At 65.4% G+C, this 57671-nt stretch carries 53 protein-coding genes and 1 tRNA gene (1 of these 54 only partly in view); 25 read left to right on the top strand and 29 right to left on the bottom strand.

Going from position 1 to position 57671, the window contains the following annotated elements:
• From AB0366_RS02180 to AB0366_RS02160, 5 genes are all read right to left on the bottom strand, one after another.
• On the bottom strand, window positions 1-668 hold the 5' end (the start) of the coding sequence (locus tag AB0366_RS02180) for a propionyl-CoA synthetase (protein ID WP_366242534.1). Its footprint begins 1189 nt before the window's first position; 668 of the gene's 1857 nt are visible here — the first part of the coding sequence; the start codon lies at window positions 666-668; the stop codon falls past the left edge of the window.
• A 145-nt stretch (window positions 669-813) separates the two neighbouring features.
• A complete protein-coding gene (locus tag AB0366_RS02175; protein ID WP_366242533.1) occupies window positions 814-1266 on the bottom strand; it encodes a hypothetical protein in 453 nt (150 codons plus the stop codon).
• Complete coding sequence (locus AB0366_RS02170; protein ID WP_366242532.1) at window positions 1263-2510, bottom strand: molybdopterin-dependent oxidoreductase; 1248 nt, start codon at window positions 2508-2510, stop codon at window positions 1263-1265. The genes AB0366_RS02175 and AB0366_RS02170 overlap by 4 nt, the downstream gene beginning before the upstream one ends.
• A gap of 100 nt (window positions 2511-2610) precedes the next feature.
• Complete coding sequence (locus AB0366_RS02165; RefSeq protein ID WP_366242531.1) at window positions 2611-3213, bottom strand: TetR/AcrR family transcriptional regulator; 603 nt, start codon at window positions 3211-3213, stop codon at window positions 2611-2613.
• The gene (locus AB0366_RS02160) at window positions 3210-3881 is read right to left on the bottom strand and encodes a methyltransferase domain-containing protein (protein WP_366242530.1); all 672 of its coding nucleotides are present in this window, start codon (window positions 3879-3881) and stop codon (window positions 3210-3212) included. The genes AB0366_RS02165 and AB0366_RS02160 overlap by 4 nt, the downstream gene beginning before the upstream one ends.
• A gap of 118 nt (window positions 3882-3999) precedes the next feature.
• Between AB0366_RS02160 and AB0366_RS02155 the strand changes: the two genes are divergently transcribed.
• Complete coding sequence (locus AB0366_RS02155; protein ID WP_366242529.1) at window positions 4000-4431, top strand: hypothetical protein; 432 nt, start codon at window positions 4000-4002, stop codon at window positions 4429-4431.
• 37 nt (window positions 4432-4468) lie between these two features.
• On the opposite strand, the gene AB0366_RS02150 is transcribed toward AB0366_RS02155, so the two are convergent.
• From AB0366_RS02150 to AB0366_RS02120, 7 genes are all read right to left on the bottom strand, one after another.
• On the bottom strand, window positions 4469-5953 hold the full coding sequence (locus tag AB0366_RS02150; protein ID WP_366242528.1) for a carboxyl transferase domain-containing protein: 1485 nt from the start codon (window positions 5951-5953) through the stop codon (window positions 4469-4471).
• Between the two features lie 9 nt (window positions 5954-5962).
• Window positions 5963-7162 carry an ABC transporter permease gene (locus AB0366_RS02145; protein ID WP_366242527.1) on the bottom strand — a complete coding sequence of 400 codons (1200 nt, stop codon included), beginning with the start codon at window positions 7160-7162 and terminating at the stop codon, window positions 5963-5965.
• Window positions 7159-8052: an ATP-binding cassette domain-containing protein gene (locus tag AB0366_RS02140; RefSeq protein WP_366242526.1), complete on the bottom strand. Its 894-nt coding sequence runs from the start codon at window positions 8050-8052 to the stop codon at window positions 7159-7161. Before AB0366_RS02140 ends, AB0366_RS02145 begins: the two co-directional genes overlap by 4 nt.
• Complete coding sequence (locus tag AB0366_RS02135; RefSeq protein WP_366242525.1) at window positions 8049-8609, bottom strand: hypothetical protein; 561 nt, start codon at window positions 8607-8609, stop codon at window positions 8049-8051. The genes AB0366_RS02140 and AB0366_RS02135 overlap by 4 nt, the downstream gene beginning before the upstream one ends.
• Before the next feature lie 2 nt (window positions 8610-8611).
• Window positions 8612-9145 carry a hypothetical protein gene (locus AB0366_RS02130; RefSeq protein WP_366242524.1) on the bottom strand — a complete coding sequence of 178 codons (534 nt, stop codon included), beginning with the start codon at window positions 9143-9145 and terminating at the stop codon, window positions 8612-8614.
• On the bottom strand, window positions 9142-9414 hold the full coding sequence (locus AB0366_RS02125) for a helix-turn-helix transcriptional regulator (RefSeq protein ID WP_032385724.1): 273 nt from the start codon (window positions 9412-9414) through the stop codon (window positions 9142-9144). Before AB0366_RS02125 ends, AB0366_RS02130 begins: the two co-directional genes overlap by 4 nt.
• 64 nt (window positions 9415-9478) lie before the next feature.
• Window positions 9479-9934, bottom strand: coding sequence for a MarR family transcriptional regulator (locus AB0366_RS02120; protein WP_366242523.1), 456 nt, complete (start codon window positions 9932-9934; stop codon window positions 9479-9481).
• Between the two features lie 81 nt (window positions 9935-10015).
• On the opposite strand from AB0366_RS02120, the gene AB0366_RS02115 reads away from it, so the two are divergent.
• Window positions 10016-10846, top strand: coding sequence for an alpha/beta hydrolase (locus tag AB0366_RS02115; RefSeq protein ID WP_366242522.1), 831 nt, complete (start codon window positions 10016-10018; stop codon window positions 10844-10846).
• A gap of 61 nt (window positions 10847-10907) precedes the next feature.
• On the opposite strand, the gene AB0366_RS02110 is transcribed toward AB0366_RS02115, so the two are convergent.
• Complete coding sequence (locus tag AB0366_RS02110; protein WP_366242521.1) at window positions 10908-12539, bottom strand: ABC-F family ATP-binding cassette domain-containing protein; 1632 nt, start codon at window positions 12537-12539, stop codon at window positions 10908-10910.
• A 54-nt stretch (window positions 12540-12593) separates the two neighbouring features.
• Here AB0366_RS02110 and AB0366_RS02105 point away from each other — a divergent pair, with 54 nt between their 5' ends.
• Window positions 12594-13442, top strand: a complete 849-nt coding sequence (locus tag AB0366_RS02105; protein WP_366242520.1) for an aldo/keto reductase — start codon at window positions 12594-12596, stop codon at window positions 13440-13442.
• 96 nt (window positions 13443-13538) lie between these two features.
• Complete coding sequence (locus AB0366_RS02100) at window positions 13539-14360, top strand: uroporphyrinogen-III synthase (RefSeq protein WP_366242519.1); 822 nt, start codon at window positions 13539-13541, stop codon at window positions 14358-14360.
• Here the strand turns inward: AB0366_RS02100 and AB0366_RS02095 are convergent.
• On the bottom strand, window positions 14357-15424 hold the full coding sequence (locus AB0366_RS02095) for an NAD(P)-binding domain-containing protein (RefSeq protein ID WP_366242518.1): 1068 nt from the start codon (window positions 15422-15424) through the stop codon (window positions 14357-14359). The genes AB0366_RS02100 and AB0366_RS02095 overlap by 4 nt on opposite strands.
• A 62-nt stretch (window positions 15425-15486) precedes the next feature.
• Here AB0366_RS02095 and AB0366_RS02090 point away from each other — a divergent pair, with 62 nt between their 5' ends.
• A complete protein-coding gene (locus AB0366_RS02090) occupies window positions 15487-16218 on the top strand; it encodes an enoyl-CoA hydratase (protein ID WP_366242517.1) in 732 nt (243 codons plus the stop codon).
• A 220-nt stretch (window positions 16219-16438) separates the two neighbouring features.
• Window positions 16439-17113 carry a hypothetical protein gene (locus tag AB0366_RS02085; RefSeq protein WP_366242516.1) on the top strand — a complete coding sequence of 225 codons (675 nt, stop codon included), beginning with the start codon at window positions 16439-16441 and terminating at the stop codon, window positions 17111-17113.
• Between the two features lie 72 nt (window positions 17114-17185).
• Here the strand turns inward: AB0366_RS02085 and AB0366_RS02080 are convergent, their stop codons facing one another.
• Entirely contained in the window at window positions 17186-18133 is a 948-nt protein-coding gene (locus AB0366_RS02080) for an alpha/beta hydrolase (protein WP_366242515.1), read from the bottom strand.
• Between the two features lie 199 nt (window positions 18134-18332).
• Here AB0366_RS02080 and shbA point away from each other — a divergent pair, with 199 nt between their 5' ends.
• Both shbA and AB0366_RS02070 read left to right on the top strand, forming a co-directional pair.
• On the top strand, window positions 18333-18914 hold the full coding sequence (gene shbA, locus AB0366_RS02075) for an RNA polymerase sigma factor ShbA (protein ID WP_366242514.1): 582 nt from the start codon (window positions 18333-18335) through the stop codon (window positions 18912-18914).
• Window positions 18915-19026: 112 nt separating this feature from the next.
• Window positions 19027-20673: a hypothetical protein gene (locus AB0366_RS02070; protein ID WP_366242513.1), complete on the top strand. Its 1647-nt coding sequence runs from the start codon at window positions 19027-19029 to the stop codon at window positions 20671-20673.
• 64 nt (window positions 20674-20737) lie between these two features.
• Here AB0366_RS02070 and htpG read toward each other — a convergent pair whose 3' ends face one another.
• Entirely contained in the window at window positions 20738-22663 is a 1926-nt protein-coding gene (gene htpG, locus AB0366_RS02065; protein ID WP_366242512.1) for a molecular chaperone HtpG, read from the bottom strand.
• Between the two features lie 94 nt (window positions 22664-22757).
• On the opposite strand from htpG, the gene AB0366_RS02060 reads away from it, so the two are divergent.
• From AB0366_RS02060 to AB0366_RS02025, 8 genes are all read left to right on the top strand, one after another.
• Window positions 22758-23873 (top strand): MBL fold metallo-hydrolase, encoded by a 1116-nt coding sequence (locus tag AB0366_RS02060; protein ID WP_366242511.1) that lies wholly within the window; start codon window positions 22758-22760, stop codon window positions 23871-23873.
• Window positions 23874-23930: 57 nt separating this feature from the next.
• On the top strand, window positions 23931-26327 hold the full coding sequence (locus AB0366_RS02055; protein WP_366242510.1) for an HAD-IC family P-type ATPase: 2397 nt from the start codon (window positions 23931-23933) through the stop codon (window positions 26325-26327).
• Between the two features lie 40 nt (window positions 26328-26367).
• A complete protein-coding gene (locus AB0366_RS02050; protein WP_121870717.1) occupies window positions 26368-26556 on the top strand; it encodes an antitoxin in 189 nt (62 codons plus the stop codon).
• A 78-nt stretch (window positions 26557-26634) separates the two neighbouring features.
• The gene (locus AB0366_RS02045) at window positions 26635-28263 is read left to right on the top strand and encodes a Na+/H+ antiporter (RefSeq protein ID WP_366242509.1); all 1629 of its coding nucleotides are present in this window, start codon (window positions 26635-26637) and stop codon (window positions 28261-28263) included.
• A 13-nt stretch (window positions 28264-28276) separates the two neighbouring features.
• Window positions 28277-29458, top strand: a complete 1182-nt coding sequence (locus AB0366_RS02040) for a lipase family protein (RefSeq protein WP_366242508.1) — start codon at window positions 28277-28279, stop codon at window positions 29456-29458.
• Window positions 29455-30627, top strand: coding sequence for a histidine kinase (locus tag AB0366_RS02035; RefSeq protein WP_366242507.1), 1173 nt, complete (start codon window positions 29455-29457; stop codon window positions 30625-30627). Before AB0366_RS02040 ends, AB0366_RS02035 begins: the two co-directional genes overlap by 4 nt.
• Window positions 30624-31424 (top strand): LytTR family DNA-binding domain-containing protein, encoded by an 801-nt coding sequence (locus AB0366_RS02030; protein WP_366242506.1) that lies wholly within the window; start codon window positions 30624-30626, stop codon window positions 31422-31424. The genes AB0366_RS02035 and AB0366_RS02030 overlap by 4 nt, the downstream gene beginning before the upstream one ends.
• Window positions 31425-31428: 4 nt before the next feature.
• Window positions 31429-31788 (top strand): hypothetical protein, encoded by a 360-nt coding sequence (locus tag AB0366_RS02025; protein ID WP_366242505.1) that lies wholly within the window; start codon window positions 31429-31431, stop codon window positions 31786-31788.
• A gap of 13 nt (window positions 31789-31801) precedes the next feature.
• On the opposite strand, the gene AB0366_RS02020 is transcribed toward AB0366_RS02025, so the two are convergent.
• Entirely contained in the window at window positions 31802-32503 is a 702-nt protein-coding gene (locus AB0366_RS02020; RefSeq protein ID WP_366242504.1) for a GAP family protein, read from the bottom strand.
• Between the two features lie 86 nt (window positions 32504-32589).
• Here AB0366_RS02020 and AB0366_RS02015 point away from each other — a divergent pair, with 86 nt between their 5' ends.
• From AB0366_RS02015 to AB0366_RS01990, 6 genes are all read left to right on the top strand, one after another.
• Window positions 32590-34332, top strand: coding sequence for a cation acetate symporter (locus tag AB0366_RS02015; protein ID WP_094613447.1), 1743 nt, complete (start codon window positions 32590-32592; stop codon window positions 34330-34332).
• 228 nt (window positions 34333-34560) lie between these two features.
• Window positions 34561-34860 (top strand): DUF485 domain-containing protein, encoded by a 300-nt coding sequence (locus tag AB0366_RS02010; RefSeq protein WP_032378306.1) that lies wholly within the window; start codon window positions 34561-34563, stop codon window positions 34858-34860.
• Complete coding sequence (locus tag AB0366_RS02005) at window positions 34857-36491, top strand: cation acetate symporter (protein WP_366242503.1); 1635 nt, start codon at window positions 34857-34859, stop codon at window positions 36489-36491. Before AB0366_RS02010 ends, AB0366_RS02005 begins: the two co-directional genes overlap by 4 nt.
• 81 nt (window positions 36492-36572) lie before the next feature.
• Window positions 36573-37004, top strand: a complete 432-nt coding sequence (locus tag AB0366_RS02000; RefSeq protein ID WP_121870710.1) for an SRPBCC family protein — start codon at window positions 36573-36575, stop codon at window positions 37002-37004.
• A gap of 49 nt (window positions 37005-37053) precedes the next feature.
• Window positions 37054-38685 (top strand): substrate-binding and VWA domain-containing protein, encoded by a 1632-nt coding sequence (locus AB0366_RS01995; protein WP_366242502.1) that lies wholly within the window; start codon window positions 37054-37056, stop codon window positions 38683-38685.
• Between the two features lie 98 nt (window positions 38686-38783).
• Window positions 38784-40436 carry a VWA domain-containing protein gene (locus AB0366_RS01990; RefSeq protein ID WP_366242501.1) on the top strand — a complete coding sequence of 551 codons (1653 nt, stop codon included), beginning with the start codon at window positions 38784-38786 and terminating at the stop codon, window positions 40434-40436.
• A gap of 1 nt (window position 40437) precedes the next feature.
• Here the strand turns inward: AB0366_RS01990 and AB0366_RS01985 are convergent, their stop codons facing one another.
• From AB0366_RS01985 to AB0366_RS01950, 8 genes are all read right to left on the bottom strand, one after another.
• Window positions 40438-41175, bottom strand: coding sequence for an energy-coupling factor transporter transmembrane protein EcfT (locus tag AB0366_RS01985; protein WP_366242500.1), 738 nt, complete (start codon window positions 41173-41175; stop codon window positions 40438-40440).
• Window positions 41172-43187 (bottom strand): ATP-binding cassette domain-containing protein, encoded by a 2016-nt coding sequence (locus AB0366_RS01980; protein WP_366242499.1) that lies wholly within the window; start codon window positions 43185-43187, stop codon window positions 41172-41174. Before AB0366_RS01980 ends, AB0366_RS01985 begins: the two co-directional genes overlap by 4 nt.
• Window positions 43188-43195: 8 nt before the next feature.
• Entirely contained in the window at window positions 43196-44563 is a 1368-nt protein-coding gene (locus tag AB0366_RS01975; protein ID WP_366242498.1) for a DEAD/DEAH box helicase, read from the bottom strand.
• A 223-nt stretch (window positions 44564-44786) separates the two neighbouring features.
• Window positions 44787-46130: an HNH endonuclease signature motif containing protein gene (locus AB0366_RS01970; protein WP_366242497.1), complete on the bottom strand. Its 1344-nt coding sequence runs from the start codon at window positions 46128-46130 to the stop codon at window positions 44787-44789.
• A gap of 105 nt (window positions 46131-46235) precedes the next feature.
• Window positions 46236-46311 (bottom strand) — tRNA-Arg (locus AB0366_RS01965).
• Window positions 46312-46761: 450 nt separating this feature from the next.
• A complete protein-coding gene (locus tag AB0366_RS01960) occupies window positions 46762-49179 on the bottom strand; it encodes an FtsX-like permease family protein (RefSeq protein WP_366242496.1) in 2418 nt (805 codons plus the stop codon).
• Window positions 49180-49229: 50 nt separating this feature from the next.
• A complete protein-coding gene (locus AB0366_RS01955) occupies window positions 49230-49931 on the bottom strand; it encodes an ABC transporter ATP-binding protein (RefSeq protein WP_366242963.1) in 702 nt (233 codons plus the stop codon).
• An 84-nt stretch (window positions 49932-50015) separates the two neighbouring features.
• On the bottom strand, window positions 50016-51215 hold the full coding sequence (locus AB0366_RS01950; protein ID WP_366242495.1) for a helix-turn-helix domain-containing protein: 1200 nt from the start codon (window positions 51213-51215) through the stop codon (window positions 50016-50018).
• A 368-nt stretch (window positions 51216-51583) separates the two neighbouring features.
• Between AB0366_RS01950 and AB0366_RS01945 the strand changes: the two genes are divergently transcribed.
• Together AB0366_RS01945 and AB0366_RS01940 are read left to right on the top strand one after the other, a co-directional pair.
• Window positions 51584-52489 (top strand): acyl-ACP desaturase, encoded by a 906-nt coding sequence (locus AB0366_RS01945; RefSeq protein ID WP_366242494.1) that lies wholly within the window; start codon window positions 51584-51586, stop codon window positions 52487-52489.
• 152 nt (window positions 52490-52641) lie between these two features.
• Window positions 52642-53502: a universal stress protein gene (locus AB0366_RS01940; protein WP_366242493.1), complete on the top strand. Its 861-nt coding sequence runs from the start codon at window positions 52642-52644 to the stop codon at window positions 53500-53502.
• On the opposite strand, the gene AB0366_RS01935 is transcribed toward AB0366_RS01940, so the two are convergent.
• Genes AB0366_RS01935 through AB0366_RS01925 form a run of 3 tightly spaced genes read right to left on the bottom strand, consistent with a single transcriptional unit; the run spans window position 53495 to window position 55182 of the window.
• The gene (locus AB0366_RS01935; protein WP_032395790.1) at window positions 53495-53821 is read right to left on the bottom strand and encodes a cupin domain-containing protein; all 327 of its coding nucleotides are present in this window, start codon (window positions 53819-53821) and stop codon (window positions 53495-53497) included. The genes AB0366_RS01940 and AB0366_RS01935 overlap by 8 nt on opposite strands.
• A 54-nt stretch (window positions 53822-53875) precedes the next feature.
• Window positions 53876-54385 carry a dihydrofolate reductase gene (locus AB0366_RS01930; RefSeq protein WP_366242492.1) on the bottom strand — a complete coding sequence of 170 codons (510 nt, stop codon included), beginning with the start codon at window positions 54383-54385 and terminating at the stop codon, window positions 53876-53878.
• A complete protein-coding gene (locus AB0366_RS01925) occupies window positions 54382-55182 on the bottom strand; it encodes a thymidylate synthase (protein WP_366242962.1) in 801 nt (266 codons plus the stop codon). The genes AB0366_RS01930 and AB0366_RS01925 overlap by 4 nt, the downstream gene beginning before the upstream one ends.
• Before the next feature lie 29 nt (window positions 55183-55211).
• On the opposite strand from AB0366_RS01925, the gene AB0366_RS01920 reads away from it, so the two are divergent.
• Window positions 55212-56078, top strand: a complete 867-nt coding sequence (locus tag AB0366_RS01920) for a DNA-formamidopyrimidine glycosylase family protein (RefSeq protein WP_366242491.1) — start codon at window positions 55212-55214, stop codon at window positions 56076-56078.
• On the opposite strand, the gene AB0366_RS01915 is transcribed toward AB0366_RS01920, so the two are convergent.
• Window positions 56071-57615 carry a carboxylesterase/lipase family protein gene (locus AB0366_RS01915; RefSeq protein ID WP_366242490.1) on the bottom strand — a complete coding sequence of 515 codons (1545 nt, stop codon included), beginning with the start codon at window positions 57613-57615 and terminating at the stop codon, window positions 56071-56073. The two genes, AB0366_RS01920 and AB0366_RS01915, sit on opposite strands and share 8 nt — an antisense overlap.
• Between the last annotated feature and the right edge of the window lie 56 nt (window positions 57616-57671).

Here is a 57671-nt window from a genome sequence, read left to right as displayed (position 1 = left end):
TGCACCGAAACCGGTTGGGCTGCGGTGGCGTCGGCGATGAGGGTGTCCCAGTCCAGCCAGTCGTGGTCACCGGGAATTCCCTCGCGGGTTTTCACGATCACTGCGGGTTGTTTCGCGGTCGTCAGCGTCAGAGCCCGCTTCACCAAGGGGAGGTATTCGATGACGCGGCCCGGCTCGAACCCGCCGCTGGCGGTGATCAGCAGGACCGGCTCGGCGTCGTCGATTCGCGCTGCGAGCTCTTTGGCCGCGAAACCGCCGAACACCACCGAGTGCACTGCGCCGAGCCTGGCGCACGCGAGCATGGCGACGACTGCCTCGGGAATCATCGGTAGGTAGATCACCACGCGGTCGCCTGTGGAGACGCCGTTGCTGCTGAGCACCCCGGCGAAACGAGCGACCTGATCGAGCAGTTCGGCGTAGGTGTAGCTGCGGGTGAGTCCGAGCATCGCCGAGTCGTAGATCAGTGCGGTCCGGTCGCCGTGTCCGGCGTCGACGTGTCGGTCGAGTGCGTTGAAACAGGTGTTCAGTCGGGCCCCGGGAAACCAGTGCGAGCCGTCGAACGCGGTGGTCGGTGGGGTGTCCCAGTCGACTCCCGTCGCGGCATCGAGCCAGAACTGCTCACGGTTGTCGACACTGTCGTCGAAGGCCTGCCGATACTCGCCACTCATGTTGTGGAGCGTAGTTCGGGGCTGCGTGGTGCGGGCCGGGTTGCGCACTACCGGCGACGACCGGCGGGATCCCGTCGACCGACGGTCGTTGCGTGCAATGGTGCCCATCGGCGTCGATAGTGGTGGCTCGGCCGTCAAGATTGCGTCAACGCCTCTGCCTGAGCATTTCGCGGCCGCCGTAGAACGCCGCGCTGGCCGCGAACATGCCAGCCACCAACAGCAGCCACCGCATCGCGTACGGCTCCTGTGTCTGACCCGTGGCGGCCTCGTACGTCTCGCTCCCGTGGGCGAAGATCCCCGGTGCGAAGAGCAGCAGGCTCAGTCCTGCACCGAGCGCGGGAATGCGAACCGCGTTGACGAACCTGCCCAGTCGAGCAACCAAGGTTCTGTCGAGCACGGCGTACAGCGGAAACAGGATCGCATCGTGAACTACGGCCGCGCCGACGAACCAGAGCCCGATGGACTGCCACCACGTGTCGGTGTTCCACAGTGCCGGAAAGCCGATCGTCAGGACCACCGCGCCGGACAGGGCGAGACAGAAGGCCGTGACCGCGAGATGCATGGGGCCTGCGCCGTACCTCGCCCGAAACGTACTCATGCTCCCTCCCCGAAGAATTCGACGGATTCGATCCATTTGGTGGCATGCACTCCGGGTATCGCCGGCATCATGATCCGAGCGGGATAGCCGTGATCGAGGGACAGGTCGGCCCCGTTCACCTTCAGTGCGAGAAGCGAATCGGGATGCATCATCTGGTGTCCCCCGAAGGTGACTCGGTTGAACGACCCGACGGGTTCGAGCGACCGCACCTCACCGGTATCGGCGGCATCGATGCCCACGAGCACTGCCAGATCGCGCAGCGGAACACCGGTCCACGTCTGTACCGTCGACCAGCCTTCGACGCAGGAGATCGGGAGTTCGACGGTATGCAGGTTCATCTGCTCGAGTTGAGCTCGAGTGAGTACTACCTCGGTACCGCCGGCCATCACGGTCAGCCGCCACGCATCCGATGTCATCGCCTCGGTGACGCCCGCGGACTGCGCGGTGCGGTTGATCTGGAAGTCGTTGGGTCCGTCGCCGTACGAACGCCCCCGGGGGAGCAGGAGTGCCGCCCCGCGCAGTGGTCCGCCCGTCGTCTGCCCGACGCTGAGGACTGCGACGAACAATGCGCTGCCGCCCACGAGAGTGAGGGCTCCGCGTCTGCTGATCGTCGCTGGAGCGGGATCGGTTGCAGCAAGGCCTGATTCGTCATCGGCGTCGGGCACCGTATCCGCCACCTTGATGCGCATCAGTTCCAGGAACGGGCGGGTTCGGAGCGCCGTCACCATGGTCGGAAACTTCAGCACCACGTGGGCGACGAAGCCGGCGATGAACACCCAGGCTCCCCAGTAGTGCGCGGTGTAGAAGCTGAAACCGAAGATGTAGTCGTACTGAATGTTCAGCACACCGGTGATGATCTCGAAGAGAATGCCACCGACCAACGCCAGCAACGACACTCGTTCCAACAGATGAGCGACGCTGCGAATCGGGGGCATCTCGATCAGCTTCGGGATCACCGACCACAGCTTGGCCAGCACGATCGGCACCATGATAAGTCCGAGCCCCACGTGCAGGCCCTGGGTGAGTCGGAAGAGCCAGGCGGGTTCTGTCGGCCAGTCGAACGACGGTATCCGTAGCCACCCGACGTCGCCCGGCATGGCCTGGCCGAACTGAGGACCGTACGCGGCCCAGGAAATGAATCCGGTGACCGTCACGATCGGCAGAACGACGAGCAGGACGGATGCGAGGACCGACGTGAACCAGACGCCGCGGATCGGGCTTCGGAACGTGGGAATTCGTTGCATTCTGGTTCCCGTCTCCATTTTTGTACTCATTAGTACAAACTGTCAGAACGAGGTTAGCGCACTTCGGGTCCGTCCGCCAGGGTTCGTCCGGCGTCGGTTCTCAGGTTGCGCGCCTACGCAATGTGGCGACTGCTGCGTCCAGCGTGTCGCGCAGCGGTTGGACATCGCCCGCGATGCGGGCGATCAACATTCCGCCTTGCAGTGAGGCGATCAAGGTGGCGGCCGCGGCGGCCGGATCGGTCGCGACGTCGAGTTCGCCTCGGTCGATCATGCGGCGAAGTCCCTGCTCCAGCGGTTTCTCCCAGCGCCGGAACGCGGCATGAAGGCTGGGAACGAACGCTGCATCGTTCTTCAGTTCTGCAGCAAGTGAGCCGAGGGGGCACGAGAACGGCCCACCTGGTTGTTCGTGATTTCGGACGATCTCAGCGGCCCAAGCGTCGATGTCGTCGAGGCTGTCGATGTGGGCCAGGCGTGGCTGGGCGGCGAGGACGCGCTCGAGCTGACGTGCGATAACGGCCTCGACCAGGTCCGACTTGTCGGAAAAGTAGTGGTACAGCTGCGACTTCCCGGTCTCGGAGGCAGCGAGAACGTCGTCGAGGGTCGTTCCGGCTACACCGTGGGTGTACATCATCGATGCTGCGGCGTCGACGATCGCAGCTCTGGTTCGCCTGCCCTTGGCCGTTCTCGGCAGCTCCTTGCTCACGGGTCCTCGGCTCCTTGGTCGATGCTCTGAACAGCGAGTTCGGTGAACACTCGGCCGTTCGATTCGATGGTTCGGCGGACTCGAAGGCCCGCAGTCACCGCCAGCGCGTACAGCGCACTCGCGCCGACGCTGGCCCAAGTGAACCATTCGCCCACCGAATCGCCGGTCTCCCATCGAACCATTCGGTTCCGATCGTCCACCTCGGACGTGGGCTCGACTTCCACGATGGCGGTCCCGCTCTCGTGCAGCAGTCTTCGTACGGTCGTCAACAGTGCGGCAGGATCGCCGCCGATGCCGATGTTCCCGTCCGCGAGTAGTACGTGGGACCACTGGCCTGCACCCGGTATCGCAGAGAAGATGTCTCGCTGCATCGCGAGCCCGCCGCGATGGTTGGTCATCTCCACAGCGACCGAGGACGTGTCGACCCCCAGTGCGGGAACGCCGGCTCGGGTGAGCGCTTCGGTCAAACGCCCTGGTCCACAGCCGAGATCGAGGGTGGGGCCGGTGCAGAAGGCAATGGAGGCTTCGTCTGCTCGGATGTCTTCGACCGTCGAATGGGTTCCGCCCATCCAGCGCGCGATCGGCAGTTCGGTGCGGCGGCCGTCGTAGTCGGAGATCCACGAGGGTAGGCCTGCTCGGCCGCGGCGATAGACGTCGTCTGCAATCACCCGACTGAATGTACCAGTGAGTACAGTGTGCGGCTTGGCATCAATTTTCGCTGCACTGCCGTCAAGATTGCGTCAACACCTCTGCCCGACGCCTCCGCGCGGCGTGAGACTTCTTCTCATGACACTTCTCGACATGCTTCCGTCCCTCGGTGCCGCATACGTTTCGCGGTGCGATCCAGCGCTCTGGCCTGCAGAGACGCATTGCGTCTGCGGTCGCATCACGGTCGACGGCGTCGCGCTGGAGGATCTGGCCGATGCGCAGGGCACTCCGGTGCAGTGGGGCTCGATTCTGGTCACTCGGGTGCGTTCGGTGATCGCGGGCGAGGTGGGCGTCGACGCCGAATTCGGGGATCTGCGCCAAGCCGTGGTGGTCAACCGGCATTCGGTGGGTCCGGTGGTCAAGGTGGATGTGCACGGTCCGGGTCGACGCTGCGTCAGTCCGGTGGAGCTTCCCGCCGACCTGCGTGCGGGCGACGTCTTGGCGCTCGTGACCTCGCAGGTGCACGGCGGAGCCTGCGGTCGTTCCGCAGGCTCCACTCCGGTCTCGTAGCCTGCTACGAACTTCTGCTCACATGCGGCGGAGCCGCTCATCCCAGCGTGCGGTAGCGGCTGAGTCTGGATCGCGTGCGGGTGGCGGCGTCGAGGGTCGACAAATCGCGGAGCTCCCGGACGATGGCATCGGCGATTCGGGCGGAAAAGGCGGCCGGTTCGTCGGCGGCGTCGGGGAGTTCGGGGACGATCGCGTCGACGATGCCGTCGCGCAGCAGGTCGACCGAGCGGATGCCTTGCGCCTCGGCCATATCCGGCGCGTGAGCGGTGTCCCGGTGCACGATGGCACTGGCACCCTCGGGCGGAAGCGGTGCGAGCCAGGCATTCTGGGCACACAGCACGCGATCGGCCGGCAGCAGCGCGAGCGCTCCTCCGCCGGTGCCTTGGCCGAGCAGCACCGACACCGTCGGGGTATCGATGGTCACCAGGTCGGAGATCGAGCGGGCTATCTCGGGTGCCAGACCGCCCTCCTCGGCTTCCTTGGACAGCGCAGCGCCGAAGGTGTCGATCACCAGCACCAGCGGGATGCGCAGTTCCTCGGCCAGGCGCATGCCGCGTCGTGCCTCTCGCAATGCTGCCGGACCCATGGTGGTGGTGGCGGTGCTGCTGCTTCGGTCGTTGCCGAACAGGACACAGGAGATCCCTCGGATTCGGCACAGCGACAACAGAATCGACGTGTCGGCCTCGCCCTGACCGGTGCCGCTGAGTGGAACGTGCTCGCTGGCAGCGTGTTCGATGAGTTGTCGAATGCCGGGGCGGTCCGCGCGACGCGACGACTGCACCGAATGCCACGCCGACTGCTCCGGTATCTCGGTCGACTCATCGACCGTGAGATCGGGCCACACGGTGGCGTCGATGATCACTCGAAGCGCGCGAACCAGCAAGTGGCGCAGTTGATCGACCGGCACCACACCGTCGATCACGCCGTGCTGGTAGAGGTTCTCGGCGGTCTGGACGCCGTCCGGAAATGGCTTGTCGTACAACGCCTGATAGACGCGTGGTCCGAGGAACCCGATGAGGGCTCCGGGTTCGGCGACCGTGACGTGAGCGAGCGATCCCCAGGATGCGAACACGCCGCCGGTCGTCGGATTGCGGAGGTACACCAGGTACGGCAGGTGCGCCGCCTTGTGCGCGGTGACGGCCGAGGCGATCTTGACCATCTGCACGAAGGCCAACGTTCCCTCCTGCATACGCGTGCCGCCGGAGGTGGGGGAGGCGATCAGCGGCAGCCCCTCGGCCGTGGCGCGTTCGATGGCGGAGGTGATGCGCTCGGCCGCGGCAACGCCGATGGAACCGGCGAGAAAAGCGAACTCGCACGCGATGATCACCACGCGTCGACCCTCGATGGTGCCCTCGCCCGTCAGCACCGATTCGTCGACGCCGCTCTTCTCCCGGGCCTTGGTCAGGTCCCTCAGATAGGACTCCCCAGGATGGACGTCCACAGGCGTGGAGTCCCAGGACACGAACGATCCGCCGTCGAGAACGGAATCGAGAATCTCGGCGGCGGACGTCCGTGGGTTCATGGAAGAACCCTAGCGAGCAAACGCTTCCTTCCACGAGACGGTCTTGCCGATCCGAAGAATGGAACGCTGGTAGATCTTCGCCGCACCCATGGCCAGGATTGCGGTGGTGATCACCATCAGAACTGCGGTGCCGACGATCTGTACCGGCGAGGCGACTCCGGACGCGATACGCAGCGGCATCATGATCGCGGAGAACGGCGGGATCCAGCTCAGCGTGTTGGCGAGGGTGCTCTCCGGGTCACTGAGGGAGGAAGTAGCGGCGAAGAACATGGCCAGAATCAAAATCAGCAGCGGCATGGTTGTCGAGTTGACGTCCTCCTGCCGCGAGACCATCGATCCGCCTGCTGCGTAGAGCACTGCGAAGAAGGCGAAACCGAGAACGAACCAGAAGAGAGTTCCGGCGAACACGCTCACCGCGGCACCGGTGATCGTGAGGACGCCTGTGCCCAATCCTGCACCCACACCGGCTATTCCGTACAGGGCAAGCTGCAGGATGCCGACCGCGCCGATACCGAGGATCTTTCCCCAGAGCAACTGCAGGGGGCGGACGGTGGAGAGCAGCAGTTCGACCACGCGCGAGGACTTTTCCTCGACGACGCCCATCGCGACGTACATGCCGAAGCCGATGATCTGGGCGTAGAGCAGGAACACTGCGGAGAACGCGAGAGCTGTCCGCTGGCCGGCCTCGGGATCAGGCGGATCGATAGCGTCGACGGTGACTATTGCGGCACTTGTCGCTGCCCCGAGCTCGTTCTGATCGACACCCTGTTGCGCCAGTGCGAGATTGGTTGCCTGCGTTGCAACACTGCCTTCGACGACGGCGCGCAACGTGCCGGTCAGGTCGGACTCGGTGACGGCGGTGTACGCGCCTTGGGTTCCGTCCGGAACCAACGCCACGTCGAGATCTCCCGATTCGACGCCGCTGCGTGCGGCCGCCGCGTCGGCGATCTCGCGGACCTCGACCGGAGACCCGACGGCATCGCCGGTCGCTTCCATCACGGCCGCAATGGACTGGTCGCCTGCGATACCGACGACGTCGCGCTCTTCGTCACCGCTGCCGGAGAAGATCGAGAACGCGATGATGCCGCCGACGATGACGGCCAGGATGATCGCGTTGCTGATGACGAAGCTCTTCTTCACCACCTGAACGGTGAACTCGCGCTTGGCTATCAAGGACACTGCGCTGAAGGAGTTCAGTTGGGAGCTCATGCCACTACCGCCTCTCGGAACAAGTCGCTCAGGGAAGGTTTCTGGATGGAGAAGTCGTGTACCGGACCGGTCGCCAGGGCGGCCCGCAGGATTTCTTGATCGTCGGCCCCGGGGGCCAAGCTCAGGACGGTGACGCCGTCACTGTGGCCGAGGGTGCTCACCCCGGCGATGCCCGACGCCCATCCGGGCGCGGCGTTCGGTGCGTGGACGTGCAGTTGCGAATCCCCCGAGCCGCGTAGCTCGTCGACGGTCCCGACAGCCTTCATCGAGCCGGCGGCGATGATGCCCACGCGGTCGCAGAGGCGCTGCACCAGATCGAGCTGGTGGCTCGAGAACACCACCGGCACTCCGGCAGCGGCTTTTTCGCGCAAGACCTCGCTCATGACGTCGACGGCGATCGGGTCGAGTCCGGAGAACGGCTCGTCCAGTACGAGCACTGCGGGGTCGTGCACCAGCGCGGCCGCCAGCTGCACGCGCTGCTGGTTGCCCAGGCTCAGTGCGTCGACGGTGTCGTTGACGCGCTGATCGATGCCGAGGCGTTCGGTCCAACGGATCACCGCAGCCTTGGCTTCCTTGGACGACAGGCCGTGCAGTTCGGCCATGTACGCCAATTGCGGGCCGACCTTCATCTTCGGATACAGGCCGCGTTCCTCGGGCATGTAGCCGATGGTGCGGCGGACATCGAGGTCGACGGGCTTGCCGCCCAACAGAACCTGGCCGGAATCTGCCGACAGGACTCCCAGCGCGATGCGCATCGTGGTGGTCTTGCCCGCGCCGTTGCTGCCGACGAAGCCGAACAGCTCGCCCGGGCGAACGTCGAAGCTGAGATTGTCGAGGGCGATCTTGTCGCCGTACTTCTTGGAGACGGAGTCGATCGTGAGGGTGCTCATGGTGCCCTTTCGGTCTCTGTTTCGGGATCGAAATCTTCGAGTTCGGGGTCGGGAGTGATCCAGGCGAGAATGACTGCGGGTGCGCACCCGCCGGCCAGCAGCGCAGCGAGAGTCCACAAACCTCCGGCGTAAGCGAGGTTCTCGTTGTCGTACGCTCCCGACAGCACGATCAGGACCAGGATTGCCACCATCACCAGCGCCTGGGTGACCGTGAGGCCGATCGAGCGTGCTTCGTTGCGCTGCTGCACTTCCCATTCGTCGAGTGCGCCCACCGGTGCATCGCTGTGGCGACGGGACACTGTTTGCAGCATCGTCCACGTGACGAGAAACAGCACGGTGGCCGGGATCCATGCGATCGGTGCCCACCTGGAGAACAGTGACCAAACCGCAATCACCAACAGGGTGAGCAAGGACGCCATCAGCAAGACGGCGAGTATGCGTCGACGTTTCTGCGTGCGCCAATTCGGAAGCCAGTGACGGGTTTTCGCGTCGTTCTCCATGAAGCGCCGCGTGCGATGCGCCTGGTAGCGGGTGAGGATGTCGGGGCGTTCGCTCATTGTCAGCCGTCCTCGGGGTCGGGGTCGGGAGTGGTCCATGCGAGAAGCATTGCGGGGGCGTATCTCCCGGCGCTCAGAGCGGTCAAGATCAATGCGCCTCCCGAGAGCGCCAGATCTGCGTTGTCCAGGAACATCGCCCCGAGAAACAGGTACGACGCTGCCGCTGTGCCCAAACCCTGGGTGACTGTCAGTCCGATCGATCGGGCGTGGTTGCGGCGTGCAACCTCGTACTCGTCGAGTGCATCTTCCGGTGCTTCGGCCTGGCTGCGAGAGACGATGCCGAGGACGATGGATGCGAAGAAGAACGCGATGTAGCACACGGCCCATCCGCCGAGTGCCCCCCTGACTGCGAGAACTGCCAGTGCGAATCCGGCCGCGGCGGCGAGGAGGGCGAGGAGCGCGATCACAAAGGTGCGGCGTCGCTTTTGGGCTCGCAGGCCTGGTAGCCAGTTGGCGTAATGCTTGTCGCTGTCCAGGAACATCTGCGTGCGGGATTCCTGATAGCGGGAGTAAATGCTCGGCTCGGGCTTGTTCATCGATCCTTCTCCCTTCGGAAGAGTTCGGCCGAGAGTGGTCCGAGTTCTTCTCGTGAGAACACTGCTTCGATCGGCAGATCGAACACATCGCAGATGCGCATCGCGAGGTCGAGGCTCGGGTAGTGGTCGCCTCGTTCGAGGGCTCCCACTGTCTGGGGATTCACTTCGACGAGTTCGGCCAGTTGCGCGCGGCTCATCTTTCGTTCTGCCCGCAGAACACCCACCCTGTTGAAGATCGGGAGCGCGGTACCGCGCTTGACGGGGCTCATGACAATGAAGTGTTGTATAAACCCAACGATATGTCAACCAGTAATAACGAATTTGTTGGTATGGCTACGGGCTCTGCTGTTCGCGAGCTGCCACGACGACCGCGTGCATGGTCGTCAGAAACTCGTCGATCGTTGCCCGCTGATCGGGTGTGAAGCGTGCGAGTTCGTCGACGGCCCGACCGATGACGGGGCCGAAAAACGTGGTGCCGAGTTCCGACGCATGCGCGGTCACGCGCAGCAGTACCCGTCGGCGATCGGAGGGATCCGGTTCGCGTAGCACCAAGTCGCGCTTGGTCATTCGATCGATCAAGGCGGTGACCGACGCCGATTCCAGGCCCAGCTGTCCGCCGAGCCAGCCGGGTGTGGCACGCGTTCCGGCTCGGTCTGCATCCAGCAGGCAGATCAGCGCGCGGATGTCTGTCGGGTGAAGTGAGTGCTTCTGGGCGAACTCCGCGCCGAGGAGATCGAGCTCGACGGTGAGCGCTCGCAATCGATGCACGGCGGCGACAGGTTCGGTCATGTGCTGATCCCTCGGGAGATGCTGGACGAGAAGTCTCTCCATTGTCTATTATCTCGACCATCGAGAGAATAGAGGGTTGCCGTGACGCTGGAAAAATTCTCCTCCGCCTACGACCGGGTGCTGCAGCAGTGGCCGGCTGATACCCAGGCCATCGACGTGAAGACGGTGCACGGCACCACCCGAATCAACGCCTGCGGACCCGTCGACGGCCCGGCTCTGGTCCTGTTGTCCGGGGCCGGTGCGACGTCGGCCGTGTGGTTCGCCAACGTTGCAGCGCTCGCGCAGCGATATCGGGTGTACGCGGTGGACCTCATGGGCGACGTGGGGCGAAGCGTTCCTGGCGACCGGTCCATCGACTCTGTCGAGGAACTACTGGGTTGGCTGTCAGCCGTCCTGGACGAGTTGAACCTGCCAACCGCGGCGCTCTGCGGACATTCCTACGGTGCGATGATCGCTCTGGCGTACGCCCTGCGCAACAAAAGCCGCGTCGATGCGCTCACTCTCCTCGATCCCAATGCCTGCTTCGGCTCCATGAGTCCGAGGTATCTGCTGCACGCCCTGCCGATATTGCTCGCTCCCAACGAGAAACGGCAGCGGCGTTTCGTAGCGTGGGAGACCGACGGCCTGGCTTTGGATTCCGACTGGCTCGACGTGCTCGCGCTCGGTGCCGCACATTTCCCGACGGCGAAGACCATCGTTCCCAAGCGGCCGAAGCCTGCTGCGTTCGAGAACTTCGATGTGCACACCACCGTGGTCCTGGCGGGGAAGGGGAAGGTGCACAACGCCACTCGGGTCGAAGCGTCTGTGCGCGCCGTTCTGCCGAGTGCGAGAACGGTGATACTCGAGAACGCCACGCACCACGGGCTGCCGATGCATCCCGCCGCCGAGGTGAACGAAATTCTGCTCAGTTGACGCGAATCGGGTGCAGCTGACCGCGCTCACCGCGGTCAGCTGCACCCGATTTCAACGCGATCTACAGCTCCGACAGCTGCCCGTCGGCCATGGTCCACTGGCGAGTGCTACGGACCGTGTCGAGCATTCTGCGGTCGTGGGTCACCAGCAGCAGTGTGCCCTCGAAGTTTTCCATCGCGCGTTCGAGTTGTTCGATGGCAGGTAGGTCGAGGTGATTGGTCGGCTCGTCGAGCACCAGCAGATTGACTCCGCGGGCCTGTAGCAACGCGAGTGCGGCGCGGGTTCGTTCACCGGGGGAGAGGGATGACGCCGGCCGCAGTGCATCGTCGCCGCGTAGGCCGAACTTGGCCAGCAGCGTGCGGACTTCGGCATCGGGCCACTCGGGAACTGCGGCACTGAGGGCGTCGGACACTGTGCCCTCGCCGACGAAGTGTGCTCGCGCCTGGTCGATTTCACCGACGGCGACTCCGGAGCCGAGAGAGGCCGTGCCCTCGTCCGGGCTGAGCCGGCCCAGCAGCACCGACAGCAACGTCGTCTTGCCGGAGCCGTTGGGCCCGGTGATCAGAATGCGATCGCCCCACTCGATCTGCGTCGTGACCGGTCCGAACGTGAACCCGGATCGCCGGACGACAGCACCGCCCAACACCGACACCACGGTGCCGCTACGGGGAGCCGCGGCGATCTCCATCCGCAGTTCCCACTCCTTGCGGGGCTCTTCCACCACCTCGAGGCGCTCTATGCGACGTTGTGTCTGACGAGCTTTCGCGGCCTGCTTCTCGGTCGATTCGGCGCGCGTCTTGCGGGCGATCTTGTCGTTGTCGGTGGCCTTGCGTCGCGCATTACGTACCCCCGACTCCATCCAGTTCCGCTGCATCTGTGCCCGTGACTCCAACGCGGACTTGGTGTCTGCGAACTCGTCGTACTTCTCCCTGGCATGCTGGCGCGCAATCTCGCGCTCCGCCAGATACGACTGGTAGCTGCCGTCGTACACATCGATGCGACGCTGCGCCCGATCGAGCTCGACGACACCCGTCACCGTTCGTGCCAGAAACTCGCGATCGTGACTGACGACGACGATGGCGGCCCGTGTGGCGACGACGAACTGCTCCAGTTGCTCCAGGCCTGCCAGGTCGAGATCGTTGGTGGGCTCGTCGAGCAGCAGGATGTCGTAGCGAGCGAGCAGAATCGCGGCGAGCCCGGCTCGGGCGGCCTGACCGCCCGACAGATCCGTCATCAGTGCCGATCCGTCGACCTCGAGACCGAGATCCGCGAGCACCTTCGCCGTTCGCTCCGCCAGATCGGCGCCGCCGAGGGCGAGCCATCGCTCCAGTGCCGGGGTGTAAAGGTCCTCGTCACTCGAACCGAGAGCCTCGGCTGCGGCGTTCATCGCAGATTCTGCCGCCGTGACCCCGGTGCGCCGACCGAGGAAGTCCAGCACGGTCTCCCCGGCGATCCGCTCGGGCTCCTGAGCCAGATAGCCGACGGTCGCGTCGGGCGGGCTGGTGTAGATCTCACCCTCGTGATCAGCCGTGCCGACCCCCGCGAGCAGCGTCAACAAGGTCGATTTACCTGCACCGTTGGCCCCGACGAGCCCGATCACATCACCCTCGGCCACCGTCAGATCGAGGCCGGAGAACAGGGTTCGATCGCCGTGAAAAGCGGCGAGATCATCGATACGAAGCGTTGCGGTCACACCGAAACACTAAGGGGCGGGAACAACACCACCCCACCCACCGTTGCCATTCGTATGACGTATTCAGCCGAGACCAGTACTGTCCCGACCATCGTGCTCAACGACGGCACGTCCATTCCCCAGCTGGGGTTCGGTGTGTGGCAGGTGCCCGACGACGGTGCCCAGGCCGCAGTGACCGAGGCATTGAAGGTCGGCTACCGCAGCATCGACACCGCCAAGGTGTACGAGAACGAAACCGGCACCGGCCGGGCCATCGCAGAATCCGGCATCGCCCGTGACGAGCTGTTCGTGACCACCAAGCTGTGGAACGACGACCAGGGCTACGACTCCACCTTGAAGGCATTCGACGCCAGCATGGATCGCCTCGGGCTCGAGTACCTCGACCTGTACCTCATTCACTGGCAGCAGCTCGACCGCGACAAGTACATCGACACCTTCAAGGCGTTCCAGAAGCTCAAGGCAGACGGCCGCATCGGTTCCATCGGCGTCTCGAACTTCACCATCCCCACCCTGGAGAAGCTGATCGACGCCGTCGGCGAGACGCCGTCGGTCAACCAGATCGAGCTGCATCCGCGGCTGATCCAGGAAGAGCTGCGCGCGTTCCACACCTCGAAGGGCATCGCCACCGAGGCCTGGAGCCCACTGGGATCGGGCACCATCCTCGACGAGCCGGTGTTCGCGAAGATCGCCGACGCACACGGCGTCACCCCGGCCCAGGTCATCCTGCGCTGGCACATCCAGCTCGGCAACGTGGTGATCCCCAAGTCGGTGACCCCGAAGCGCATCGGCAGCAACTTCGACGTGTTCGGCTTCGAGCTCAGCAACGACGAAATTCAGCAGATCAACGCGCTGGACTCCGCAGACGGCCGCACCGGCCCGGACCCGGACAAGTTCAGCAGCTGATGTGACCGGAACTTCGTAGCGGGCTACGAAGTCCGGAGTGGAGCCTGCGGAACGACCACGGGCACAGCGCTCACATAGGGGGCCTAGTCTGTACCCATGTCCGATTCGCTCGACGGCAAGACCGTTGCCCTCACCGCCGAGCGGCGTGCAGACGAATTGGCCACCATGCTCGAACGCCGCGGCGCGAACATCGTTCACGCCGCGGCGATTCACGTTCTGCCCCTGATCGACGATTCCGAGTTGAAGTCGGCCACCGAGGGCATCGTCGAACGACCGCCGCAGATCGTGGTGATCAGCACCGGTATCGGTTTTCGGGGCTGGCTCGACGCGGCTGCCGACTGGGGTATCCGTGATGATCTCGTTGCTGCCCTTGCGCATTCGCGAATCATCGCCCGAGGGCCCAAGGCACGCGGTGCCATTCGCGGTGCGGGGCTGCGGGACGAGTGGTCCCCGGCCACCGAGGCCTCCCAGGAAGTCTCCGATCATCTCGAGGCCGAAGGTGTTGCCGGGGTGGACATCGCGGTTCAGCTGCACGGGGTGATCACCGAGTGGGAACCGACGATCCATCTCAACGACGCACTGAGCGAACTCGGGGCACACGTGCGGCCGGTTCCGGTGTATCGGTGGATCCGCCCGGTGGATCAGGCTCCGCTGATCGACCTGTTGGGGCAGATCATCGACCGTCGCGTGGATGCAGTCACGTTCACCAGCGCCCCCGCGGTGGCATCTCTGCTGTCGACCGCAAAGGACAACGGCCTGCTCGACGCCTTCCTCGACGCACTTCGCGGCCCTGTCGCCGCGATCTGCGTCGGGCCGGTGACGTCGGCGCCGTTGGATGCGTTGGGCGTTCCGACCTCCATGCCGAGCCGGGCGCGATTGGGTGCGCTCGCGAAGTTCGTCGCCGAGCAGCTCGGCTAATCCAGAGTCTCGAGCAGTTCCGTCACCGCGGCTCGCCCGGCTCGGTTCGCCCCGATCGTGCTGGCGGACGGCCCGTATCCCAGCAGGTGGACGCGATGGTTCGCGGCCACGCGGGTGGTGAGCCGGCCGTCCATGACGATTCCGCCGCCGTGCCCGCGCAGGCGCAGCGGAGCGAGGTGATCGAGGGCGCTGCGAAAGCCGGTGGCCCACAGAATCACATCGGCGTGCTGACTCGACCCGTCCTCCCACACCACCGAATCTTTCGTGATGGACGAGAACATCGGCTTCCGGTCGAGGGCGCCGCGGTGCTGAGCAGCAGCCAACGACGGCGTCAGCAGCAGTCCGGTCACCGAGACCACCGAACCGGGCGGCAGGCCCGCCCGCACCCGCTCCTCGACCATTGCGACGGCCTTGCGTCCGGCATCGTGATCGAACTCGCTGTCTCGGAACACCGGTGGTCGACGCGTCACCCAGGTCGTGGACGTGACCTGCGAAATCTCGTCGAGCAGTTGGACGGCCGAGATGCCGCCGCCCACCACGACGACGTGCTTGCCCGCGAACTCGTCGGCAGTCCGGTAATCCTTGGTGTGCAGTTGCCTGCCTGCGAACGTCTCGGCTCCGTCGTAGTGCGGAACGAACGGCTTCTCCCACGTCCCGGTCGCATTGATCAGCCCCTCGGCCATGACGACGGTCTCGCCGGCTTCGACCCGGAACAAGGGTTCGCGGTCGCACACGACGGTCACCGTGACGGGGCGTCGAACATGCAGTTCGAAGCGTTCCTCGTACTCGCGGTAGTAGCGGGGGACGGCATCGGCGGCCGCGACGCTCTCGGCGGGCTCGTCTCCGAGCGTGTCCGCAAAGGCCATACCGGGCAGGTTGTGCACCCCGTTGACAGTGCTCAGCGTCAGCGAGGGCCAGCGGAACTGCCATGCGCCGCCCGGGCCGGGGGAGCGGTCCAGCATCACGAACCCCTCACCTGCGGTCAGGCCCGCGCGATGCAGGTGATAGCCGGCCGAGAGTCCGGCCTGGCCGGCGCCGATGACGGCGACCCGAGTGTCGATCATGGAGACCAGTAGACCAGGCCCCGCACTGTCAATTCCCGTACCGGTCGGTAACCTCTGCTCTCGTGATCGGACTCTCTCGTGACGGCGACGTCGTCACCATCGAACTGCAGCGCCCGGATCGACGGAACGCGTTGAACTCCGAGCTGTGCCTTGCGGTGCATCGCGGCGTCGAACAAGCCGAGCGTGACGGCGCACGGGTCGTGGTCATCACCGGCCAGGGAACCAGCTTCTGCGCGGGCGCGGATCTGACCGGTGATGCGTTTCCCGAGCATTTCGGTCAGATCCTCGAGGAGATGCTGACGGCAATCGAACGTGTCTCGATTCCGGTCGTGGCTGCGATCAACGGCCCAGCAGTGGGGGCAGGCACCCAGTTGGCGATCGCCTGCGATCTGCGGGTCGTTGCGCCGGGCAGCTTCTTCGAGATTCCGTCGACGAGGCTCGGTATCGCGGTGAGCAACTGGACCATCCGGCGCTTGGCCGCGCTCGCAGGCGGCGGCGTTGCACGCACGATTCTGATCGGCGGGGAACGGGTGCACGCCGATCAGGCCCACGTGTGCGGGCTGGCCAACAAACTCGGCGACGTCGACGCGGCGACGCAATGGGCGCAGTCGATCACCGAGCTCGCTCCGTTGGCGCTGAAGCATCTCAAGCTCGTCTTCAACGACGATGGAGCACATGATGTTCCGACGCCGGAGCAGACCGCAGCGTTCGAGGCCGCGTGGAGCAGTGAGGACATGAAGGAAGCGCGACGCGCACGTACCGAGAAGCGCACGCCGAAGTTCGTGGGCAGGTGATCGGCGGCGGGGGTCTTTTCGGTAGGAAGAGACAACCCGCGCGTGTCGTTTACGAACCGTTGGGACTTCGAAAGTCGTTCTGTCCCTTATGAGTCGATGCGTCGCATCGTTGTTCGGATCGACCCCGTTCGTTCATCTTCGGTTCGCCTGACCCGCTTGTTCCACCCATAGTTTTTCGCTGCTCGCATCGAGTGATGGACACGACGAAAGACTGAGGAACATGAAGCTGACTCGATTCGCGGCAACGTCCGCATTGGTCATTGCAGCGATGACGACCGCCATGGGAACTGCCTACGCCGATCCGGCTCCGGCGCTCGCCGCTCCGGTCGGTTGGAACGTCACCCAGGCCGGTAACCAGGTCATCGTCGACACGTCGGCGGGCACCCTGAGCAACGAGGACAACCACCTCGTCGTCCGCGACGCCAACGGTGCGCTGGTCGATTCCGTGCCACTGGCCATTGCCGTCGACGGGTTCTCGCACCCCGTCGCCGCCGTCATCGACGGAAACCACGCCACCTTGACCGCCGATGCCTCGCCTGCCGCGGCAACCCCGGTCTCCGCCTCTCTTCCGGGTCTGCAGCAGGTCGACCTGCCCGCCGCAGTCTCCGGCGTCAAGGACAACATCAGCCTCTCCGCATCGGTCGGCGGATTCCTCGGAGCCGCAACCGGTCTGGTCACCGGCTGCTTCCTCGGAGCCATCGCTGCCGGTACCGTCTCCGCACCTGCACTGCTGCTCTTCGGTGCCGCACCGGTGGCCGGATGCGTCGGCGGCGCACTGCTTCTGGGCTCTGGTGCATCGCTCGCCGGTACCGCCATCGGCGGTCTCGGTGCCATCGCAGGCAACGCGGGGCAGTTCATCCAGCTCCTCAACGCTCCCCCCGCCGTCAAGAAGTAATTCTCTTACAGCAGTACTGTGGCCCGCATCGGATTCCGGTGCGGGCCACGGTCGTCGGCACGTTCTGAGTTGCTAGCGAGCCAGCGCGAGATCTCCCACGTGTGCACGTCGAGCGGCCGTCACGAGTTCGACGATGGCCTCGGCCACCTCGTGGGCTCGTTCCAGAATCACCATGTGCCCGGCCTGCGCGACGCGTACCAGGCGAGCGTCGGGCAGATGTGCGGCAAGGGTTTCCGAGTGTCGCATGGGTGTCATCATGTCGTCGGAGCCGCAGAGGACGAGGGTGGGAATCGAGGCGAGAGCGGCCAGGCCGGCCACCTCGTCGAGCCCTCGGAACGCCCCGAGGAAGCCGGCCATCGTCACGATGGACGTCTCACCCAGCATCGCCGTCGCCAGCGTCACCACCCTCGGACTGACTCTTCGGGATCCGCATCCCGCTGTCCTGACGATGGGTGCACAGACGCCGCGACTGAGTCTCTTGGCACCCGACATCAGCCGAGGGGCCCGTCGAACAGCGGCCTGGAATACCGACACCGCGGGATGCGCGAGGCAACTGCCGAGTCCGTCGTCGGTGATTCCGCCCGCCGACGTCGCGATCAAACCGACTCCGATCAGGCGCGTGCCGATGGCCTCCGGGTTCTGGCGGGCGTAGGACAGCGCTGTCATTCCCCCCATCGAATGGCCGACGACGACGAACGGTCCCGACGGAACCACTGCGCGGATGACGTCGGCCAGGTCCTCGCCGAGTCGGTCGATGGTGCAACTTTCCGACGCGGCCGGACTCGACTCGCCGTGCCCGCGGTGGTCGTACATCACGATCCGCACGTCGTCTCCCCAAGTGTGCTCGACCTGTCGACGCAGGTCGGTCCACGACTGCATCCGCAGGCAGTGGCCGTGCACGAACACCGCGGTCAGCGGGGCATTCGGATGCCCGAATTCGCGAACCGCCAGCGCGGTGCCGTCACCGGCAGCGACGGTGCTGCGGCGACCGACCTGGTGGGTCTGCTCGCTGGTGATCATGGGGCGCTCCGTGGGTGTGAGTGTCACGTGTTGCGACGACGGTGTTGTCCGGTACTTCGCTTCCTCGACACGCCGTGTTACCTGAATCACAATTTTCTGCCGGTGTGGTACCCGCTCGGACCAAGCCGGGTGGGAATCGGCACCGAAGTACTGGTGAGCGTTCAGGAGAGGACGCGCGTTGCCAGTGAGGAGATCGGCCATGGGTTTCGGCATGGACAGGCTCGAGGACGTTGTGCCCCGCGCCGTAGCGGGAGATCGACTCGCCCTCGAACAGGTGCTGGTGCTGATCCAGCCACCGGTTCGCCGATACTGCTCCGCCCGGATCGGAAATCTCGACGTCGCCGCGGACGATGTGGTGCAGGAGGTCTGCCTCGCACTGGTCACCGCCATTCCCAAGTACCGCGACATGGGCAAGCCCTTCATGGCATTCGTGTACGGGATCGCCGCGCACAAGCTGGCCGACGCCGGTCGTAAATCGGTTCTGCGGCAGTCGTTCTCGATCGACGAGATGCCCGAGGAGCAATCCACCGATGCCGGGCCGGAACAGCTCGCGCTCGGCGACGAACTGCGTAGCCACACCCAGGCATTGATGGACACACTGCCGCCGAAGTACCGCAAGATCATTCTGATGCGAGTCGTGTGGGGCATGACGGCACCACAAACCGGTGAAGCACTCGGAATGACGGCCGGAGCCGTGCGAGTGGCCCAGCATCGGGCGATGAACATGCTTCGCGCCGAGCTGTCGAACTTCTCGCTGCTGGCGGCGCGCGCAGTCGCCTGACGTTCTCTGCACGACGCGTATCGCGCCGGATGTCCGAATCGTCGGAGTGAGTAACAGCAGCTACATCTTTCCAAGACACCCCGGCAACGTGGCGGTTCTACGTTGTTGACCCATGACCGCCGTACAGCCTGCGCCGACAGACACCGCGCTCAAAGAGACGCTCGAGGACTACACGCTGCGCTTCGCGCCGCGTAGCTACCGTAAATGGGGAACCGGTGTTGTCGCGACGTCCGCGCTCGGCGGTATCGCGTATCTCGCGGACTTCGCCATCGGTGCCAACATCGGAATCTCGTACGGAACCGGCAACGCACTCTGGGGCATCCTGGTGTTCGCCGTGGTGATCTTCCTGACCGGACTTCCGCTCGCCTACTACGCTGCTCGCTACAACATCGATCTCGACTTGATCACGCGCGGAAGCGGATTCGGCTACTACGGGTCGGTGGTCACCAACGTCATCTTCGCGACGTTCACGTTCATCTTCTTCGCGCTCGAGGGTTCGATCATGGCGCAGGGACTCGAACTCGGCTTGGGCATACCGTTGCCCATCGGGTACGCGGTGTCCACGATCATGGTGATTCCTCTGGTCATCTACGGCATGAAAGCCCTTGCCAAGCTCCAGGTCTGGACCACCCCGCTGTGGCTGGTGCTGATGGTGCTGCCGTTCGTCTATCTGGTGATCAGCAATCCCGATTCGGTCGGGGAGTTCCTCGCCTACGGCGGTCAGGACGGTGCCGACGGTAAGGGCGTCAACATCGGATCGGTGATGCTCGCGGCGGGCGTGTGTCTGTCGTTGATCGCGCAGATCGCCGAGCAGATCGACTACCTGCGGTTCATGCCACCCAAGACTCCCGAGAACTCCCGACGCTGGTGGACTGCAGTGCTTCTCGCCGGTCCGGGCTGGGTCATCTTCGGTGCACTCAAGCAGGTCGTCGGTCTCTTCCTTGCCGTGTACCTGATCGCCAACGTCGTCGACGGTTCGACCATCGCCAACGAGCCTGTGCACCAGTTCCTGGAGATCTACGAGAACTTCATGCCGGGTTGGCTCGCGATGACCCTCGCGGTGATCCTGGTCGTCATCAGCCAGATCAAGATCAACGTCACCAACGCCTACTCCGGGTCGCTGGCGTGGACCAACTCCTACACCCGCCTCACCAAGACGTATCCCGGCCGCATGGTGTTCGTGCTGTTCAACCTTGCCATCGCACTTATCCTGATGGAAGCCAACATGTTCGACTTCCTCAACAGCATTCTCGGCTTCTACGCCAACTGCGGTATCGCGTGGATTGCCGTGGTGGCGTCGGACATCGTATTCAACAAGTACATCCTGAAGCTCTCGCCCAAGGTGCCCGAGTTCCGACGCGGCATGCTCTACAACATCAATCCGGTCGGCTTCGGGTCGATGGCGGCGTCGGCGATCCTGTCGATCCTCGTCTTCTTCGGGGCATTCGGATCTGCGATCAAACCGTATTCGCCCATCGTGGCTCTCGTTCTCGCACTGGTTCTTCCGCCCATCCTGGCGGTGGCAACCAAGGGCAAGTACTACCTGCGACGCACGGACGACGGTATCGATCTGCCGATGTTCGACGAGCACGGCAACCCGTCCGATGCGCTCGTGATGTGCCACGTCAGCGGCATGGAATTCGAGCGACCCGACATGATCGCGTCCAACGTCCCCGGGCCGAACGGGGAGAAGCAGTACATCAGTTCACTCTCGCTCAGCACCGACAAGACGGGGGAGCACATCCTGCCTCCGCAGTGACCCACCCATGTGAGCGGAACTTCGTAGCCCACTACGAAGTTCCGCTCACATGCGGCGAAGCCGCTCAGATGGTGCGCGTCAACCGATCCGCCAGCAATCGGGAGAACTTCGCCGGGTCCTTGAGCTCGGTGCCCTCGGCGAGAAGTGCCGTCGCATAGAGCAATTCGGCGGTCTCGGCGAGGTGCGGATCGTCACTGCGATCCTCGCGGGCCTTCTTCAATCCCGTCACCAGATCGTGGGTGGGGTTGAGTTCGAGGATGCGCTTGGAGGTCGGAACGAACTGTCCCGACGCCTTGTACATCTTCTCGAGCTGCGGGGAGAAGCTGAACTCATCGCCGACGACGCAGGCCGGTGATGTCGTCAGGCGCGTCGACAGGCGTACCTCCTTGACGTCTTCACCGAGTGTCTCGGTCAGCCACGTGAGCAGGTCCGCGAACTCCTTGTCCTGCTCCTCGCGCTTGGCCTCGGACTCCTTCTTCTCCTCTTCGGTGTCGAGGTCCACCTCGCCCTTGGCGATGGACTGGAACGACTTCCCGTCGAAGTCGGTCACGTTGCCGACCCACACCTCGTCGACCGAATCGGTGAGGAGAAGCACCTCGAGGCCACGAGCCTTGAAGGCCTCCATGTGCGGCGAGCTCTCGATCTGCTGACGGGATTCGCCCGTCATGTAGTAGATCTGCTGCTGGCCGTCCTTCATCCGGTCCACGTACTCGGCGAGGGTGGTCACGCCCTCCTCGGAGTTGGTGGACGCGAACGACGCGATGCCCAAGAGGGTTTCGCGGTTGTCGCTGTCGGAGATCAGGCCCTCCTTGAGGACCGTTCCGAACTGTGACCACAGTGTCTTGTACTTGTCGGGCTGCTCGCTCTGCAGTTCCTTGACCGTGGAGAGCACCTTCTTGGTGAGGCGTCGACGGATCGCGCGGATCTGTCGGTCCTGCTGCAGGATCTCACGAGAGACGTTGAGCGAGAGGTCCGCTGCGTCGACGACACCCTTGACGAAGCGCAGGTACTCGGGCAGCAGTTCCTGCGAGTCGTCCATGATGAACACGCGCTTGACGTACAGGTGCACGCCCGCCTTGCTCTCGCGCATGAACAGGTCGAACGGTGCCTGCGACGGAATGAACAGCAGCGCTTGGTATTCGAACGTGCCCTCGGCCTTGAACGGGATGACCTCCAGCGGCTCGTCCCAGGCGTGGCTGACGTGCTTGTAGAACTCCTTGTACTCCTCCTCGGACACCTCGTCCTTGGAGCGGGTCCACAGCGCCTTCTGCGAGTTGATCGTTTCGGGCTCGATCGTGACGGTGTCCTCGCCGCCTTCCTCTTCGCTCTTGACGCGCTTCTCGACGTCGATGCGAATGGGCCAGGCGATGAAGTCGGAGTACTTCTTGACCAGTTCCTTGATCTTGCGATCGGACGCGTAGTCGTGGAGGTGGTCTTCTTCGTCGGCGGGCTTGAGCGCCAGCGTCACCGAGGAGCCCTGCGGGGCGTCGTCGACGTCGGTGATCTCGTAGGTGCCCTCGCCGGTGGACTCCCACTTCGTCGCCGTGCTCTCGCCGGCCTTGCGGGTGAGCAGCGTGACCTTCTCGGCCACCATGAACGTGGAGTAGAAGCCGATGCCGAACTGGCCGATCAGTTCCTCGGAAGCCGCTGCATCCTTGGCTTCCTTGAGCTTCTTGCGGACCTCGGCGGTGCCGGACTTGGCGAGCGTGCCGATGAGGTCGATGACCTCCGAGCGCGACATGCCGATGCCGTTGTCACGGATGGTGAGTGTGCGGGCCGCGGCGTCGATGTCGATCTCGATGTGCAGATCCGAGACGTCGACGTCCAGGTCCTTGTTGCGGTACGACTCCAGGCGCAGCTTGTCCAGCGCGTCCGAGGAGTTGGAGATCAGTTCACGGAGAAAGCTGTCCTTGTTGGAGTAGATGGAGTGCACCATCAGATCCAGGAGCTGACGCGTCTCCGCCTGGAATTCGAGCTGTTCGGTACTCAATGTCTCCCCTTCTAGCAGCAAAACCGACGCGAATATTCTACGGCAAGGCTACGGGTGAGCTGCGAAGACGTCGGCGCCGCCTACTCTGGGGCTCGTGACGAAGACGAAGTTCGTACTGGGAGCCACCGCAGCGTTGAGCGGTGCATGGTTGGCGCGCGCGACGTGGGGGCTGCCGTCGGCGATCGGTGCCAGACGCGTGCACATCAGTCCCTACGCGGCCGGGTCGCCGCGCTATCGCGATCGCCGATTCCACAACTCCGACCCGAGTTCGAGTTACGTGCCGGGCCGCGGCGAGGAGGGTCAGAAGAACATGCTCGTCTCGCTCTTCACCGAACGCGGCAAGGGGCGGCCGCAACGCCCGATTCCGCTGGCACCGCCGATCGCTCCGGTGGATGCGGGCGAGCTCGCCGTCACCTGGTACGGACATTCGAGTGTGCTCGTGGAGGTCGACGGCTATCGCGTCCTCGCCGATCCCGTGTGGAGCAATCGCGTCTCGCCGTCCTCGGTGGTGGGGCCCGCGCGCCTGCATCCGACCCCGGTCGAGCTGACCGATCTGCCGCAGGTCGACGCCATCGTCATCTCCCACGACCACTACGACCACCTGGACAAGGCAACGGTGCAGAAGCTGGCCGCCGCGCAGTCGGCCCCGTTCGTCGTGCCGCTCGGCATCGGTGCTCACCTGCGCAAGTGGCGGGTGCCCGAGGACCGCATCATCGAACTGGACTGGGACGAACAGACGAACATCGGGGGCCTCACCGTCACGTGCACCGAGGCTCGGCACTTCTCCGGCCGCGGCCTGACCCGGGACTCGACGCAGTGGGCATCCTGGGCGTTCGCCGGTCCGGTTCGACGCGTCTTCTTCGGCGGCGACACCGGCTACACACCGAAGTTCGCCGAGATCGGCAGCAACTACGGACCCTTCGACCTGACGCTGCTGCCCGTCGGGGCCTACGACGTGCGGTGGCCGGACATCCATATGAACCCCGAGGAAGCGGTCACGGCGCACATCGATCTGACGGCGTCGGGCATCTTCGTACCGATTCACTGGGCCACGTTCAACCTCGCCTTCCACCCGTGGTCGGAGCCGATAGTGCGACTGCACGCCGCCGCACAGGACGTCGGAGTTCAGGTGGCGGTGCCGATGCCGGGGCAACGAATAGACGGCACGCGAACGCTGCACGACGATCGTTGGTGGGCTCGGCTGGGCTGACCGGACGGGTTTGGGCAGGAGTGGAGCCTGCAGGAACGACCCAACTAGGCTGCACGCATGTCTATCGACGCCGATGCGCAGCGTGACACCGGGCTGACCGAGGCGGACGTCGCCAGGCTCAGGGCCGAGGGAAAGTCGAACGACGTTCCGGCCCGAGCTTCTCGGTCGGTTCGCGACATCGTCCGCGGCAACGTGTTCACCCGAATCAACGCCATTCTCGGTGTGTTGTTGATCATCGTGCTCTCCACGGGGTCGGTGATCGACGGCATGTTCGGGCTGTTGATCGTCGCGAACAGTGGCATCGGCATCGTGCAGGAGATCCGCGCGAAGCGCACGTTGGATCGGCTGGCCATCGTCGGGCAGAACAAGCCCCAGGTGCGACGCGACGGCACCTCGAAGCAGATCCCGCCCGACGAGGTCGTGCTCGGCGACATCGTCGAACTGGGGCCCGGGGATCAGATCGTCGTCGACGGTGAGGTGATCGAGACCGCGAGCCTCGAGATCGACGAGTCGTTGCTCACCGGTGAGGCCGACACGGTGCACAAACTTCAGGCGGCGCAGGTGCTTTCGGGCAGTTTCGTCGTTTCGGGCAGTGGTGCGTATCGCGCGACGAAGGTGGGGCGCGACGCCTACGCAGCCAAGCTCGCCGAGGAGGCCAGCAAGTTCACGCTGGTCAAGTCAGAACTGCGCAGCGGTATCGACAAGATCCTCAAATTCATCACCTACCTGATGATTCCGGCCGGAGCGCTGATCATCTACAACCAATTGTTCTCCAGCGGGCAGGCTTTGGGTCCTGCGCTCAACGGCATGGTCGCCGCGCTCGTCCCGATGGTCCCCGAGGGCCTGGTGCTGATGACGTCGATCGCGTTCGCGGTGGGCGTGGTCCGGCTCGGTCAACGGCAGTGCCTGGTGCAGGAGCTGCCTGCGATCGAAGGCCTCGCCCGCGTCGACGTGGTGTGTGCGGACAAGACCGGCACCCTCACCGAGAACGGCATGCGGCTGTCCGAGTTGGTGCTGATCGACAGCCGCGATTCCGATTCGGTCACACAGGCTCTCGCGTCCCTGGCCCACGACGATCCGCGGCCGAACGCCAGTGTGCAGGCCGTCGGCGAGGCGTATCCGGACGCGCCCGGGTGGACGCAGACTGCGGTTGCCCCGTTCTCCTCGGCCAAGAAGTGGAGCGGACTGTCGTACGGCGAGCACGGGCACTGGCTGCTCGGTGCCCCGGACGTGCTGCTAGACGCCTCCTCCGACATCGCTCGTCGCGCCGAAGAGGCCGGCTCGCGTGGCCTACGGGTGTTGCTTCTCGCCAGCTCCGACGCTGCCGTCGACGACGCGAACGCGCCCGGTGTCGTCACCCCGCGTGCACTGGTGATTCTCGAACAGAAGGTGCGCGAGGACGCCCGAGAGACGCTGGAGTACTTTGCAAGCCAGCACGTCGAGGTCAAGGTCATCTCCGGCGACAATGCCGTCTCGGTCGGCGCGGTCGCCGGTTCACTCGGCCTACCCGGCGGCGACGCCCCGATCGATGCGCGTGATCTGCCCGAGGACTCCGAGAAGCTGGCCGACACTCTGGCGCACTCCACCACGTTCGGCCGCGTCCGGCCCGATCAGAAGCGGGCGATGGTGGGCGCGTTGCAGTCTCGCGGTCACACGGTCGCGATGACCGGCGACGGCGTCAACGACGTGCTTGCGCTCAAGGACGCCGATATCGGCGTCTCGATGGGCTCGGGAAGTGCGGCTACGCGAGCCGTCGCGCAGATCGTGTTGTTGGACAACAAGTTCGCCACGCTGCCCTACGTCGTGGGGGAGGGGCGACGCGTCATCGGCAACATCGAACGTGTCTCCAATCTGTTCCTCACCAAGACGGTGTACTCGGTACTGCTGGCGTTCCTCATCGGGCTCTCGGGCGTGGCATCGCAGATCTTCCACTTCGAGCCGATTCCGTATCCGTTCCTGCCACGGCACGTGACGATCGCGGCGTGGTTCACCATCGGTATCCCGGCCTTCGTGCTCTCGCTCGCGCCCAACAACGAGCGGGCGCGCAGTGGATTCGTCTCGCGGGTGATGCGGCTGGCCGTCCCGTCCGGACTGATCGTCGGCTCGTGCACGTTCGTCTCCTACCTGCTGGTCTACGCCGGCCCGAACGCCACCGAGACCCAGGTGACGCAGGCCAGTACCACCGCGCTGATCACCCTGATCATGATCGCGCTGTGGGTGTTGGCCGTCGTCGCGCGGCCCTACAACTGGTGGAAGATCCTGCTGCTCGGTGGGTCGGTCGGTGGCTACCTGCTGCTGTTCGCGATCCCGTTCTGCCGCACCTTCTTCAAGCTCGATCCGTCGAACGTCGGCGCGACCAGCAGTGCATTGATCATCGGCGGTATCGGCATCGCGCTCGTCGAGGTTGCCCATCGATTCGGATCGGCTCTACGCAACAGACAGTACAAAACGTAAGCTGCCAGGTGTTCGATCACTCTAGCGACAGGAGAGAGTCATGGGCTTCGCAGACAATTTGAAGGGCATGGTCGACAAGGGCAAGGACCTTGCGGCCGAGAACTCGGACAAGATCGACGACGTCGTGGAGAAGGCGGGGGACTTCATCGACAGCAAGACCGACGGCAAGTACTCCGACAAGGTCGACAAGGTTCAGGACGCAGTCAAGAAGGCAATTCCGGACAAGTAGGACCTTCCGGTCTCCTCGCGTCGATGATCGTGGCCGTCGGTCGTACCCCACGGTGCGGCTGACGGCACAATCGTCGGGGTGGACGGACCGATTCTTCTTCTCGTAGTCATCTTCGCGATCGCGGTCGCTGGTTTTGCCAGGCGCATCGATCTGCAGGTCCCGCTCGTCCTGGTCACCGTAGGATCCATCGCCTCGTTCGTTCCCGGGGTGCCGCACGTCAGCCTGTCGCCGCAGCTGATCCTCGGCGTGGTGCTCCCGCCGCTGCTGTACTCCGCCGCGTTGGATTTCTCGTTCGTCAGTTTCCGGCGCAATCTCGGCCAGATTCTCCGACTCGGTCTGATCATGGTGATCGTGACGACGCTCGCCGTCGGCTGGTTCGCCAATCTGTTGATCCCGGAGCTCACTCTCGGCGCGGCCCTGGTGCTCGGTGCCGTCGTCGCCCCGCCCGACGCGGTGTCCGCGATCGCCGTCGGCCGCAAGCTCGGTCTGCCCGCGCGGATGATGGCGATCCTCACCGGCGAGTCCCTGGTGAACGACGCGGCCGCGCTGACCCTGTTCACCCTGGCCGTCGCGTCGGTGACGGGCAGTCGGATCGAATTGGGCTCACCGGTGCTGTTCTTCCTGTACGAGATCGTGGGCGGCGTGTTGGTGGGGTTGATCCTGGCGCGCATCGTGCGCTTCGTCCGCAATCGCATCGCGGACTCGGCGCTGGAAACCGTGCTCGGTCTGGTGCTGCCGTTCACGGCGTATCTGGCGGCCGAGGAGCTGCATGCCTCCGGTGTGCTGGCCGTCGTCACCGCCGGTTTCGTGTTGGGCCGCGTCACCGCCGACGTCTCGGTCTCCACTCGGGTTCAGGAACGGCAGGTGTGGCCGACGCTGGATCTTCTGCTCGAAGCATTCGTGTTCGCCTACATGGGTTTACAGCTGAAGTTCGTCATCGAGGAAGTGCAGCGGGAGGGGCTGCCGGTCCACCACGTGTTCGCCTATGCCCTGCTGGTGCTCGTGGTCGTCATGGCCGTTCGGCCGGCGTGGATCTTCGTCAATTCCGGTCGAAACGTGTTGTTTCGCAAGCTGTTCCGGCGATCATCGCCGGGCGATGCGGGTCTGACGTGGCAGCAGAACCTGGTGCTCTCGTGGGCGGGTATGCGTGGGGTGGTCACGCTCGCTGCGGCGGCCGGTATACCGCTGACCACGGTGCTCGGCGACGAATTCCCCGGGCGCGCAGTGATTCAGGCCGTGGCCTTCGTCGTCGCCGTCGGTACGTTGCTGCTGCAGGGTCTGACGCTTCCACTGTTGATCCGCCGCCTCGACGTCGCCGATCCACTCGAGCAGCAGCGCAACGACAATCAGCGGCTGCTCTCGCAGGCCATTGCCCGTACGGCGGCAGAGGACTACCTCCAGCGCGCGGCGAAGGAGGGAATTGCCGGAGTGGACAGCGAGCGCGTCGACGAGGTGATCGAGCGCGTCCGACGCTCGGTGCGCGCTCGGTTGGATGCCGACGAGACCGAGGATCGCGAGAAGCGGATCGCGGCGGCCGGGGCGTTGTTCGATTCGCTGCGGCACAACGTCCTGGTCGCGCAGCGGGCGGCGCTCATCGCGGCCCGCGACTCGGGGGAGTTGGAGGACGAAGCTCTGCGGGCAGTGTTGAATGGCTTGGACGTGGAAGAAATTGCGGCGCAGGCTCGCATCGCACGACGTACACCGTAGGAGCGCAGAGACAGTGAGGTCGACCGGACTGGTGGCCGCCGCGGCACTGGTGTTCGCCCTTGCCGCGTGCAGCACTCCCACCGCCGAACCCGACGCCCCCGCCCCTGCTCCAGTCGCGGCACCCGAAGGCCTCGAACGCGGTGAGATCGTCTCGTCGACGCTGCTCGGGCAAGTCGACATCGGTGTCGCCTACCTCGGCGGGACCGCCACGAAAATCGTCTACCGCACCACCGACGGAGTCACCGGGGGCGGCACCGAGGCCTCGGGAACGGTGTTCGTGCCCAAGGGGTCTGCGCCGCCGGGAGGCTGGCCGATCGTCTCCGTCGGGCACGGAACCACCGGTGTCACCGACGAGTGTGCGCCCTCGCTGTACCCGAACCTGTTGGGCACCATCGGCCTGGTGACCCCGTTCCTCGAACGCGGGACTGTGGTCGTGGTGACGGACTATCAGGGGCTCGGGACGCCGGGAGATCCCGCCTACCTCGACCGGGACGGCGCAGCGTACGACGTCATCGACGCAGTGCGCGCGGCCCGCAACGTGGTTCCCGACGTCGGCACCAGGTGGGGCGCAGTGGGTACCTCCCAAGGCGGACAAGCGGTCTGGGCGGCAGCCGAGCGCAGCGGCGACTACGGCGACGGTCTGCAACTGGTCGGTGCCGCGGCGCTTTCGCCCACGGCCGATCTGAAGCGATTCTTCGCACCCGAGACCGAGCAGACCGTGTCGCGTCAACTGCTGGTGCCGTATCTCTACGCGGGTCTGCGCGCCGTGGATCCGAGTGCCGAACGCTCGGACTACATCCGCGGCACGTTCGCCGACAATGTGACCGCACTGACCGCCTGCAGTGACCTGCTCGGCTTCTCCAAGGCCGACGCCGGAGCCGTCCTCGATCCGGCGGATGCCCTCCCGGACACCGCGGAGGCATCGGATCGGATGACGCAGTGGCTCGAATCGGTTGCGGTACCGACGTCTCGCACCGAAGTACCGCTGTTCGTCCTGGTCGGCGAACGCGACGATCTCATCGACCCCCAGTGGACCAGGGACGCGGTGGCCGAGGCCTGCGCGCTGGGCGACGACGTCGAGTTTCGCTCCGAACCGGAGCAGGGCCATGCCGAACTGGCCGCCAACGGCATCGGAGTCGACTGGCTCGTCGAACGCTTCCTGAACGTGCCCACCTCGACCACGTGCGCGCGATGACCGCGGCACTGGCGTCGTTGGCGGTGATCGTGGCCGTGATCGTCTCGGTCATCGCGGTGATCAGCCTGCGCGGTCGACGGGACCTCACCACACCTGCCGAGCGGGCCGTCCACGCCACCCTGCACACCGCCTCGCTGGCGGCCAAGCCGTTGCGCGACGGTCTCGACACTCGGTCGGCCGCCGCCGCCGCGCCGCATCTGCGTTTGCTGACCGGTGCGGACGCACTGGGCATCTGCGATCCCGACGGTTCACTGCTGGCCTGGGACGGCCCGTGGGACGAGTTGACACCGGCCTTCGTCGAGGCGGCGAAACGGGCGGTGGACGGGCAGCGGCGCGTGCTGGTGCGTCTGCCGCTCGGTTCGATCCACGAGGTCCGAGCGCTGGTGGTGCAGCCGTTGGTCGTCGACGAGTCTCCGGTGGTCGGGGTGTTGGGGGCAGCCGTCGTCGCCGAGCCCGGACCGGGCATGCTCGGGGCCATCGCGGAGGTCGCGCGCTACGCCTGCGGCCAGATCGAGCTCGCCGAACTCGACGCCTCCCGGGCGCGGTTGGACCGCGCCGAGGTGCGGGCGCTGCGCGCACAGATCAGCCCGCACTTCATCTACAACGCACTCGGCACGATCGCGTCGTTCGTGCGCACCGACCCGGATCGGGCGCGGGAGCTGGTGCTCGAGTTCGCCGACTTCACCCGTTACTCGTTCCGCAACGCAGGCGAGTTCACGGTGCTCGCGGACGAGCTACGCAACATCGATCGGTACCTGACGCTCGAACGCGCCCGCTTCGGTGATTCCCTACAGGTCACGTTGCAGGTTGCGCCCGAGGTGTTGGGCGTCGCGCTGCCGTTTCTCGCGCTGCAGCCGCTCGTCGAGAACGCCGTCCGGCACGGCCTGTCCGGGAAGGCCGACGGCGGCCGCGTGACGATCATCGCCGCCGACGAGGGCACCGACGCGGTGATCAGTATCGAGGACGACGGTGTGGGGATGGATCCCGATGTGTTGCGCTCGGGAAGCCTGCACACCGAGGACGCAGCCCATGTCGGATTGGCGAACGTGGACGATCGGCTGCGGGCAGCCTTCGGAAACGACTACGGTCTCGTAGTGGACACCGCACCGGGCGCAGGCACCAAAGTGAGCATGCGTGTGCCCAAATTCAGGCCCGGTGTGCGAGCATGACGCAGCCTGCCAACACCACCCCCGGCCGTGGGTTGATCGTCCTCGCCGTCGACGACGAGCGCCCGGCACTCGACGAACTCGCCTTTCTGCTGCGCCAGCAGGACACCGTCGCCGAGGTGTTCACCGCCCAGGACGCCACCACCGCACTGCGGCAGCTCCAACAGACCTCCGCGCAGCCAGTGGACGCGGTCTTCCTCGACATCAACATGCCCGGACTCGACGGGCTCGAACTGGCCGGCATCCTGTCGGCATTCGCGCGGCCACCGGCCGTCGTGTTCGTCACCGCCCACGACGACCGGGCACTGGCCGCCTTCGATCTCGGTGCCGTCGACTACCTGCTCAAGCCGTTGCGAGAGGATCGACTCACCGAGGCGCTGCGTCGAGTGCTGCTCGCGCGGCGTCGCCCCGCGGAGTCCGCGGACCCCGCGGCCGACGAGGTCATCCCCGTCGAACTCGGTGGAACCACCACCTTGGTGCACCGGTCGTCGGTCGCGTGGGTGGAGGCCGACGGCGACTACGCGAGATTGCACACCTCCAACGGCTCGCACCTGGTGCGGATCCCGATCTCGGCCCTCGAAAGTCGCTGGGCTGATGCCGGATTCCTCCGCGTGCACCGCTCGTACCTGGTCTCGCTGCGGTTGGTCACGGGGATTCGCAGCGTCGGTTCGGGTCTGGTGGTGTGTCTGCGGGCCAGCGGAAACCTCGCTGCCTGCGAACTGCCGGTGAGCCGACGGCACGCCAGAGAACTCAAGGACAGACTGGTCCGCGGTCCGCTGCAATCGTGGTCCTCCAGGTGACAGGATGAGCCAGCCACACCGGCAGCGGGTGGTGCTCTCGCAACGCCGCGGCGCGCGGATGGTGCGCACCCGCGTCGAAGTGCAGGAGCAAACCGAGGTCGGCGACGCCCTGGTCCGTAGCCTGGTGCGCGCGCAGCTGTTGCTGTCGGTGCGCCTGGCGGTGATGACGCTGTCGATTCTGTTCGCAATTCCGTTGCTGGGCATGCTCCTCGCCCGTTTCACCGACGTCGCGCCGTTCGGCATCGGTCTGCCGTGGTTGGTGTTGGGGGTGGCCATCTATCCGTTGCTGTTCGCTGTCGGCTGGGTGTACACGCGTCGAGCCGAACGCAACGAGCAGGACTTCACCGCCTTGACCGATGATTGACGTCGCGGAGGGATCAGAGGGCGTTCGATGTCATGTACGTGCCGAGGCCCAACAGGATCGCGGCCAGAACGAGGCCACTGTGCGCGATGAATCCGTCGACGACCGCGTTCAATGGCCGGCGGGCACGGTCGCGGAAGACGAGCAACGCGAGTGCGGGTGCCGCGACGCCGAGGCTGGACACCACCACGAACACCACGAGCGCCGCCGCCTGGACGGCCACGGCCGAGGACGCGTCCACGATCACCGCCACGGCCGACAGTGCGATGACCACACTCTTCGGATTGACCGATCCGAGGAGGAACGCGGTCGCGAATGCCCTGCCACCGTCGAGGCGACGTGCTCTGTCCACCCATCCCGGTTCCTCGCGGGCCGGGCCGTGTCGTACGCGCTCGATCAGTTTGCGGGCACCCAGGATCAGCAGAGCGACGCCGAGCGCGATTCTCAACCATCGCACCCAGTCGGACGAGTCCGAGGCCACCACCGCGGTGTCCACGACCACCAAGCCCGCCGTGGCGACGACCGTGACGCCGACCAGCCATCCGGCGGTGAACCGAGCGAGTACGGAACCGGTGTTGAGTGTGGTCAGGGCGGCAGCCATTGCCGTGGTGGGCAGGTGTGCGATCAGCGCCCCGGCCGCCAACGGAAGACACGCAGAGACGGCTGCCGTCACGGACATCAGGTGGCGCTCGTCCACTGCATCGGTAGATCGTCCCACTGCACGACCCGAGATGTCGTCGATTTCGCTACGGTCCGCGAAGTGCGCCGTTCCCGTGCAGGGCAGGGCGAGCAGGGGCGGATTCGGTGAACGGATCGATTCCGATCGCGACGGTGATCGCGCTGCTGGTGGCCGCCGTGGCCACGGTGGGCATCGGCATCTACGGAGTTCGGCTGGCTCGCACCACCTCCGACTTCCTGGTGGCCTCGCGTACCGTCGGGCCACGCTGGAACGCCGCCGCCATCAGCGGTGAATACCTGTCTGCTGCATCGTTTCTCGGGGTTGCGGGGCTCATTGCAAAGTACGGAGCCGATGCGCTGTGGTATCCGGTCGGCTTCACCGCGGGCTACCTGGGTCTGCTGCTGTTCGTCGCGGCACCGCTGCGCAGAAGTGGCGCGTACACGGTGCCCGATTTCGTCGAATTCCGGCTCGGCGCACCATGGTTGCGGACCGTAGCGATGCTGGTGGTGGTGGTCATCTGCGCGCTGTACCTGGTGCCGCAATTCCAGGGCGCGGGCCTGACCCTGAACATTCTGCTCGGAGTGCCCGGCTGGGTCGGTGCCCTGGCAGTGGGGCTGATCGTCATCGCGAACGTCGTCGGCGGTGGCATGCGTTCCATCACCTTCGTCCAAGCGTTCCAGTACTGGCTCAAGCTCACCGCGATCGCCATCCCGGCGCTGGTGCTGGCCGTGCACTTCTTCGCCGACGACCGCAGCGTCGGCAGTCCGGCCCCGCCGACGGTGACCGAGCAGACCGTCGTCGACATCACCACCGACGTTCTCGTGCAGGTGGATTCGCCGATCGTCGTCGCCGTTACGGGAACCCTCGACGACGAGAGCGTCGACGGGCGAGTCCTGCTGGACGCGGGCGAACACCGACTGGGCTCGGGCACGTCGCTGACGCTCGACGCCGGATCGCCCGTTCCCGTCGTCGCGGGAGCGCCGACCACCGACCGGGCGTGGGCGATGCCCGGCGGGGGACTGGGCGGGGCCCATCCGCTGTATCAGGTGTACTCGCTGATTCTGGCCACGTTCCTCGGGACCCTCGGCCTTCCGCACGTGCTGGTGCGCTTCTACACCAACCCGGACGGCCGAGCGGCGCGGCTGACCTCGCTCACCGTCCTGGCGTTGCTCGGCATGTTCTACCTGTTCCCGACGGTGCTCGGCGTCTTCGCCCGGCTGTACGTGCCGCAACTGCTGATCACCGGAGCATCCGACGCAGCAGTGCTGCTGCTGCCCGGCTCGGTGCTGTCCGGAATACCGGGCCAACTGCTCGCCGCACTCGTGGCCGCAGGCGCCATAGCTGCCTTCCTGTCGACCTCCTCCGGACTGCTGGTCAGCATCGCGGGAGTGCTCAGTACCGACGTCCTCTCGGGCAAGGTCCGAGACTTCCGCGTCGCGGCGATCCTCGCCGGAGCCGTTCCGTTGGCGCTCTCGATCGGCGTTGTCTCACTCGACCTCTCGCGCACCGTCGGGCTCGTCTTCGCCGTCGCCGCGTCCACCCTGTGCCCACTGCTGGTGCTGGGCATCTGGTGGCGCGGACTCACCGCGGCCGGGGCGGCAACAGGACTGCTTCTCGGCGGCGGCATCTCACTGGTCGCCGCATCGATCTCCGTCGTCACCCCCATCTCCGACGGCGTCCTCGGCGGCTGGGCGGCAGCGATCCTCGGCTATCCCGCGGCCGTCAGCGTCCCGGTCGCCTTCGCCTCGATGATCGCCGTCAGCCTCGCCACCCGAAAAACCGTCCCGTCGGACATCTCCCGCATCTTCGCGCGACTGCACCTGCCGGAAGGCCTCGACATGGGCAAAGATCGCGAGCGCGAACTGTAACTGCGTTTTCGGGTCGTTCCGCAGGCTCCACTCTCGCCCGCTCAACTGCCATTCTCGACCGCTCGGCGCACACACCCGCAGCCCATCGTGTGATCGACACCACCTCCTGATTTTGTGACCTGACTCTCATTAATGTTCCGAGTCAGCTACAGCTCACATCTACTTCAGGAGTCCAAGGTGACCGCACCGGAAACCAGTTCGCCACCGGACGCGCAAGCGTTCGTCGACATGCAGGCCAGTCCCGAGTTCCAGGAACTCCGACGTCGTCTGCGTAGCTTCGTGTTCCCGATGGCCGGGTTCTTCCTGGTCTGGTACGTCATCTACGTGCTACTGAGCACCTACGCCGTGGACTTCATGTCCACCAAGGTGTGGGGCAACATCAACGTCGGTCTGCTGCTCGGCCTCGGCCAGTTCGTCACGACATTCGCCATCACCGGCATCTACGTGAAGTTCGCCAACCGTGAACTCGATCCTCGCGCCGCAGCCCTGCGCGCCGAGATGGAAGCCTCCCAGGGAGCCAAGTCGTGAACATTCTTGCCCAGGCCACCGACACCACAGTCGGTGAACCACTCGTCAACATCGCGATCTTCGGTGCGTTCGTCCTCGTGACGATGTTCGTCGTCATCCGCGCATCCAAGAAGAATGCGACCTCCGCGGATTTCTTCACCGCAGGTGGCGGCTTCTCCGGACCGCAGAACGGCGTCGCCATCGCCGGTGACTACCTCTCGGCGGCCAGCTTTCTCGGTATCGCCGGTGCCATCGCCGTCTACGGCTACGACGGCTTCCTGTACTCCATCGGCTTCCTCGTCGCCTGGCTCGTCGCGTTGCTCCTCGTCGCCGAATTGCTCAGGAACACCGGCAAATTCACCATGGCGGACGTGCTGAGCTTCCGGCTCAAGCAGGGCCCGGTTCGCACCGCGGCCGCACTGTCCACGCTGACGGTCTCGCTGTTCTACCTGCTGGCGCAGATGGCCGGTGCCGGCGGACTCGTCGCACTGCTGCTCGACATCTCCGACCGCACCGGACAGTCCATCGTCATCGCCATCGTCGGCGTGCTGATGATCGCGTACGTGCTCATCGGCGGCATGAAGGGCACCACCTGGGTGCAGATCATCAAGGCCGTTCTGCTCATCACCGGCGCAGCGTTCATGACCGTTCTCGTTCTCGCCAAGTTCGGCATGAACTTCTCCGAACTGCTCGGCAGCGCTCAGGCGATGGTGGCCGGATCGGCCGACGATGTCGTGGCGGCCCGTGACGTCATCGAGCCCGGTGCCCAGTACGGCGGCAGTGCCACCTCGAAGATCAACTTCCTCTCGCTCGGTCTCGCACTCGTCCTCGGTACCGCGGGTCTGCCGCACGTGCTGATGCGCTTCTACACCGTGCCCACCGCCAAGGAAGCTCGCCGCAGCGTCGTGTGGGCCATCGCGCTCATCGGTGCGTTCTACCTGTTCACCCTCGTCCTCGGCTACGGAGCCGCAGCGATCGTCGGACCCGACCGCATCCTGGCCTCGGCCGGTGGTCAGAACTCCGCTGCTCCGCTGTTGGCCTTCGAGCTCGGCGGCGTGATTCTGCTCGGCATCATCTCGGCGGTCGCCTTCGCGACGATCCTCGCCGTGGTCGCCGGCCTGACGATCACCGCCTCGGCGTCGTTCGCCCACGACATCTACGGCAGCGTCATCAAGAAGGGCAAGGTCGACGACAAGAAGCAGGTCAAGGTCTCCCGCATCACCGCCGTCGTCATCGGTGTGCTCGCCATCGGCCTCGGCATCCTCGCCAACGGTCAGAACATCGCGTTCCTGGTGGCACTCGCTTTCGCCGTCGCTGCAGCCGCGAACCTGCCGACCATCCTGTACTCGCTGTTCTGGCGTCGCTTCACCACCACCGGCGCACTGTTCAGCATGTACGGCGGTCTGATCTCGACCATCGTGCTGATCGTCTTCTCCCCGGCCGTCTCCGGATCGCCGACGTCGATGATCCCCGGCTCGGACTTCGCCTGGTTCCCGCTCTCCAACCCCGGCATCGTCTCGATCCCGCTGGCATTCATCCTCGGCATCGTCGGAACGCTGATCTCGAAGGACACCGAGAGCACCGACAAGCAGGCCGAGATGGAGGTTCGCTCCCTCACCGGTATCGGTGCGGAAAAGGCCAGCGCTCACTAGTCCATAGCAGTTCGATCGAAAATGTCCGTGTGAGCAAGGCCTCACACGGACATTTTTCGTTCAGCGGTTACCATCCCTGCTGTGGCCAAGCTGAAGGTTTCCCTCGACGTCCCGCTGACCCCCGAACAGACGTGGGCGCACGCGTCCGATCTGTCCGGCTACGAGCAGTGGCTCTCCATCCACGAAGCGTGGCGCGGTGAGCTGCCCGAACAGCTGGCCGTCGGCACCACCCTGGACTCCATCGCCAGCGTGAAGGGCATGCGCAACCGGGTGTCCTGGAAGATCGAGTCCTACGATCCGCCCAAGAAGCTCGAGCTCAAGGGCAACGGCAAGGGCGGCGTCAAGATCGGCCTGAACTTGACCGTGAAATCCAAGGGTGACGGCTCCGAGATCACCATCGACGTCAATCTCGGCGGTGCACCACTGTTCGGTCCGATCGGCTCCGGCGTCGCGCGCGCTCTCAAAGGCGATATCGAGAACTCGCTGAAGACGTTCGTCAAGATCTACGGCTGACGGGGCAGGAGTGGAGCCTGTGGAACGACCGATGAAGTAGGAGCGCGCCATGCCAGGTAGACACAGTGCCCCGTCGTCCACCTCGAGCAGCCGAGGAATCGCCAAGTACGGCGTCGTCGCCGTAGTTCTGCTGCTCGTGGTCGGCGGCGGCGCGTTTTTCGCGCTGAAGGCCTTCGGGTCCGCCTGCGGCGACACGCAGTCCTACTCGCTGGCTGCGGATCCGGCGATCGCGCCGGTGCTGCAGCAGATCGTCGACAACACCTCCGCCGAGGACCTGGGTTGTGCCGGTGTCGAGGTCACCGCCACCGAGTCGGGTCAGGTCTCGGCCGCGGTGGCCAAAGGCGACGATGTTCCCTCGCTCTGGGTTCCGGATTCGTCACTGTGGATCGGTAAGACCGTGCGGTCCACAGCGTCGTTGATCGATCTGGCCAGTCAGTCGGTGGCAGGCAGCCCGGCTGTGCTCGCTGCCCGCAAGGACGAAGTGCCGTTCTTCGACACCTGGCTCACCGCATTGAAGCTCGAGGGTCTGCGCATCGGTAACCCGTTGGCCAACACCACATCCGACGCGGCCATCCTGGGCGCGGTCGCCGAAGCAGGATCGGACGAGACCGCCCTCGACGCGGTCTCGGCGGCGCTCGTTCCCATCGCTCAGGCTCAGGCCGCCACGCGCGGGGAGGCCGATCCGACGGTGCGGCTCGACGATCTCGTCGCCGACGGAGGTGTCGCGGTGGTCTCCGAGCAGGCCTTCCTGGCCTACCAGCAGGAGAAGAGCGTCGAACTTGGCGCGACGGTGCCGCCGTCGGGCACCATCTTTCTGAACTTTCCGCTGGCGGTGACCGAACCCGCAGGCGATCGACACGAGTCCGCGAAGTCCGTCGGGACGGCACTGGCCACGGCCATCGAATCCGAACAGGGGCAGCAGGCTCTGTCCGAGGCCGGGTTCCGGTCCGCGGGCATTGCCCCTCTCGATTCCGATCGTGGCATCGGGGATGTCACGCCCCTGACGATTGCCGATCAGCAGGCCGCCGAGTCGACGCTGCGGCAGTACCAGGTGTTGGCGCTTCCGTCGCGCACTCTCGTGATGGAGGATGTCTCCGGATCGATGAACTACAGCGCCGGGGCGAATTCACGTATCGCCATGACGGTGCAGGCCAGTGAGACCGGAAACCGGCTGTTCCCCGACAACGCGTCGATGGGATTGTGGGCGTTCTCGATCGGACTCGGTGGCGACTCTCAGGACTACCGAGAGTTGGCTCCGATTCGGCGAATGGACGAACAGGTCGGCGACACCAGTCAGCGCGAGGTGCTGCTGCAGCAGATCCGCAGCCTTCCGTCCCTGGTCGGCGGTGGTACCGGGTTGTACGACACCACGTTGGCCGCGTTCCGTACCGTGCAGCAGGGCTACGACCCCGATGCCGTGAACAGCGTCATCATCCTCACCGACGGCACCAATGAGGACCCCGACAGCATCTCGCTCGACGAGCTGCTGTCGACCCTGCGCGCCGAGCAGGACCCGTCCAAGCCGGTCGTCATCGTCACCATCGGCATCACCGACGATGCAGATGCCGGTGTACTGCAACAGATTTCGGCCGCGACGGGAGGTACCAGCTTCGTCGCACGAAATCCTGCGGAGATCCCCAACGTGTTCGTCAATGCGCTCAGAAGCCGCTCCGGTCGTTGAGAAGGCTACTATGCTGTGCGTCGCGTCACTTCTGAGTGTGCGTACGGTTGCTCTCGTCCTGTGAGCGCAACCGGGGGGCGAGCAGGGGGTTTGCATAGATGTCGGGACGTCACAGCGGTAGTGCGCGCAGGTCCGGGTCGGCCGTCATCTGGGCGGTTGTCGCCCTGGTGGCCGTCGTCGTCGTGGTCGGTGGATTCTTCGGAGTGCAAGCGGTGCGCGCATCCGGTGCGAACTCCTGCGATTCCCTCGACACGGTCTCGCTCGCGGTGGACACCTCCATCGCCGATCCGGTGCAGCAGATTCTCGCGCAGGCAGGCGAGGTCGAGCGCGGTTGCGTGAACTTCGAGGTGCGAGCAGAACGTCCCACCGATACGGCGACGGAGATCGCGGGTGCCGAAAATCGCCCGGACCTGTGGATCCCGGATTCGACGCTGTGGCTGCTCAAGACACTCCGCTCGACCGGAGCGCTACCCGAGCTGGCCAAGACCTCCGTCGCGAACACACTGCCGGTCCTGGTTTCGAAGTCCGATGCCGTGCCGGTGACCGATACCTGGCTCAGCGTGCTCCAGCTTCCCGGTCAACGCATCGGTGATCCACTGACCAGCAGCGCCTCGAATGCCGCGATCCTCGGTGCGCTGGCCGAATCCGAGGTGGCGATCTCCGACGCCAAGGCCGTGTCGGCCGCACTGGTGCCCATGGCACAGGACTTCGGGCGGATCGCGGACGCCCCACACGACACCCCCGATCTGGTGGCCCAGGTGGCCGCGGACGGTGGTACCAGTGTGGCCACCGAACAGGCACTGCTCGCGTACGAGGCCGACAATCCGGGATCGGCTCTGGTGGAGTCGGTTCCGCCGACCGGCAGCTACTTCCTCAACTACCCGCTCGCCGTGACCGCACCTGCCGGCCCCGAGTACGACCGCGTCAAGCAGGCCGGAGCTGCCTTGGGCTCGGTTCTCGCCACCGCGTCGGCCGCCGACACCCTGGTCGCAGCCGGCTTCCGGACATCGAGTGGCACACCACTTCCCGACGGCCGAGGCGTCGGGTCCGTCGCGTCGCTCGAGATCAAGAACCCGCTGTCCATCGAAACGACGCTGCGGGATTGGGCCGTGCTCGCGCTACCGCTGCGCACTCTCGTCGTCGAGGACGTGTCGGGTTCCATGGCCGCGAAATCGGGTGACTCCACGCGTATCGCGCTGACCGTCGACGCGTCGATAGGTGCCAACTCGCTCTTCAGCGATCAGACGCAGATGGGGTTGTGGGCGTTCTCGATCGGACTCGGTGGTGGCAAGCAGGACTACCGTGAGCTGGTGCCGATGGGTAAGGCCGACGGTACGTTCAACGGAAAGTCGCAGCGCGACGCCATTCTCGATTCGATCCGAGGCCTCCCGGCTCTCGTCGGAGGCGGAACCGGGCTCTACGACACCACCTTGGCTGCGTTTCGGCGCGTCAAGGAGGGATACGACCCCAATTACGTCAACAGCGTCATCATCCTGACCGACGGAGCCAACGAAGACGAGGGCAGTATCTCCCTCGACCAGCTGCTGGCGTCGCTGCAGCAGGAACAGGATCCGGTGCGCCCCATCGTGATCATCACCGTCGGCGTCACCGGTGATGCAGATCCGGTTGCGCTGCAACAGATCTCGGCTGTAACCGGCGGAACGAGCTATGTCGCCGAGGATCCGCGAGACATCCCGGACGTGTTCGTCAAGGCCTTGAACTCGCGCACCGAACGTCTCGCGGGCGAGTAGGTCAGCTCCACAGGAAGCTGATCGCGATGGCTGCGGAGCACGCCAGAGTCACCACGGTCAGCGTCACCGCGTCGGAGGCCTTGAAACGCGCTTCGGTGGCGGTGATCATTCCGGTGCCTCCGCGGGCGGTGATGGCCCCACCCATTTCGTCGGCCCGTCTGATGGCAACCGACATCACCGTCGTGACCATGTCGACCAGAGAATTGTCCGACGCGCTGTTGACGACCGGCTTGGGGCGCAGGCGTCGGGCAGCGTTGAGAGTGCGCATCTCTTCGATGAGCAGTGGAAGCGACCGCAGGCTCAGCGCCACGGCGATCGCCCACTCGTCGACGGGCAACTTCAGCTTCTTCAGCGGCGTGCCCAGTTTGGAGACCGCAGGGGCGATGTCGCTCATCGAGGTGGTCCAGCCGATCATCATCGATGCGCCGAGCAGGACGAAGATGAACAGCGTTGCGCGCAGATACACCAGCACTGCCGCGCCGCCGATCGGCAGGTTGATCAGAGCGCCGACGCCGAACAAGGCCCAGATCCACCACGGCGGACGCGGCAGTGCGGTGATCGGGACATGCGCGATGATCGCGGCGATGACCAACAGTGCGAACACGATTCCCAGGGCGGGCCACGTCGGTGCCACCACGAGAGTGATGCTCAGCAGCAGCACGACGACGAGTTTGGTGCCGGCCCACAGGCGGTGGATCGGTGAGAATCGCGGGACCTGACGCAATACGACGGTGGTCACGAGTGCACGCTCCCCAGGATCGAATCGGAGACGATGTGGCCGTCGGCCATCGTGATGGTGCGGCTGCAGACGGTGTCCATGCCGTCCACGTCGTGCGAGATGACGACGATGGCGACTCCGCGATCGCGCAGTCCGGCGAGAACGCCGATGATGTCGTCGCGTCCGGGAGGGTCGAGCCCGGCCAGGGGTTCGTCGAGAACCAGCATCCGAGGCCGACGCGCAATCAGTCCGGCCAGCACCACGCGTCGCATCTGACCACCACTGAGCGAATCGATGTCGCGAGCGGCCAACGACCTGTCCAGGCCGACGGCATCCATCGCGGCCGATACTGTGGCAGAACCTGTTTCGGGACCGGCAGCGGCAGCGATGTCCTCGGAGACGGTGCGCCGCTGCAACTGCAGGCGAGAATGCTGAAACGCGAGCCCGACATCGCCGACGCGTGAGGTCATCGCCTTGCCGCCGAGCCGGGCGGTGCCACTGGTCGGGCCGGTGAGGCCGGCCATGATCCAGGCGAGAGTGGATTTGCCCGAACCGTTGCCACCGAGAATCAACACACCCTCGCCGCGTTTGACGGTGATGTCGACGCCGTTCAGTGCTGCCTGCGCCCACGGGGTGCGGCGGTTGTACGTGTGCTCGACGCCGCTCAGTTCGAGGAGACGTTCACTCGAATTGTCGTGCAGAGCAGCAGGATTCTCCGTTCGAGCGTGCATCCACGTCGTGTCGTGCTGCACCTGATAGCCCTCGTGCAGATGTACGACGCGATCTGCGGCGACGGTCTCGGAGACGTGGTGGGTGACCAGCACCACCGACATCTGGTGCCTGCGAGGCAGTTCGGCGAGGAGCGAGACCAGATGTTCGCGCCCGGAGGCGTCGATCATCGCGGTTGCCTCGTCGGCGATGAGAAGCGCCGGACGGCGAGCGAGTGCTGCGGCGACGGCGAGTCGCTGCATTTCGCCACCGGACAGGGAGGCGGTGTCGCGCGCTCCCATGCCGCCGAGGCCGACCTCGTCGAGCAGGGCTTCGACGTCGGGGCGTGAATCGCCGGGCGGAAGTCCCCACACCACGTCGTCGGCGACGCGGGTGCCGAGGATCTGACTTTCGGGGCGCTGCAGCACCACCGCCGTGCCGCCGTACCGTCCAAGACCGGTCGAGCCGGGCCTGTCCACAGTTCCCTCCGACGGTTCGAGACCGGCGAGGATCCGCGTCAGCGTCGATTTGCCGGAACCGTTGTGGCCGACGATCGCCACGAATTCACCGGTTTCGATGCGGAGGTCGACGCCGGTCAGCGCGGACGTCGTGCTTCCCGGGTAGCGGAATCCGACCGCGGTGAGTGTCACCGGTAGCGGCCCGATCTCGTCGTCGGCGCTCGAGCCCAGAGGTTCGGGGGTGGGAATGGTGGAGAGGCGGTCGAGGATCGCGGTGAGGATGAGCCACGCGAACAGCGTTCCGGTGACGATGCCGAAGGCGATCGACCCGCCTACCCACCACCACCAGTTGTCGAGCACGGTCGTGGAGCCGGTGCGGATCACGTCGGCAACGCCTTGCAGCGCCGATGTGCGCTCGAGCAGTCGAGAAATGCCCTCGAAGGTGTTGCGAAGAGTCTCGAGAAACAGCTCGCGCAGCGGAACGAGAACGAGCAGCATCAGCACGGTCAGGGCGCCCAGCGCCGGCCCGACGACCATCGAGGTGACGAGAACGCCGAACAGTCCTTGCTTCTTGCGCTTCGCCCGCCCGACCAGGCCGCCCAGTAGGGCAGCGCTGGCGACACTGATGGCGGTCTGGGTACCGGCCGCGACAAATCCGACGAGGGTGCCGGCGACCGCAGAGGTGACCAGTGCGCGAGTCCGATACCGGAGCGCGACCACCGACATGGGAATCGCTGCGACGACCTGAAGGATCGTCGCCATCGGTACCAACACACCGATCACCGTCAACGCGACGGTGAAGCTGCTCATGACGGCAGAGGTCGCCATCTCCTGCGGACCGAGGGGACCGGACTTGGGCGTGCGCACGGGCTGGGTCAGCGGCTGCGCTGGCTTGTGGCCGGTCCTGCTGCGCGACGGCTGTGGCCACCGCCACCGCTGCGCGGCTGACCACCGCTGCGCGGCTGACCACCGGAGCGAGCCGGGCCGCCGCGTCGCGCGTTGTTGCTGTTGCGAGGATTCGCGGTGCGAGCCGGTGCCTGCTCGGCCTTCGGTGCGGGCTGGACGTAGCGGGCCTGCTCGCCGACGAGATTCGCCACTGCGGGCGAGTCTGCGGTGACGCGGATGGGCGTGACCTTGATGTCGGCCTTGCGCAGCAGAACTGCGGTTTCCTTGCGCTGCTCGGGCAGGACGACGGTCACAACGTCTCCGGCGCTTCCCGCGCGTGCGGTGCGGCCGGAACGGTGCAGGTATGCCTTGTGCTCGGCCGGGGGATCGACGTGGACGACGAGCTGGACGTCGTCGACGTGGACGCCGCGGGCTGCGACGTCGGTGGCGACGAGAACACGAGCCTGGCCGGAGGAGAACGCGGCGAGGTTGCGGTCACGTGCGGCCTGCGAGAGGTTGCCGTGCAGGTCGACGGAAGGGATTCCGGCGTCGGTGAGCTGCTTGGCGAGCTTGCGGGCCTGATGCTTGGTGCGCATGAACAGGATGCGGCGTCCGGTGCCGGAGGCGAGCTGGTGGACGAGCTTCTTCTTGGCTTCGACGCCGTCGACCTCGAACACGCTGTGCGTCATGGCCTCGACGTGTGACGTGGCTTCATCGACGGAGTGCGTGATCTGGTTGTGCAGGAAGCGCTTGACCAGCTTGTCGACGCCGTTGTCCAGGGTCGCGGAGAACAGCATGCGCTGGCCCTTGTCCGGGGTGGCAGCGAGGATGCGGGTGACGACGGGCAGGAACCCGAGGTCGGCCATGTGGTCTGCCTCGTCGAGGACGGTGATCTGGACGCCGTCGAGGGTGAGGTGACGCTGCTTCATCAGGTCTTCGAGGCGACCGGGGCAGGCGACGACGATGTCGACTCCGCCCTTGAGCGCGGACACCTGACGGACCTGCGAGACACCACCGAAGATCGTGGTGACCTTCAGCGAGTACGCGGAGGCGAGGGGTTCGATCGCGACGGCGATCTGAGTGGCGAGCTCACGTGTCGGCGCGAGGATCAGGCCGCGGGGGCGGCCGGGCTTGCGGTTACCGGGGAGCTGGCCGGCGAGGCGAGCGACCATCGGGATGGAGAAGGCGAGTGTCTTGCCGCTGCCGGTCTTTCCGCGTCCGAGCACGTCGCGTCCCTGCAGTGTGTCGGGGAGCGTATCGGCCTGGATGGGGAATGCCTCGGTCTTGCCCTGGCTCGCGAGTACATCCGCGATGGCCTGGGGTACGCCGAGTGCAGAAAAAGTCTGTGGGGTCGTCATAGTGATGAAAAGTGCCTTTCGGGCAGGGTGTTGCACCTGCGGGCCTTCGGGCCGAGATGCAAGGTGGCGAGACTGCCGGTGGGCAGTTTCGATCGCCGTAAGAGAAGCCTGTGCAGGGTGCACATGGAGGTTCGGGAGCATTCCACGACGTCTGACGTGCAGCTACGCGCGTCGTTGACGAGTGTAACCGAGTTGTGGACAGCTCTGTTCCCGCCGTCGCTCATCACGCGGCGTCGAAGTCGAAGAGTCCTTCGAGTGTCACGTTCTCGATCGTCGAGTTGTAGAGCTCGACCACCGGCATCGGTGGCGCACTCGAGTCGTAGGTGTGCCCGGTGGGTGAGATGAGTATGTAGCGGTGTCGCGCGTTGCGTTTGTCTCGTAAGGCCTCGGCCGTCCAGCCCTCGCCCTCTTTCGCGTAATTGCATGCGGCACAAAGGCCTGCGCCGTTCTCGGCGCTCGTTCTGCCGCCTGCGGAGTGGGGTCTGATGTGATCGTGATGACGGATCGGCGCGTCGCACCACGGGGTTCGGCAGGTGCGATCTCGAAGATCGATGAGGCGTCCCAGCGCTGTCGGAAATGCGCGTGATGTGGACTCCACTGCCGTCAGTGCGCCGGACGTCGGATGCGCGTAGAGGCGGCGCAATGCGACGTGCGTCTCACTGTCGAGTGTGTCTCGGATGAGTTGCCGTGCGACGTCGGACGGAATGTCGCCGTAGCCGTGCATGTATGCGGACGTGGAACCGCCGGCGAGGAGGGCTGAATCGGCGATGACGATGTCGACGGTCACCGGAGGGCCCTGTGCGGCGGCTGCGCCGGTAACGCGCTCGAACACGAGATCGGCCATGATCTGGTCGCGGGTTCGTGTCTCACCGCCTGCATTGATGAGGGTGTCGGCGTCGCGTCGCAGTGTCGCCCACATGCAGACCATCTTCTCCATCGAGGTGAGCACGGTGAAGAAGCCCATCGATTCGGGTGCGGGGCGGGTGCTGGTGCGGCGGGCGGCGTAGGCCTTGGCGCGTCGTTTCACCTGGGAGGCGGCGTCGAGTTCGTTGGCGAGTGCACGGGCCCGGCCTTCGATGGTGCGGTCGCCGGCACCGGCCAATGTGGCGGGGTCTGTGCACAGTCGTTCGTCGATGGTGCGGCGGTCGTCGACGGTGAGGCATGCGGTCTCGCGAGCGAGGATCATGGCGCGCCACTCGTTGAGTTCGCCAGCTTTCAGGCGCGCGAGGGTGTGCGGCATTTCGTGCACCAGGGCGCGAGCAAGGCCGAGGTGGGTGCCGCCGCGGTTCGGTGATTCGCGTCGGGCCAGGCCGATCTGCGACGCAATACCGATGCGCCACTGCGGTTTCGGCTTACCGCGCTCGCGGCGTTCATTGCTGATGGTCGTCGCCACAGCGTCCGTCACCACGGCTTGAACTGCCACGCTGGCGCACTTGATCGTCTCGAGTGCCGAGATCAGATCGATGCCCGCTGCTGCGTCGATATCGAACTCCGATGACTGAAGGCGCGCAACGAAGCGCAGCACTTCATCGGACGTCAATGGCGAATCTTGTACGGCTGTGACCACGAGTTCCTCCCCAGTACTCGAATGCATGTTCGATAGTACGGGGGATTTCTTCGTAGCGCAACAGTCGCAAGCAATTGAGGGAGGGTGAAGCGTGGTGACGGCTCGTGGTGCCCTCGGCAGGATTCGAACCTGCGACCTACCCTTTAGGAGAGGGTTGCTCTATCCCCTGAGCTACGAAGGCTGGTGATCGTTGTGCTGATCCGAAGCCCTTGTCCAGCAACGGCTTTCGATCCCTCGAACGATCGGTTGCGGATGAGTTTGCTGTCACGGTGCACAGCTGGCCCACATCGCGCTCGCTAGTCTAGCGGCCCATCGTGGCGATCGTGAAGCAGGTTGCTGCCGTTCGTCACCGTCCAGGTCAGTGATGCGATCAGGTTCAGGGCGGTGCGATGCTGGTGGGCGGTGTAATCGGCGATCGATTCGATGCCGACGAAGCATCGGATATCGCGTGCGAAGGCGTCGAATGTAGCCGCCCTCCTCCCACAAACGCGCGCGCATTCGCGAGACGCGCGCAGAGTCGCCAGCCACGGGCTGTCTATTCCGCTCGCACCTGACGAACGCGCGCGCGTTTGCGGATCCCTAGCCGGATCCCGAGACCCCGCAGCCGGAGTCCAACACCGATCCCCACCACCTAGTCCGCCGCGATAGCGTCCACGATGTTCAGTCGAGAGGCGTGCACGGCAGGCGGAGCCGAACCCAACAGCGACAGGCCGAGGGCGACGAGGCCGTACAGCAGCACCGACCAACTCGCGGTGTAGGCGACTGGAATGCCGATGCTGGCTCCCAGGATCAGGGTGCTCAGGTATTGCAGACCCGCACCGATAATGAGGCCGAGGACGCCACCGACGATGCCGACCGAAAGTGCCTCGGCGAGCACCATTCGCGCCAGGGTTCCTCGGCCGCCGCCCATCGCGCGCAGCACCCCCAGTTCGCGTCGACGCTCGAGCACCGACAGTGTCAAGGTGTTGAGCAAGGCGACCGCAGCGACGAGCGCGACGATCCACTGCAACGCGATGGCCAACGCACCGGATTGTCGAATAGCGGCACTGGTGCCCTCCAGAGCGGCAGCGCCGGTGTAGACGAAGGCCTCGGGCGGTAGCGCCGAACGCAGTGAATCCTGCACGGCGGCAACGTCTCCGTCGACACCGATCTCCAGGTAGGTCGCCCCGGGCCGGTCGTACCACCGCTGCATCGAATCCAGCGAGATCGCCATCGTGCCGCCCGCGGCGTTGATGTAGTCGACCAGATCCAGCACCCGCACGGTCTGCACACCGGTCGGCGTCGGCAGATCGATGGAGTCGCCCACCGAGACACCCAGCGTTCTGCCGAACCCCCGGGACAGCACCACCCCGTCACCGGCGAGCACCTGGGAACGCACGTCTTCGGTGAGCGAGGTGAGCGTCACCGCATTGCTGCCCTCGGCGACGCCCTGGATGGAGACCGTCTCGCCGTCGATCGTGGCGTATGCCCACTGCCCCTCGACGACGCGAGACACACCGGGCGTCGATGCGACGGCATCTTCCACCTCGGCGGGAACGATCGGGCCCGACGGGATGGCGTCGGGCGAGGTCATCGACACGTACAGGTCGGTATCGGCCAACGACGACAACGATTCGGCTGCCGAGTCCGTCATGTTGGTCAGCGAACCCGACACTCCCACACTGACTCCCACCGCGATCACGATCGTCATCACGGTCGCCCAGATGCGCCGCGGGGCGCGCTCGATGGTGGCGGTCGCGAGGCGTCCGGCACCACCCCAGCGCCGGGGGACCGCTGCGGTGATCGACACGATCGGCCCCGTCGCGCCGACGCACAGCGCGACGACGCCGAACATGAACAGCGCACCGGCCCCGAGGGTCAACTGCCCGTCGACGTTGACGGCGAACAGGAAGGATCCGGCGACGGCGAGCACGCCGAACACGGTCGCGGCCAGGGTGAACCGCAGACCGGGACCACCCGAAGTCTCTCCGCCGCCGACTGCGAGCGCCTCGATCGGCGAGATGCGGTACACCTGCACGGCAGCGACGGCCGAGGCCCCGACACAGGCCAGCACGCATGCGACGATCGCCACCGGAATCGCGAAGCCGGGCAGCACGTATTCGATCCGCGCATCGAACGCTTGGGACAGGAACGGCGGCAGACTCTCGATCGCGATGCGGCCCATGGCGATTCCCAGCGGGACTCCGACGGCACCGCCGACGAGACCGACCAGTACGGACTCGAACAACAGGTCGCGGACGATATCGCCGCGGCGGCCACCGACTGCCCGGAGCAGAGAGATGGTGGGTCGACGCTTCGCGATGGCCATGTTCATGACGTTGAAGACGAGGAACGCCGCGACGACGAACGCGATGAGCGAGACCATCAGTGTCGCATTGCGAGTCAGGCTCATGGCCTGGTTCGCGCGGTCGGCCCGGAAGTCCGGATTCATCACCGACACCCGGCCCGCCAATGCGGCGTCCAGGTCGGTGCGCAGGGTTTCGCCGCTACCGAGCACGAAGATCGAATCGAGCTGATCGGCGCGGTCGGTGAGCGTCTGAGCCGTCGGGATGAGCGCGACGGCGAACATGCCCCCGCCGATGCGTTGCGTACCAGGGCCGTCGACCACGCCGACCACCGCCGTCGGGACATCGTCGATGGTGACGGTGTCGCCCTGCGTCAGACCCGTTGCGGCTCCGACCAGTACACCGGCCGGGTCGGTGAGCAACCCGGCCGCGTTTCCTACTGCGCCTTCCAGATCGGATTGCAGTGCCGTGATGGACGAGTCGACGCCGAGAATCGTCAGGTCACCGACGTCGGACCGAACGGTGCTGCGCAGCAGTGGGACCGCTGTCTCGACGGCGGGAACAGCACGGACGGCGTCGAGTTCGCTCTGATCGAAGCCCGAGTCGGTGACACCGACGACCTCGTAGTTCGCGTTTCCTGCGATCGACACCGCGAGACGCTCGACGGATCCGGTCAAGGATCCGTAGGTGCCGAGGACGGCGATGAGCAACCCGGCCGCGACGGCGACGACACCGGCCGAGACCAGCGAACGCACCCAGTGCATGCGGAGGTCGCGGAGGCTGATGACTCGAAATCTGCTGAGCGCGGTACCTATCACCGATTGAGGCCGGCCGTCGGGGTGTCGGTCTCGACGCGACCGTCGATCATGCTGACGATGCGGTCGGTGGACCGTGCCGCCTCGAGGTCGTGGGTCGCCATCACCACTGCTCGACGCCCGTCGCTGGCGTGCGCCACGTCGGCGAGGATCTCGAGGACGTTGTGGGAGGTCTTCGAATCGAGATTGCCGGTCGGTTCGTCGGCGATCAGCAGCGCCGGATCCATCATCAATGCCCGGGCGATCGCGATGCGCTGGATCTGACCGCCGGACAACTGTGCCGGACGGTGCTCGGATCGGTTCGAGAGTCCGACCATGTCGAGCAGACGCATCGCGTCGGACTTGGCCTTCTTGATAGGGGTGCCGTCGAGCAGCTTGGGAACGGCGACGTTCTCCCACGCGGACATCGTCGGCAGCAGGTTGAAGAACTGGAAGACGAACCCCACTTGGTGGCGTCGGAAATCGGATTGGGCGTTGTCGTCGAGGGTGGTGACCTCGACGTCGTCGAACCGGATGGAACCCGACGTGGGCGTGTCGAGTGCGCCGAGCATGTGCAGCAGCGTCGACTTACCAGCACCGGACGGCGCGACGAGCGAGACGAACTGGCCACCCTCGATCGTGAGATCGATACCGTCCAACGCGCGTACCGGTTGCTCGCCGGTGGGGTACTCCTTGACCACACCGGACAGCTCGAGCTTCAACTTCGCCATGCAACGATCCCCTGCTCCTCGAATACTTCCGACGCTACCTGCCGTCGGGTCGAGAAACCGGTCGGAGTTCTCAGATCACGCTGCGCCGCGCGAGGATTCGAGCCGTCGGGCCACCAGAGCGGCCTGCAGGTGTCGGATTCCCGAGGGACGGGTGGGGTCGAACCCGGTGAGCTGGGCGATCCGCTTGAGGCGGTAATCGACCGTGTTGGTGTGCAGATGGAGCTGGCGAGCGGACCGCTGACGGTTCAGATCGTGCGAGATGTGGATCTCGAGGGTCTCGAGCAGCTCCGGTGACGAGTCGAGTGGCTCGAGGATCTGGGTCAGGTGGCGACGGCCTGGGCCGGGGCGCGTGAGCTGGTACTCGAGCACCAGGTCGTCCATGCGGTACAGGCCGGACGGGCGGTGCAACTGGTGCGCCAACGACAGCAGTTCGTGTACCTGATCGGCTGCGGTGGGGATATCGGAAGTAGCGGCCTGCTCGGCGGTGACGGTGACGGGAACCTCGGCGGCGGTCCCGATGCGATGCACCAGGGCCTCGACCCATTCGTCGTCGTGGGTGCCGGGAATGAGCACGGTGCCACCCTCGGTGCTGAGCAGAGACAGGGGAGTGCGTCCGCAGATCGTGGCCAGCTCGGCCTGGACGCGGCGCAGCTTTCTGCGGGCGGCGACGGTCTTCTGGATGTTGGGGTCGTTCTCGTCCGGGTGCGGCGGCACCGAGATGGCGAGCACGAGGTAGCTGTCGGCGAGTTCGATGCCGGACTGACGGGCCATCGACACCGCGTTGTGTCCACTGAGCAGTGAGGTCACCAGGGTGTGCGCTGCCGTGTGGTGCTCACTGGCCACCGATTGGAGTTCCTCGACGTAGCTCTTGCTGGCTGCGATGGAGACCTTCTCCGACAGCAGCACGAACATCCGCGCGGCCTCGATCAGTTGAGCGGCGTCGCCCTCGCCTGCCCTCTTGGACACGAGATTCCAGCCGATCTGGATGCCCTCGTGGTAGACGCTGAGGACGGACTCGAGGGGCACACCCTCGCGGGCCCACTGGCTGGCCTTGGCGCGAAGTTCGGCCAGGTCGGACTCGGCCGGAGCACGCCGTTCGTCGAGCATCTGCACGGCGATACTGATGCACTTGACGGTGAATTCGGTGACGTCGCCGTGGAGTTGTTCGCCCGGCAACGACCCGCACGGGGTGTTGGCGGCGAAGTGCCCCACGAGGAGCCGCGCCACCGCGCGGAAGTCGCGAAGAGGAGCCGACGCAGGCTGACCCGCGACCATGATTCCGAGGCTAGTCGAGTTGTGAACGGTCACAGATCAACCCTTCGTGTTGGGTTCTTCAGGTCTTCGGAGAGCAAACTTACTTGCGCGTATCCATGCGCTTCCACGGCTCAATGTATGCAATCCCCGACGAAACCGCGGCGTTTTCGTACTTCAAGTTTGTTTCCTGGCCTCTAACAGGGTCGATCATAGGTTGTTATCAACGCGTGATCCACCATTTCGGCAAAACTCGTTGTGACCTATCTCGAGCGCGCGCCCCGAGCGCTTGCGACTTGCCCTAAACAATCGTCAAGCGGTTCACGGCGGGAGGACGGCGGATCTACGTTGATCTCGGTCGGAGTGGGTGGACGGGCGTCGAAGGGGCGGGCATGCGCAGTGATATCGGGCAGTTCGCGGTTCTGCGAGAGCTGTTGCCGACCATCGAGGCGAATCTCGTTCGCCACCGCGCCGACGCCGTGCAGTGGGAACCGGCCGACTTCGTTCGGGCCGAGATGTACTGGGGTTCGCGTCCCTCGACCCTGACCGAAGCCGCCAAAGCAGCATTGGTGACCACTCTGCTTGTCGAACAGAACATTCCGCTGTACCGGCGGGATACTGCCATCTCCGAGATCGGGGTCTGGCCGTCGTGGCTCACCGAGTGGAGCGCCGAACGAACCCGGCACGCAGCGGCTGTCACCGACTACCTGGTGGCCACCCGCAGCGTCGATCCGATCGCCCTCGGTCGCGCCCGAGCGCAGTGCATGACGGTGGGTTTCGACGCCCCGATGAACGGAGCGCACCTGCTCAGGTCGCTGGCTCAGGTCGCCCTCGACGAGTCGGTCTCGAGTATCTGCCACCGCAACACCGCCGTTCAGTGCCACGATCCGGTCGCCGATCGCCTGCTCGGACGCATCGTCGCCGATCAGGACCTGCACGTCCGCTTCTTCTCCGACCTGGTCGTCGCGGCGCTGGAGGTTGCACCGGCGCTCACCGTCACGGCGATCACCGAGGTCGTCATGAACTTCCAGCTGCCGGGCAGCAACCTCCCGGGGTTCGGGCGCAGCGCGATGCTCATCTCGCGGGACGGAATCTACGATCTACGTCGCCACCTCGATGAGGTCCTGCGTCCCCTGTTGGCGCAGTGGCGCATCTTCGAGCGCACCGACCTCGGTGCCGGAGCCCGCAGCCGCGACCAACTGGCCGACTATCTCGATCATCTCGACGCCCAGGACACCGCTACCGAGCTCAGCCGCACGCGAAGCCAGGAGTACGCAAACGCCTTGCGCGCCAGCTGACACCACATACCCCGGGGGGTCCGTGGGACCGGCGCCTCTTCGGTTCGATTCGAATCGAAGAGGCGCTTCGGCGGGACCCATCGACTAGCCTGAACTCCTATTCGTCATACGCCCGAGGCCTGGTTCTCGCGCAACGACCGGAGGCCCGAAACGTGACAGGCTCTCGACCGATCATCGTCGGCATCGACGGATCCGCCGCAGCGGACAAGGCCGTGATCTGGGCGGCGCTTTGTGCTCACCGACGCGATCGGCGATTGCACATCGTGACTGCCGTCGACATGCCAGGGGTGGTCGACCTGAGCGAATTCGCGGGCGAAGCAACCGAATTCGTGGCCACGGCCAAATCCAGATTGGTGGCGGCCGAAACTCTGGCGGCCCTGGTCGTCGACGATCCCGCCTTCGAGGTGACCTCGAGTGCCGTCGAGGGCGGTGTGATGGACGTTCTCATCGGCGTCTCCGCGCAGGCCGAGATCCTGGTGATCGGGGCCAGCGAAACCGGCGCTGTCACACTCTCGTTGGCTGCGCACAGCGTCTCTCCGGTCGCGGTGGTGAGAGGCCGTGACATCGACGGTCGCCCGGTCGCCGAAGGGCCGGTCGTCGTCGGTATCGACGGCTCGGACGTCAACCAGGCCGCGGTCGAGTGGGCGTTCGTCGAAGCATCGGCCCGTGACGCCGTGTTGATCGCGGTGCACGTGTGGTCCGATGTCGATCTGACCCAGTCGTTCGGCCGTGCGCCCAAGGACTGGCAGGCCATCGCAGACGGTGAGGAGGCTCTGCTGGCAGAGAGCCTCGCCGGTTGGCAGGAGAGGTTCCCCGACGTCGAAGTGCAGCGCGTCGTCGCTCAGGACCGTCCGGTACGGGTTCTGAGTGGATTGTCCGAAACCGCAGCGTTGATCGTGGTGGGCAACCGGGGGCGCGGCGGATTCGGTGGAATGCTCTTGGGCTCCACGAGTTTCGCGCTCGTCAACACCGCGGACTGCCCGGTGCTGGTCGTGCGGAAAGCGCTCACATAGCGACGGTCAGCAGGAAGCTCACGTCTTCGAGGGCCTCGACGCTGTGGCGGGCGTCGGGGATGACGAGAAGGTCGCCGGTCGAGCCCTTCCAGGAGCGCTCACCGGAGATCAGTTCGAGCTTGCCGCTGAGCACCAGGACGGTCGACTCTCCGGAGAGGTCGTGTTCGGCCAGCTTGTTGCCTGCGGCCAGTGCCACGACCGTCTGTCGCAGGTGGCGTCGGTGACCGCCGTACACCGTCTGCGAACTGCGGCCACTCGACGCGCCGACTGCAAGCTTGAGCTGTTGGCGGGCAAGGGCGGTGAGTGACTTCTTGTCCATGATCGTCAGTATGACGCACCGCTCGCAGTCGCGACGGGGGAATCCTGAACGCGCTCAAGAAGGTTGGGTAGGCTTTCCGTACTCGACCCAGCGGAATCGGGTCCCGCCGACCCGGCTGCTCTGCCACTCGCCTGCCGTCCCGACCCAGCCGTCGGGAATCTCGGGAGCCCTCGTATCGCCCTCGACGTCGAGATCGACCTCCGTCACCTCCAGGTGGGTCGCGATATCCATTGCACTGCGATAGATTTCGCCGCCCCCCATGATCCACACCGCGCTCTCGCCCACCAGAGCCACGGCGTCGGAAACACTCGGTGCGTTCTCGGCACCGTCGGCGGTCCACGAGGAGTTGCGGGTGACCACGATGTTGCGACGGCCCGGCAGCGGACGGAACTTTGCAGGCAGTGAGTCCCAGGTCTTACGGCCCATGATCACCGGATGCTCGGCCGTCTTCGACTTGAAGTGCGCCATGTCCTCGGGGATGTGCCATGGGATGGACCCGGCGTCCCCGATGACGCCCGCGGTGGTCTGGGCCCAGATCAGACCGACGAAGTGGGGTGCACTCACACCGCTACCGGGGCCTTGATCGCCGGGTGGTGCTGGTAGTCCACGATCTCGATGTCCTCGTAGGTGTAGTCGAAGATCGAATCTTGTTGCGCCAGTTTCAGAGTGGGGTAGGGGTACGCCTCGCGCGAGAGCTGCTCGGTGACCTGATCGCGGTGGTTGTCGTAGATGTGGCAATCGCCGCCGGTCCAGACGAACTCGCCGACCTCGAGGCCGGTCTGCGCCGCCACCATGTGCGTGAGCAGCGCGTAGCTGGCGATGTTGAACGGCACACCGAGAAACATGTCTGCACTGCGCTGGTAGAGCTGGCACGAGAGCTTGCCGTCGGCCACGTAGAACTGGAAGAACGCGTGGCACGGCGGCAACGCCATCCGCGGGATCTCGCCGACGTTCCAGGCCGAGACGATCATCCGCCGCGAATCCGGATCGGTCTTCAGGGTCTCGATGACCTGGCTGATCTGGTCGATGTGCTCGCCCGACGGGGTGGGCCACGACCGCCACTGCACGCCGTAGACGGGACCGAGCTCGCCGTCCGGAGCAGCCCACTCGTCCCAGATGCTCACGCCGTGCTCCTGCAGCCACGTGGCGTTCGAATCCCCGCGCAGGAACCACAGCAACTCGTAGACGATCGACTTCAGGTGGACCTTCTTGGTGGTGATCAACGGGAAGCCCGCGGCCAGGTCGAAGCGCATCTGATGTCCGAACACGCTGGTGGTGCCGGTTCCGGTTCGGTCGGATTTCGCCGTCCCGGTATCGAGGATGTGGCGCAGCAGATCTTCGTACGGAGTCGGAACCATCACGACGGTCATCGTAGCTGCATACTGGACACATGCCGGAATTACCCGAGGTGGAAGCCCTTGCCGGCTTTCTGCGCGAGCATGCCGTCGGTGCGGTGATCGGTCGCATCGACATCGCTGCACTGAGCGTTCTCAAGACGTTCGATCCGCCGATCACCGAGCTGCAGGGCAAGGACGTCACCGATGCCGCCCGCTTCGGCAAGCATTTGGCACTCCGCGCCGGTGACCTCTGGCTGATCACCCATCTCTCCCGCGGCGGATGGTTGCGGTGGGTGGACAACCCCAGCGTCGCACCGCCCAAGCCGGGCAAAGGGCCCCTGGCACTGCGGATCCACTTCTTCACCCCCGAGGGAGCGACGCCCGCCATCGATCTGACCGAAGCGGGCACCAAGAAGCGGCTGGCGGTATGGGTGGTGCGAGACCCGCAACAGGTCGCGAGTATCGCCCGGCTCGGGCCCGACGCCCTGACGGTAACCGAACTCGAATTCGCCGAGATCCTCGCTGGCACCACTGCGCGACTGAAGACCTCGTTGGTGGATCAGTCGCTGTTGGCCGGCATCGGCAATGCCTACTCGGGCGAGATACTGCACGTCGCAAAGCTCTCGCCCTTCGCGTCGTCGAGCAAGCTCGATCCCGAATCCGTCGGCGCGCTCTACGCGGCGATGCGTTCGGTCCTGTCCGACGCGGTGGATCGCTCGGCCGGGCAGGATGCGGCGCGTCTGAAGGGGGAGAAGCGATCGGGGATGCGAGTGCACGCCAGAACCGGACTTCCGTGCCCGGTGTGCGGCGACCCGGTACGCGAAGTCGCCTACGTCGATCGCTCTTTTCAGTACTGCTCGACGTGCCAGACGGCCGGCAAGATTCTCGCCGACCGTCGCATGTCGCGACTGCTCAAGTGACGGGTTCGAGCTTCTGGCTGTCGTAGCCTCGGTAGCCTTCCCACGCCTTGCGCCGGTCGCTGCGCGGGTCCTTCTGTACCCGGGTGCGGGTGTCGAAGATCAATGTTCGACGCGAATCCTCGTCGTACGCCGGCCACGAGTCCAACGGTTTTCCGTTGGTGGCGAACGCAATCCAGTTGGACTGCACCTGTTCGGTGACCTCAGCGAATGCCTTCCGTCCGCCGGTCAGTGTGAGCGCCTTGCCGAAGAGGGTCGCGTTGATGCCGAATACGGCGAACAGTTCGAAGCCGTGGGTGGCGTCGAAGCCGAGCACCTTCAGCGACCGTGGAGCGAAGTCGAAACGGTAGAAGTACGTGGGCGCATGACGCGAATGCCCTTCGGCCACTTCGAGAGACGGCTTCCAGAAGGTGAAGTCTCCGCCGAAGTCGATGGCTGCCCGCTCACTGGGGTAGCCCCGGTAGCCTGAAGTGACCACGGCTTCGGCGTCGGGATCGGTGAGTGAGAAGAGCTTGGTGATGCGCTCGGGGTTGGTGGGCAGCGCGTCGAGGAACTTCGGAAACAGTGTTCCCTCACGGGCATTGGTGCCGATGATCAGCGGGACGCGGTGCGCGGTGCCGTTCGCGTAGGCCTCGACCGGGCTGACCGGGAGGAAGTCGCCGTCGATCACCGGGCCGAACGGGAGCAGTCCGGGAGTGCGGTGCAGGGTGGTGAGGCCGAGCTTGGTGCCGGCCCGTCCGAGTCGAAGTACCTCGGCGTTCTCGAGGGTCTCGGCTGCGTTCTCCGCGGTTCCGCCGAGGTAGCCCACGTACTCGCGCGCCCATTGATCGGCGCGCTCCTTGGTTGCGGTCATGCCAGGCGCGGAACTCTCGGAAATCGCCTGGGCGAAAAGGCCTTTCGCGGAGGGAACCGTCATGAGAGTGGTGACGGCATTGCCGCCTGCGGATTCGCCGAAGATGGTGACGTTGTTCGGATCGCCACCGAAGTTCGCGATGTTGCGCTGTACCCATTCCAGGGCCGCAACCTGATCTCGCAACCCCAGGTTGGAGTCGAACGGCCGCTCGGGAGTGGAGAACTGGGACATGTCGAGGTAGCCCAGTGCGCCGAGTCGGTAGTTGACCGATACGTAGATGATGCCGTCGCCGTCCTGCAGCGAGCGGCGCACCAGGGAACCGCCGCCGTACAGCGGGGTCGCCGAGGTGCCGAGCGTGTACGCGCCGCCGTGGATGAACACCATCACCGGACGCGGGTTCGTGCTCGGTGCGCTCGGGGCCAGCACGTTGAGCGTCAGGCAGTCCTCGCTCGACGGCTGGTACTTACCGACCGCGAGCATCGTGCCGCGCTTGTGCTGAACGGAGGCGTTGCCCCACTCGGTGGCGTCGCGCACGCCCGACCACGGTTCGGTGGGTTGGGGCGCTCGGAAACGAAGCGGTCCGACGGGCGGGGCGGCGTAGGGAATGCCGCGCCAGGTGGTCAGGTCACCCACCGGCTTCCCCTCGATGATGCCGTCGGAGGTGGTCACGCGTGTCGTCACAGCCATGTCGCGAGTGTACTGATGGGTCCTTACCCGTGGGTAAGAACTGGTGGAGATCTGCA

The organism is Rhodococcus sp. NPDC076796 (assembly GCF_040702765.1).
GTDB lineage: Bacteria > Actinomycetota > Actinomycetes > Mycobacteriales > Mycobacteriaceae > Rhodococcoides.
The sequence above is the reverse complement of the archived record's forward strand: the minus strand, read 5'-3'. Positions and strand labels throughout refer to the sequence as shown.

Coding starts and splice junctions, on each gene's coding strand:
- AB0366_RS01995 (WP_366242502.1), top strand. CDS start 37,054: ATGCCAGGTAGACACAGTGCCCCGTCGTCCACCTCGAGCAGCCGAGGA.
- AB0366_RS01945 (WP_366242494.1), top strand. CDS start 51,584: ATGCGCAGTGATATCGGGCAGTTCGCGGTTCTGCGAGAGCTGTTGCCG.
- AB0366_RS02175 (WP_366242533.1), bottom strand. CDS start 1,266: ATGAGTACGTTTCGGGCGAGGTACGGCGCAGGCCCCATGCATCTCGCG.
- AB0366_RS02095 (WP_366242518.1), bottom strand. CDS start 15,424: ATGATCGACACTCGGGTCGCCGTCATCGGCGCCGGCCAGGCCGGACTC.
- AB0366_RS02010 (WP_032378306.1), top strand. CDS start 34,561: ATGCAGGCCAGTCCCGAGTTCCAGGAACTCCGACGTCGTCTGCGTAGC.
- AB0366_RS01935 (WP_032395790.1), bottom strand. CDS start 53,821: ATGGACAAGAAGTCACTCACCGCCCTTGCCCGCCAACAGCTCAAGCTT.
- AB0366_RS02100 (WP_366242519.1), top strand. CDS start 13,539: ATGTCCGATTCGCTCGACGGCAAGACCGTTGCCCTCACCGCCGAGCGG.
- AB0366_RS02170 (WP_366242532.1), bottom strand. CDS start 2,510: ATGCAACGAATTCCCACGTTCCGAAGCCCGATCCGCGGCGTCTGGTTC.
- AB0366_RS02070 (WP_366242513.1), top strand. CDS start 19,027: ATGACCGCCGTACAGCCTGCGCCGACAGACACCGCGCTCAAAGAGACG.
- AB0366_RS02030 (WP_366242506.1), top strand. CDS start 30,624: ATGACGCAGCCTGCCAACACCACCCCCGGCCGTGGGTTGATCGTCCTC.
- AB0366_RS01950 (WP_366242495.1), bottom strand. CDS start 51,215: ATGGTCGCGGGTCAGCCTGCGTCGGCTCCTCTTCGCGACTTCCGCGCG.
- AB0366_RS02080 (WP_366242515.1), bottom strand. CDS start 18,133: ATGATCACCAGCGAGCAGACCCACCAGGTCGGTCGCCGCAGCACCGTC.
- AB0366_RS01915 (WP_366242490.1), bottom strand. CDS start 57,615: ATGGCTGTGACGACACGCGTGACCACCTCCGACGGCATCATCGAGGGG.
- AB0366_RS01920 (WP_366242491.1), top strand. CDS start 55,212: ATGCCGGAATTACCCGAGGTGGAAGCCCTTGCCGGCTTTCTGCGCGAG.
- AB0366_RS02130 (WP_366242524.1), bottom strand. CDS start 9,145: ATGAACAAGCCCGAGCCGAGCATTTACTCCCGCTATCAGGAATCCCGC.
- AB0366_RS02085 (WP_366242516.1), top strand. CDS start 16,439: ATGAAGCTGACTCGATTCGCGGCAACGTCCGCATTGGTCATTGCAGCG.
- AB0366_RS01975 (WP_366242498.1), bottom strand. CDS start 44,563: ATGACGACCCCACAGACTTTTTCTGCACTCGGCGTACCCCAGGCCATC.
- AB0366_RS01990 (WP_366242501.1), top strand. CDS start 38,784: ATGTCGGGACGTCACAGCGGTAGTGCGCGCAGGTCCGGGTCGGCCGTC.
- shbA (WP_366242514.1), top strand. CDS start 18,333: ATGGGTTTCGGCATGGACAGGCTCGAGGACGTTGTGCCCCGCGCCGTA.
- AB0366_RS02055 (WP_366242510.1), top strand. CDS start 23,931: ATGTCTATCGACGCCGATGCGCAGCGTGACACCGGGCTGACCGAGGCG.
- AB0366_RS01960 (WP_366242496.1), bottom strand. CDS start 49,179: ATGCACTGGGTGCGTTCGCTGGTCTCGGCCGGTGTCGTCGCCGTCGCG.
- AB0366_RS02140 (WP_366242526.1), bottom strand. CDS start 8,052: ATGAGCACCCTCACGATCGACTCCGTCTCCAAGAAGTACGGCGACAAG.
- AB0366_RS02125 (WP_032385724.1), bottom strand. CDS start 9,414: ATGAGCCCCGTCAAGCGCGGTACCGCGCTCCCGATCTTCAACAGGGTG.
- AB0366_RS02145 (WP_366242527.1), bottom strand. CDS start 7,162: ATGAGCTCCCAACTGAACTCCTTCAGCGCAGTGTCCTTGATAGCCAAG.
- AB0366_RS02135 (WP_366242525.1), bottom strand. CDS start 8,609: ATGAGCGAACGCCCCGACATCCTCACCCGCTACCAGGCGCATCGCACG.
- AB0366_RS02105 (WP_366242520.1), top strand. CDS start 12,594: ATGACGTATTCAGCCGAGACCAGTACTGTCCCGACCATCGTGCTCAAC.
- AB0366_RS02150 (WP_366242528.1), bottom strand. CDS start 5,953: ATGAACCCACGGACGTCCGCCGCCGAGATTCTCGATTCCGTTCTCGAC.
- AB0366_RS02120 (WP_366242523.1), bottom strand. CDS start 9,934: ATGACCGAACCTGTCGCCGCCGTGCATCGATTGCGAGCGCTCACCGTC.
- AB0366_RS02050 (WP_121870717.1), top strand. CDS start 26,368: ATGGGCTTCGCAGACAATTTGAAGGGCATGGTCGACAAGGGCAAGGAC.
- AB0366_RS02035 (WP_366242507.1), top strand. CDS start 29,455: ATGACCGCGGCACTGGCGTCGTTGGCGGTGATCGTGGCCGTGATCGTC.
- AB0366_RS02155 (WP_366242529.1), top strand. CDS start 4,000: ATGACACTTCTCGACATGCTTCCGTCCCTCGGTGCCGCATACGTTTCG.
- AB0366_RS02025 (WP_366242505.1), top strand. CDS start 31,429: ATGAGCCAGCCACACCGGCAGCGGGTGGTGCTCTCGCAACGCCGCGGC.